Origin of the sequence: Streptomyces sp. CB02009, assembly GCF_001905825.1 — a bacterium.
Classification (GTDB): Bacteria; Actinomycetota; Actinomycetes; order Streptomycetales; family Streptomycetaceae; genus Streptomyces.
The window spans coordinates 1,311,846-1,367,477 of sequence record NZ_LIVV01000001.1 but is presented as its reverse complement, the minus strand read 5'-3'; the positions used below and the strand labels follow the sequence as shown (position 1 = coordinate 1,367,477).

55 protein-coding genes and 1 pseudogene (2 of these 56 running past the window's edge) are annotated in these 55,632 nt (G+C 72.5%); 21 read left to right on the top strand and 35 right to left on the bottom strand.

What is annotated here, in order from left to right; translation table 11 throughout:
- Positions 1-682, bottom strand: partial view of a hypothetical protein gene (locus AMK27_RS06120; RefSeq protein WP_073903217.1) — the 5' portion only. It extends 446 nt beyond the left edge of the window; 682 of the gene's 1,128 nt are visible here — the first part of the coding sequence; the start codon lies at positions 680-682; its stop codon lies beyond the left edge, outside the window.
- Between the two features lie 356 nt (positions 683-1,038).
- Here AMK27_RS06120 and AMK27_RS06115 point away from each other — a divergent pair, with 356 nt between their 5' ends.
- On the top strand, positions 1,039-1,455 hold the full coding sequence (locus AMK27_RS06115; protein ID WP_158076903.1) for a hypothetical protein: 417 nt from the start codon (positions 1,039-1,041) through the stop codon (positions 1,453-1,455).
- A 28-nt stretch (positions 1,456-1,483) separates the two neighbouring features.
- Here the strand turns inward: AMK27_RS06115 and AMK27_RS06110 are convergent, their stop codons facing one another.
- Together AMK27_RS06110 and AMK27_RS06105 are read right to left on the bottom strand one after the other, a co-directional pair.
- Positions 1,484-1,909, bottom strand: coding sequence for a DUF4267 domain-containing protein (locus tag AMK27_RS06110; RefSeq protein ID WP_073903211.1), 426 nt, complete (start codon positions 1,907-1,909; stop codon positions 1,484-1,486).
- A gap of 194 nt (positions 1,910-2,103) precedes the next feature.
- Complete coding sequence (locus tag AMK27_RS06105; protein ID WP_073903208.1) at positions 2,104-2,550, bottom strand: DUF1772 domain-containing protein; 447 nt, start codon at positions 2,548-2,550, stop codon at positions 2,104-2,106.
- Between the two features lie 91 nt (positions 2,551-2,641).
- On the opposite strand from AMK27_RS06105, the gene AMK27_RS06100 reads away from it, so the two are divergent.
- The 3 genes from AMK27_RS06100 (at position 2,642) to AMK27_RS06090 (ending at position 6,661) form a co-directional block, all read left to right on the top strand.
- A complete protein-coding gene (locus AMK27_RS06100) occupies positions 2,642-3,220 on the top strand; it encodes a TetR/AcrR family transcriptional regulator (RefSeq protein ID WP_073903205.1) in 579 nt (192 codons plus the stop codon).
- Between the two features lie 239 nt (positions 3,221-3,459).
- Positions 3,460-5,004 (top strand): FadD3 family acyl-CoA ligase, encoded by a 1,545-nt coding sequence (locus AMK27_RS06095; protein WP_073903203.1) that lies wholly within the window; start codon positions 3,460-3,462, stop codon positions 5,002-5,004.
- Positions 5,005-5,017: 13 nt separating this feature from the next.
- Positions 5,018-6,661 carry a flavin-containing monooxygenase gene (locus AMK27_RS06090; protein WP_079188219.1) on the top strand — a complete coding sequence of 548 codons (1,644 nt, stop codon included), beginning with the start codon at positions 5,018-5,020 and terminating at the stop codon, positions 6,659-6,661.
- Between the two features lie 72 nt (positions 6,662-6,733).
- Here the strand turns inward: AMK27_RS06090 and AMK27_RS06085 are convergent, their stop codons facing one another.
- From AMK27_RS06085 to AMK27_RS06040, 10 genes are all read right to left on the bottom strand, one after another.
- Positions 6,734-7,660: an alpha/beta hydrolase gene (locus AMK27_RS06085; RefSeq protein ID WP_073904024.1), complete on the bottom strand. Its 927-nt coding sequence runs from the start codon at positions 7,658-7,660 to the stop codon at positions 6,734-6,736.
- A gap of 56 nt (positions 7,661-7,716) precedes the next feature.
- Positions 7,717-8,481: a glucose 1-dehydrogenase gene (locus tag AMK27_RS06080; protein WP_073903200.1), complete on the bottom strand. Its 765-nt coding sequence runs from the start codon at positions 8,479-8,481 to the stop codon at positions 7,717-7,719.
- The gene (locus AMK27_RS06075) at positions 8,481-9,299 is read right to left on the bottom strand and encodes a glucose 1-dehydrogenase (protein WP_073904022.1); all 819 of its coding nucleotides are present in this window, start codon (positions 9,297-9,299) and stop codon (positions 8,481-8,483) included. Before AMK27_RS06075 ends, AMK27_RS06080 begins: the two co-directional genes overlap by 1 nt.
- Before the next feature lie 35 nt (positions 9,300-9,334).
- On the bottom strand, positions 9,335-11,014 hold the full coding sequence (locus AMK27_RS06070) for an FAD-dependent oxidoreductase (RefSeq protein ID WP_073903198.1): 1,680 nt from the start codon (positions 11,012-11,014) through the stop codon (positions 9,335-9,337).
- 90 nt (positions 11,015-11,104) lie between these two features.
- Complete coding sequence (locus AMK27_RS06065; protein WP_073903195.1) at positions 11,105-11,974, bottom strand: MaoC/PaaZ C-terminal domain-containing protein; 870 nt, start codon at positions 11,972-11,974, stop codon at positions 11,105-11,107.
- Positions 11,974-12,462 carry a flavin reductase family protein gene (locus tag AMK27_RS06060; RefSeq protein ID WP_073903192.1) on the bottom strand — a complete coding sequence of 163 codons (489 nt, stop codon included), beginning with the start codon at positions 12,460-12,462 and terminating at the stop codon, positions 11,974-11,976. Before AMK27_RS06060 ends, AMK27_RS06065 begins: the two co-directional genes overlap by 1 nt.
- Complete coding sequence (locus AMK27_RS06055; RefSeq protein WP_073903190.1) at positions 12,450-13,346, bottom strand: VOC family protein; 897 nt, start codon at positions 13,344-13,346, stop codon at positions 12,450-12,452. Before AMK27_RS06055 ends, AMK27_RS06060 begins: the two co-directional genes overlap by 13 nt.
- Positions 13,347-13,399: 53 nt before the next feature.
- On the bottom strand, positions 13,400-14,272 hold the full coding sequence (gene hsaD, locus AMK27_RS06050) for a 4,5:9,10-diseco-3-hydroxy-5,9,17-trioxoandrosta-1(10),2-diene-4-oate hydrolase (RefSeq protein WP_073903188.1): 873 nt from the start codon (positions 14,270-14,272) through the stop codon (positions 13,400-13,402).
- 12 nt (positions 14,273-14,284) lie between these two features.
- A complete protein-coding gene (gene hsaA, locus AMK27_RS06045; protein WP_073903185.1) occupies positions 14,285-15,451 on the bottom strand; it encodes a 3-hydroxy-9,10-secoandrosta-1,3,5(10)-triene-9,17-dione monooxygenase oxygenase subunit in 1,167 nt (388 codons plus the stop codon).
- Between the two features lie 119 nt (positions 15,452-15,570).
- Positions 15,571-16,797, bottom strand: a complete 1,227-nt coding sequence (locus tag AMK27_RS06040) for an acyl-CoA dehydrogenase family protein (RefSeq protein ID WP_073903183.1) — start codon at positions 16,795-16,797, stop codon at positions 15,571-15,573.
- A 179-nt stretch (positions 16,798-16,976) separates the two neighbouring features.
- Between AMK27_RS06040 and AMK27_RS06035 the strand changes: the two genes are divergently transcribed.
- On the top strand, positions 16,977-17,867 hold the full coding sequence (locus tag AMK27_RS06035; protein WP_073904021.1) for an IclR family transcriptional regulator: 891 nt from the start codon (positions 16,977-16,979) through the stop codon (positions 17,865-17,867).
- On the opposite strand, the gene AMK27_RS06030 is transcribed toward AMK27_RS06035, so the two are convergent.
- The 10 genes from AMK27_RS06030 to AMK27_RS05985 all read right to left on the bottom strand — a co-directional run bounded on the left by AMK27_RS06030 (position 17,851) and on the right by AMK27_RS05985 (position 27,046).
- Positions 17,851-18,297 (bottom strand): SRPBCC family protein, encoded by a 447-nt coding sequence (locus AMK27_RS06030; RefSeq protein ID WP_073903180.1) that lies wholly within the window; start codon positions 18,295-18,297, stop codon positions 17,851-17,853. The two genes, AMK27_RS06035 and AMK27_RS06030, sit on opposite strands and share 17 nt — an antisense overlap.
- 146 nt (positions 18,298-18,443) lie before the next feature.
- The gene (locus AMK27_RS06025; protein ID WP_073903178.1) at positions 18,444-19,220 is read right to left on the bottom strand and encodes an SDR family oxidoreductase; all 777 of its coding nucleotides are present in this window, start codon (positions 19,218-19,220) and stop codon (positions 18,444-18,446) included.
- Between the two features lie 12 nt (positions 19,221-19,232).
- Positions 19,233-20,303 carry a ferredoxin--NADP reductase gene (locus AMK27_RS06020; RefSeq protein WP_073903175.1) on the bottom strand — a complete coding sequence of 357 codons (1,071 nt, stop codon included), beginning with the start codon at positions 20,301-20,303 and terminating at the stop codon, positions 19,233-19,235.
- Complete coding sequence (locus tag AMK27_RS42945; protein ID WP_073903172.1) at positions 20,296-20,652, bottom strand: hypothetical protein; 357 nt, start codon at positions 20,650-20,652, stop codon at positions 20,296-20,298. The genes AMK27_RS06020 and AMK27_RS42945 overlap by 8 nt, the downstream gene beginning before the upstream one ends.
- A gap of 1 nt (position 20,653) precedes the next feature.
- Positions 20,654-21,805, bottom strand: a complete 1,152-nt coding sequence (locus tag AMK27_RS06010) for a Rieske 2Fe-2S domain-containing protein (protein WP_073903169.1) — start codon at positions 21,803-21,805, stop codon at positions 20,654-20,656.
- Between the two features lie 49 nt (positions 21,806-21,854).
- On the bottom strand, positions 21,855-22,886 hold the full coding sequence (gene dmpG, locus AMK27_RS06005; RefSeq protein ID WP_073903166.1) for a 4-hydroxy-2-oxovalerate aldolase: 1,032 nt from the start codon (positions 22,884-22,886) through the stop codon (positions 21,855-21,857).
- A gap of 12 nt (positions 22,887-22,898) precedes the next feature.
- Positions 22,899-23,813: an acetaldehyde dehydrogenase (acetylating) gene (locus tag AMK27_RS06000; RefSeq protein WP_073904019.1), complete on the bottom strand. Its 915-nt coding sequence runs from the start codon at positions 23,811-23,813 to the stop codon at positions 22,899-22,901.
- 7 nt (positions 23,814-23,820) lie between these two features.
- A complete protein-coding gene (locus AMK27_RS05995) occupies positions 23,821-24,603 on the bottom strand; it encodes a 2-keto-4-pentenoate hydratase (RefSeq protein WP_073903164.1) in 783 nt (260 codons plus the stop codon).
- Between the two features lie 729 nt (positions 24,604-25,332).
- On the bottom strand, positions 25,333-26,244 hold the full coding sequence (locus tag AMK27_RS05990; RefSeq protein ID WP_073903162.1) for an SDR family oxidoreductase: 912 nt from the start codon (positions 26,242-26,244) through the stop codon (positions 25,333-25,335).
- Positions 26,245-26,269: 25 nt separating this feature from the next.
- Entirely contained in the window at positions 26,270-27,046 is a 777-nt protein-coding gene (locus tag AMK27_RS05985; protein WP_073903160.1) for an SDR family oxidoreductase, read from the bottom strand.
- A gap of 78 nt (positions 27,047-27,124) precedes the next feature.
- On the opposite strand from AMK27_RS05985, the gene AMK27_RS05980 reads away from it, so the two are divergent.
- The 5 genes from AMK27_RS05980 (at position 27,125) to AMK27_RS05960 (ending at position 31,921) form a co-directional block, all read left to right on the top strand.
- Complete coding sequence (locus tag AMK27_RS05980) at positions 27,125-27,916, top strand: enoyl-CoA hydratase family protein (protein ID WP_073903158.1); 792 nt, start codon at positions 27,125-27,127, stop codon at positions 27,914-27,916.
- A gap of 14 nt (positions 27,917-27,930) precedes the next feature.
- Positions 27,931-28,779: a CoA transferase subunit A gene (locus tag AMK27_RS05975; RefSeq protein WP_073904017.1), complete on the top strand. Its 849-nt coding sequence runs from the start codon at positions 27,931-27,933 to the stop codon at positions 28,777-28,779.
- Positions 28,776-29,564, top strand: coding sequence for a CoA-transferase subunit beta (locus tag AMK27_RS05970; protein ID WP_073903156.1), 789 nt, complete (start codon positions 28,776-28,778; stop codon positions 29,562-29,564). Before AMK27_RS05975 ends, AMK27_RS05970 begins: the two co-directional genes overlap by 4 nt.
- A gap of 11 nt (positions 29,565-29,575) precedes the next feature.
- On the top strand, positions 29,576-30,625 hold the full coding sequence (locus AMK27_RS05965) for an NAD(P)H-dependent flavin oxidoreductase (protein WP_073904015.1): 1,050 nt from the start codon (positions 29,576-29,578) through the stop codon (positions 30,623-30,625).
- A gap of 363 nt (positions 30,626-30,988) precedes the next feature.
- Complete coding sequence (locus AMK27_RS05960) at positions 30,989-31,921, top strand: tyrosine-protein phosphatase (RefSeq protein WP_073903154.1); 933 nt, start codon at positions 30,989-30,991, stop codon at positions 31,919-31,921.
- Positions 31,922-32,092: 171 nt separating this feature from the next.
- Here AMK27_RS05960 and AMK27_RS05955 read toward each other — a convergent pair whose 3' ends face one another.
- Genes AMK27_RS05955 through AMK27_RS05940 form a run of 4 tightly spaced genes read right to left on the bottom strand, consistent with a single transcriptional unit; the run spans position 32,093 to position 35,843 of the window.
- A complete protein-coding gene (locus AMK27_RS05955; protein ID WP_073903152.1) occupies positions 32,093-33,250 on the bottom strand; it encodes an acetyl-CoA C-acetyltransferase in 1,158 nt (385 codons plus the stop codon).
- 9 nt (positions 33,251-33,259) lie between these two features.
- Positions 33,260-33,865 (bottom strand): TetR/AcrR family transcriptional regulator, encoded by a 606-nt coding sequence (locus AMK27_RS05950; RefSeq protein ID WP_073903144.1) that lies wholly within the window; start codon positions 33,863-33,865, stop codon positions 33,260-33,262.
- On the bottom strand, positions 33,862-34,656 hold the full coding sequence (locus AMK27_RS05945) for an SDR family oxidoreductase (RefSeq protein ID WP_073903142.1): 795 nt from the start codon (positions 34,654-34,656) through the stop codon (positions 33,862-33,864). Before AMK27_RS05945 ends, AMK27_RS05950 begins: the two co-directional genes overlap by 4 nt.
- Entirely contained in the window at positions 34,653-35,843 is a 1,191-nt protein-coding gene (locus tag AMK27_RS05940) for an acyl-CoA dehydrogenase family protein (RefSeq protein ID WP_073903140.1), read from the bottom strand. The genes AMK27_RS05945 and AMK27_RS05940 overlap by 4 nt, the downstream gene beginning before the upstream one ends.
- 45 nt (positions 35,844-35,888) lie before the next feature.
- On the opposite strand from AMK27_RS05940, the gene AMK27_RS05935 reads away from it, so the two are divergent.
- The 7 genes and pseudogenes from AMK27_RS05935 to AMK27_RS05910 all read left to right on the top strand — a co-directional run bounded on the left by AMK27_RS05935 (position 35,889) and on the right by AMK27_RS05910 (position 43,567).
- Positions 35,889-36,761 carry an enoyl-CoA hydratase gene (locus AMK27_RS05935; RefSeq protein WP_073903138.1) on the top strand — a complete coding sequence of 291 codons (873 nt, stop codon included), beginning with the start codon at positions 35,889-35,891 and terminating at the stop codon, positions 36,759-36,761.
- Positions 36,761-37,930, top strand: a complete 1,170-nt coding sequence (locus AMK27_RS05930) for an acyl-CoA dehydrogenase family protein (protein ID WP_073903136.1) — start codon at positions 36,761-36,763, stop codon at positions 37,928-37,930. The genes AMK27_RS05935 and AMK27_RS05930 overlap by 1 nt, the downstream gene beginning before the upstream one ends.
- Positions 37,930-38,916: an acyl-CoA dehydrogenase family protein gene (locus tag AMK27_RS05925; RefSeq protein ID WP_073903133.1), complete on the top strand. Its 987-nt coding sequence runs from the start codon at positions 37,930-37,932 to the stop codon at positions 38,914-38,916. The genes AMK27_RS05930 and AMK27_RS05925 overlap by 1 nt, the downstream gene beginning before the upstream one ends.
- Before the next feature lie 268 nt (positions 38,917-39,184).
- Positions 39,185-39,460 (top strand): annotated as a pseudogene (locus AMK27_RS43465) (MFS transporter); the annotation flags it as partial.
- Positions 39,461-39,473: 13 nt separating this feature from the next.
- The gene (locus AMK27_RS42650) at positions 39,474-39,788 is read left to right on the top strand and encodes a hypothetical protein (protein ID WP_158076902.1); all 315 of its coding nucleotides are present in this window, start codon (positions 39,474-39,476) and stop codon (positions 39,786-39,788) included.
- Complete coding sequence (locus AMK27_RS05915) at positions 39,785-40,876, top strand: acyl-CoA dehydrogenase family protein (protein WP_079188218.1); 1,092 nt, start codon at positions 39,785-39,787, stop codon at positions 40,874-40,876. Before AMK27_RS42650 ends, AMK27_RS05915 begins: the two co-directional genes overlap by 4 nt.
- An 18-nt stretch (positions 40,877-40,894) precedes the next feature.
- Positions 40,895-43,567: a glycosyl hydrolase family 18 protein gene (locus AMK27_RS05910; protein WP_241847321.1), complete on the top strand. Its 2,673-nt coding sequence runs from the start codon at positions 40,895-40,897 to the stop codon at positions 43,565-43,567.
- A gap of 131 nt (positions 43,568-43,698) precedes the next feature.
- Here the strand turns inward: AMK27_RS05910 and AMK27_RS44470 are convergent, their stop codons facing one another.
- Positions 43,699-43,920 carry a hypothetical protein gene (locus AMK27_RS44470; protein ID WP_445194839.1) on the bottom strand — a complete coding sequence of 74 codons (222 nt, stop codon included), beginning with the start codon at positions 43,918-43,920 and terminating at the stop codon, positions 43,699-43,701.
- 27 nt (positions 43,921-43,947) lie between these two features.
- Positions 43,948-45,135: a spore photoproduct lyase family protein gene (locus tag AMK27_RS05905; protein WP_079188217.1), complete on the bottom strand. Its 1,188-nt coding sequence runs from the start codon at positions 45,133-45,135 to the stop codon at positions 43,948-43,950.
- Positions 45,136-45,327: 192 nt separating this feature from the next.
- On the opposite strand from AMK27_RS05905, the gene AMK27_RS05900 reads away from it, so the two are divergent.
- Complete coding sequence (locus AMK27_RS05900) at positions 45,328-46,062, top strand: DUF7873 family protein (RefSeq protein WP_073903131.1); 735 nt, start codon at positions 45,328-45,330, stop codon at positions 46,060-46,062.
- A gap of 654 nt (positions 46,063-46,716) precedes the next feature.
- Positions 46,717-48,054 (top strand): sulfatase family protein, encoded by a 1,338-nt coding sequence (locus AMK27_RS05890; protein ID WP_241847320.1) that lies wholly within the window; start codon positions 46,717-46,719, stop codon positions 48,052-48,054.
- A gap of 186 nt (positions 48,055-48,240) precedes the next feature.
- Here the strand turns inward: AMK27_RS05890 and AMK27_RS05885 are convergent, their stop codons facing one another.
- A complete protein-coding gene (locus AMK27_RS05885) occupies positions 48,241-48,702 on the bottom strand; it encodes a winged helix-turn-helix transcriptional regulator (RefSeq protein ID WP_073903121.1) in 462 nt (153 codons plus the stop codon).
- A 109-nt stretch (positions 48,703-48,811) separates the two neighbouring features.
- Here AMK27_RS05885 and AMK27_RS05880 point away from each other — a divergent pair, with 109 nt between their 5' ends.
- Both AMK27_RS05880 and AMK27_RS05875 read left to right on the top strand, forming a co-directional pair.
- Entirely contained in the window at positions 48,812-50,170 is a 1,359-nt protein-coding gene (locus tag AMK27_RS05880; RefSeq protein WP_079188216.1) for an MFS transporter, read from the top strand.
- Between the two features lie 213 nt (positions 50,171-50,383).
- Positions 50,384-51,562: a PP2C family protein-serine/threonine phosphatase gene (locus tag AMK27_RS05875; protein WP_107425479.1), complete on the top strand. Its 1,179-nt coding sequence runs from the start codon at positions 50,384-50,386 to the stop codon at positions 51,560-51,562.
- 16 nt (positions 51,563-51,578) lie between these two features.
- Here the strand turns inward: AMK27_RS05875 and AMK27_RS05870 are convergent, their stop codons facing one another.
- The 5 genes from AMK27_RS05870 to AMK27_RS05850 form a co-directional block, all read right to left on the bottom strand.
- Positions 51,579-52,082, bottom strand: a complete 504-nt coding sequence (locus tag AMK27_RS05870; protein WP_073903116.1) for a MarR family winged helix-turn-helix transcriptional regulator — start codon at positions 52,080-52,082, stop codon at positions 51,579-51,581.
- A gap of 49 nt (positions 52,083-52,131) precedes the next feature.
- Complete coding sequence (locus AMK27_RS05865) at positions 52,132-52,512, bottom strand: STAS domain-containing protein (RefSeq protein ID WP_308190012.1); 381 nt, start codon at positions 52,510-52,512, stop codon at positions 52,132-52,134.
- A 26-nt stretch (positions 52,513-52,538) separates the two neighbouring features.
- Entirely contained in the window at positions 52,539-53,624 is a 1,086-nt protein-coding gene (locus AMK27_RS05860) for a cobalamin B12-binding domain-containing protein (protein ID WP_073903110.1), read from the bottom strand.
- On the bottom strand, positions 53,621-55,174 hold the full coding sequence (locus AMK27_RS05855; protein ID WP_073904005.1) for a PP2C family protein-serine/threonine phosphatase: 1,554 nt from the start codon (positions 55,172-55,174) through the stop codon (positions 53,621-53,623). The genes AMK27_RS05860 and AMK27_RS05855 overlap by 4 nt, the downstream gene beginning before the upstream one ends.
- Before the next feature lie 305 nt (positions 55,175-55,479).
- Positions 55,480-55,632: the 3' portion of a phospholipase D-like domain-containing protein gene (locus AMK27_RS05850; protein WP_073903107.1), read on the bottom strand. Its footprint extends 1,065 nt past the window's final position; 153 of the gene's 1,218 nt are visible here — the last part of the coding sequence; its start codon lies beyond the right edge, outside the window; the stop codon is at positions 55,480-55,482.

Here is a 55,632-nt window from a genome sequence, read left to right as displayed (position 1 = left end):
ACGTGCCGTCGAACCGCGAGACGCCGTCACCGATGGCGAAGACGACCCCGCCGGGTCCCACCTCCAGTTGGGAGACCCAGGCGAGCCCCGTCTCGGCCGGCAGCCGGGTCCAGCCGCCGCTGCCGTCCGCCCTGCCGCGGAACAGGGCCTGCCGGTACTCGCCGGTCTCATCGGTGTACGTGCCGTGCGCCCAGACCGCACCGCGCGCGTCCACGTCGACGGCCGACAGCGACGTGCCGTCCGCCCCCTTCGGGAAGGGCAGCTCGACCGCGCTCCAGGCCTTGCCGTTCCAGTGCTGGAGCAGCGCGCGCCCCCGGTCCCAGTCGTCCTCGCCGACGGTTTCGTAGCGGGTGCCCACGGCCCACACCTGGTCGGGCGCGCCGACCGCGAGGTCCTCCAGGCGGCCGTGGTCGGCGGGCTGCGGAGGCGCCTGCCAGCGGGTTCCGGTCCAGCGCAGCGCGACCGGCGCGAAGGGACGGGTGGTCGCGTCGCTGCGCTTGCCGACGGCCCAGGTGGCGCCGCCCGCGGTCTCCACGTCGAACAGCACGCTGCCGTCGCTCGCCGTCGGGCTGACGTTCCGCCAGTCCTGCGTCTCGGCGGCAGCGGGGGCCGCGGAGACGGCGACGAACGAGGCCAGGCCGACGGCGACGGCGGTGGCCGCGAGGGGCAGGGAAAGATTCATTGCGGGATTCCTCGCAGGAAGTCGGGTGTCGTACGTGTGTCATCCCTTTGACGCGCTGACCGGCGGGAGATGTTTCATGCGTCTTCGAAAGACGCCCGCCGCGTAACGGGCCGCGCCCTCCCGCTTGTTGCCCGGCAAGCGGAGCCGACTGCCCGTCAGGGGCTTGTCAGCGTCGGCAGAGCGGCGCAGTCTTGCCGCTCGGGTGTCAGATGACCCTGGTGTCCCCGAACGGGGCCCGGGAGGGGGAGGCTCGTATGAGGAAGCGTGATCTGGTCGGCTTAGTGGGCCGTCGGACAGCGCTGCGGTATCTGCTGGCGGGGATCGCCGCTACGGCGGTGTCGGGGTGCGGGAGTCCGGTGGAGAAGGCGATCACGGCGTTCGCCGAGGGTTCCTGGAGCTTCACGACCAATACCGGCATCGAGGGGATCCTGACGATCACGGGCGACGGGCAGTGGTCGGAGACCCGGTTGGGGCTCTCGGGCCGGTGGGAGTACGACTCCTCCCGGCTGACGGTCATCATGGACGGGGTCGACAGCGAGGGCGCGGAGCCGTACCGCGTCCCTTCGGTCCCGGAGCCCGCCGATGACGCCCTGTCCCGGGAGTACTCGATGCAGGGCGGCTGGGCCGTCGGCCTCGGCGAGAAGGTGAAGGCGCGCAGGGACAAGGAGGACGTGGTCCTGGAGTTCGCGGACTTCTCGGACGGGAGCGAGGGCTCACCCGAGCACGTCGAGTCCCTGGTCTTCACCCTCAGCCGGATGAAAGAGGCGCCCTGACCCTGGTTCACGGCAGGGCTGTTCCTCGCTAGGCGGGCTGCGGGGCGGCTGCCGCCGGAGCCGGTGCGGTGTTTCGGGTCTCGCGCAGGAGCAGCAGGCCGTTGACCACCATCAGGGTCGCGGTCAGGCCGTGGATGCCGAGCGCGGTGGCCACGGAGCCGTGGTGGGACAGCACCGTGGTCATGTCGCCGTACGCGGCGAGGGACTCCACCAGGATCGCCCAGCCCAGCGCCCGGCGGTGGCCCGTCACCAGCAGGAGGCCCAGGACCAGGGCCATGACCACGTCGCGGATTCCCTTGACGACCAGGAATCCGCCGCCGTCGCCCGACGGCCAGCTCGGCAGGCCGAAGCCCGGTGCCGTCGTCTCCGGGCTCAGGATGAACTCCGAGCCGAACCAGAGGATGAAGAGGACGAAGACGGCGGCCAGGGCGGTGTTGATCTTCTTCAGTGACATCGTTTCCACTCCCTGCGATGTGAGTCTCTGTGGGCCGGTGAGCCGGTGAGCCGGTGAGCCGGTGAGCCGGGTGTGCCGCCGGGTGCGCTGGATCGGGAGGCACGCACGTGGTACGTCGTGGGGGCCTGGTCGGGACCGCGGGACGCGGACACCACCAGGCCCCCACCGCAGGTGCTGCCGGGACCGCCGTCGCGTCAGGTGCGGGCCGCGACGAGCAGGGTGAAGGCGGCGATGATGACGGCGACGCGGACGTAGTGGTAGCGGTCCCAGCGCTTCATCTGGTCCTTCCAGTCGGCGGGCCGGTTCTCCGGGGTCCAGGTCTTGCCCCGGTTGTTGATCGGGACGAGCAGCAGGATCGACATGATCACGCTGACGATCAGCAGCGCTCCGGCGGTGACGACGAGGCCGGCGCCGTCCTGGCCCCACCCGGCCACGGCCCAGACGGCGGCGAGGACGAGTGAGCCGATGTACCAGACCGGCATCACGGCGCCGAGCATCCGGCCGCCGTGGGCGCGGCCGAGCTGGCCGCTGTCCTCCGGGAGGGCGTTGAAGATCGGGTTGATGACGAAGGCGACCGAGAACTCCACCCCCACCATCAGACCGACGACCACCGTGGTGAAGACCTCGAGTGCGTTGAGCATGATGACCCCTCCTGGCATCTAGCGTTGCTAGCTGATGATGCAACGCTAGCTCTACTGCCGCTCGATTGTCTAGCGGTGCTAGGATCGAATCATGTCGGTACAGGAACGCAAGCAGCGCGAACGGGCGGACCGCGAGCGCCTCATCGTGGCGACGGCCCGCGAACTCGCCGAGCAGCAGGGCTGGGACGCGGTCACCACCCGCCGCCTCGCCGAGCGCATCGAGTACAGCCAGCCCGTCCTCTACAGCCACTTCCGCGGCAAACGCGAGATCATCGGCGCCGTCGCCCTGCAAGGCGCCACCGAGATGGCCGCCGCGGTGCGGGCCGCCACCTGCGGCGCGCACGGCCCGCGCGAGCGGGTTACCGCACTCGCCCGCGCCTACCTCGACTTCGCCGAGGACAACCCGGCGGTCTACGACGCCCTGTTCCAGCTCGACGGCGGCCTGGCGTACGCGCGGGAGGACACCCCCGAGCCGCTCAAGGACGCCTTCGCCGCCCTGCTGGAAACCCTCGGCGAGGTCGCGGGGGACGGCGTCCACCCGGGGCTGTTCACCGAGGTGTTCTGGGCCTCCCTGCACGGCCTGGCCACCCTGACCAGAACGCGACGGCTGCTGCCGGAGGACGCCGCGCAGCGGGTGGAGCTGCTGGTGGACCGGCTCGCCGTGCTCTGACGCGCCGCGTCGGCGGGCGCACGCCGGGGCCGCTCGTCCCGGTCACCCGCGGGACCCCGGCCGGACCGGGTCCGGTCGGGCCTCCGCCGCCTCCCTCGGCACTGCTCGGTCCACCTTCCCGGTGAGTGGGAACCGCCCCCTGCGCCGGGCGGCCCCTCCCTGCCAGGCTCCGAACCGCCGTGGTTCCACCACCCGCGCCCCGCCCGAGGGGCGGGGCCGCAGGGAGGACGTGACAGATCATGAGGGGCGCGCAGACCATCGCCCGGCTCGCGGACTGGGCCGCCGAGCGATACGGGGACGAGGAGGCCCTCGTCTTCGGCGAGGAGCGCTGGACGTTCGCGGAACTGCGGGACCGGGTCGACCGGGTGGCGCGCGCGGTCATCGCGCAAGGGATCGGCCCGGGCGACCCGGTCGCCGTGTGGGCGCCCAACAGCGCCCGCTGGGTGGTGGCCGCGCTGGGCGCGGTCGCGGCCGGCGGGGTGCTGGTGCCGGTCAACACCCGCTACAAGGCGGCCGAGGCCGCCGACATCCTGCGCCGGTCCCGCACCCGGCTCCTGTTCACCGAGCACGACTTCCTGGGTACGGACTACCGGGCGCTGCTCGCGGCCTCGGGCGAGGAACTCCCGCTCCTGGAGCGGACGGTGGCCCTGCACTCCGGAGACTGGTCGCGCTTCCTCTCGGGTGCGGACCGGGTCACCGGACAGGAGCGGCTCGCGCGCACCGCCGCCGTGCGGCCCGCCGACACCGCCGACGTCCTCTTCACCTCCGGCACGTCGGGCCGCCCCAAGGGCGTGCCCAGCACCCACGGGCAGAACCTGCGCGTGTACGACGCCTGGGCGCGCACGGTCACCCTCCGGCGCGGCGACCGCCACCTCCTCGTCAACCCCTTCTTCCACACCTTCGGTTACAAGGCCGGCGTCCTCGCCTGCCTGTTGCAAGGGGCCACGATCGTCCCGGAGCGGGTGTTCGACGCCGGGGCCGTCCTCGGACGGATCCAGGACGAGCGGATCTCCGTGCTGACCGGAGCGCCGACCCTCTTCACCTCGCTCGTCCACCATCCCGAGCGTGCGGCGTACGACCTCACGTCGATGCGGATGGCGGTCACGGGCGCGGCGAACATCCCCACCGCGCTGATCGAGCAGATCAGGACGTCCCTCGGCGCGGGGAGCGTCAACACCGCGTACGGACTGACCGAGTCGACGGGTGTGGTCGCGATCTGCCCGCCGGACGAGGCCCCGGAGACGCTGGCCCGTACGTCCGGGACCGCCCTGGAGGGCACGGAGCTGCGCGTCGACGCACCGCCCGGGGAGCCGGGCGAGATCCTCACCCGCGGGTACCACGTGATGCGGGGCTACCTCGACGATCCCGAGGCGACGGCGCAGGCCGTCGACGCGGACGGCTGGCTGCACACCGGGGACGTCGGAGTGCTCGACGAGCGCGGCTTCCTGCGGATCACCGACCGGCTCAAGGACATGCTGGTGGTGGGCGGCTTCAACGTGTACCCGGCAGAGGTGGAGCAGGTGCTGCGCGGCCACCCGGACGTCCTGGACGTGGCGGTCGTGGGGGCGCCGGACGCGCGGCTCGGGGAGGTCGGCGTGGCGTACTGCGTACCGGCGGCCGGGGCCCCGGTGAACGAGGCGGAGCTGACCGCGTACACGCGGGAGCGACTGGCCAACTTCAAGGTCCCGCGGGCCTTCCGCTCCGTGCCGGCCCTGCCGCACAACGCGGCGGGCAAGGTCGACAAGAACGCGCTGCGGCACACGGAGAACACCACCATCCGATGAGGAGAGTACGAACGTGAACGACAGCATCACCGAATCCGACGCCGTCGATGTCGATGTCGATGTCGATGTCGATGTGGTCGTCGTCGGAGCGGGCGTCACCGGGCTGTACGCCGTGCACCGGCTGCGCGCCCTCGGCCACCGCGTGCGCGGCTTCGAGCGGGGCGACGACGTGGGCGGTGTCTGGCACTGGAACCGCTACCCGGGCGCCCGCTGCGACGTGGAGTCCGTGGACTACTCGTACTCCTTCGACGAGGAGCTCCAGCAGGAGTGGGACTGGAGCGAGAAGTACGCCACCCAGCCGGAGATCGTCCGCTATCTGCGTCATGTCGCCGACCGCTTCGACCTGCGCCGCAGCTACACCTTCTCGACTTCGGTGACCTCCGCCGAGCTGGACGAGGAGTCGCTGCGCTGGACGGTCCGCACGGACGGCGGCGAGGTGGTGTCGGCCCGGTTCTGCGTGTTCGCCGTCGGCTGCCTCTCCAGCACCCACGTACCGGACATCGCGGGGGCCGGGGAGTTCACCGGCGCCACGTACCACACCGGTGCGTGGCCCCCCGAGGGCGTGGACTTCAGCGGTCTGCGGGTCGGGGTGATCGGCACCGGCTCCTCCGGCATCCAGGCGATCCCGCTGATCGCGGAGCAGGCGGCGCACCTCACGGTCTTCCAGCGCAGCGCCAACTTCAGCATCCCGGCGGGGAACGAGCCGCTGGACGAGCGGACCCGGCGCCGGCAGAAGGCGGGCTACGCGGAACGGCGGCGGCTGTCCCGGCTCAGCGGCGGCGGCTCGCCCCACACGGCGCACCCGTCGGCGACGTTCGACGTGTCCCCCGACGAGCGGCGGGCCGCGTTCGAGGAGCGCTGGGAACTCGGCGGCGTCCTGTACTCCAAGACGTTCCCCGACCAGCTGACCGACCCCGCGGCGAACGACGCGGCCCGCGCGTTCTGGGAGGAGAAGGTCCGTGCCCTCATCGAGGACCCGGCCGCCGCCGACCTGCTGGTCCCCACCGACCATCCGATCGGCACCAAGCGGATCGTCACCGACTCGCACTACTACGAGACGTTCAACCGGGACGACGTGCGTCTCGTGAGCCTGCGCGAGAACGCGATCGAGCGGATCGACGGCAGCGGGATCGTGCTGGCCGACGGCACCCGCGTGGAGCTGGACGCCCTCGTCTTCGCGACCGGCTTCGACGCGATGACCGGGGCGATCGACCGGGTGGACGTGCGGGGGCGCGGCGGGCGGGCGCTGAGGGACGTCTGGAGCGAGGGTCCTCGCACGTATCTGGGTCTGGGCGTCGACGGCTTCCCGAACCTGTTCAACCTCACGGGTCCCGGCAGCCCGTCCGTCATGGCCAACGTCGTGCTCTGCGCCGAGCAGCACGTCGACTGGCTCGGCGACTGCCTGCGCCATCTCGACGAGCACGGCCACCGCGCGATCGAGGCGAGCGAGGAGGCCGTCGAGCAGTGGGTCGCGCAGTGCCGCGACCGGGCGGCGGCCACCTTGTTCCCGACGGCGAACTCCTGGTACCTGGGGGCCAACATCCCTGGCAAGCCGCGGGTGTTCATGCCGTTCATCGGCGGCTTCGGGGTGTACGGGGAGATCATCGCGGATGTCGCGGCCTCGGGGTACAAGGGGTTCGTGCTGATACGGGACTGAGCCGGCCGCGGCATGAGCGTGCGCCCCGCCCCCACCTGGTCCGGTGGGGGCGGGGCGCACGCGTGCACGGGGTCAGCGGGGGGCGAGGGCCCTGCGCAGGGCGGCGAAGGCGGCCGCGCGGGCTTCGGCCGCCGCGGGAAGGGCGCCCGCCATGGAGAGGAAGCCGTGGAACATCCCGGCGTGGTGGTGGGCCTCCACGGGGACGCCGGCCGAGGCGAGGGCGTCCGCGTACGCGAGACCGTCGTCCCGCAGGGGGTCGAAGCCGGCGGTGACGACCTGGGCGGGTGGAAGTCCGGACAGGTCGACGCCGGCCAGCGGTGCCGCGTAGGGGCTGCTGCGGTCCGCCGGACGGGGCAGGTAGCCGTCCCAGTACCAGCGCAGGTGGTCGGCGGTGAGGAAGTAGCCCCGGGCGTTCTCCCGGTGCGAGGCGCGGGAGCGGGTCGGGTCGAGCATCGGGTAGTAGAGCGCCTGGCAGGCGATCTCGGGGCCGCCCCGGTCGCGGGAGAGCAGGGTGAGGACCGTGGCGAGGTTGGCGCCCGCGCTGTCCCCCGCGACGGCGATCCGGCGGCCCGGGAAGCGCGTCGCCGTCCACAGCAGCGCCGTGTAGGCGTCCTCGGGGGCGGCGGGGAAGGGGTGCTCGGGGGCGCGGCGGTAGTCGACGGAGACGACGACCGCCTCCGTGGCGAGGGCGAGGGAGCGGCAGAAGCCGTCGTGGCTGTCGAGGTCGCAGAGGACGAAGCCGCCCCCGTGGCAGAACACGATCACGGGGGCGGTCTCGCGGACGGCCGGGTCGTAGACGCGGACGGGCACGCCGTCGGCGTCCTCGTCCGCGACGCGGGCGACGGGGGGCGGGGGGACGGCCGGCCGGGGGCGCGCGGCGAAGAAGGCGCGTACCTCGGCGATGTCCGTCATCTCCGTCGCCAGCGGGGGGAAGCCGGCGGTCGCCAGGTCGATGACCGCCTGGACCTCGGGGTCGGGCCCGTTCGCGGTGTGGTTCACGGGCCGGCTCGGGGGCCGGTTCACGGATCGGTTCTGCGGTTGGTTCACGGGTCGGTTCACTCGTCCTTTCCCTTCGGGGTGAGGATCGGCATGCGGCCCGCCGACGCTCCGCCGTCCACGGCGAGTTCCGCTCCGGACAGGTACGAGGACTCGTCGGAGGCGAGGAAGGCGACCAGTCGGGCGACCTCCTCCGGCTCCCCCACCCGTCCCAGCGGCGTTCCGGGATGCTCCTTGGTGCCCAGGTGCGCGGTCATCGGCGTGGCGATGGCTCCCGGGTGCACGGAGTTGACGCGGATGCCGTCCGCGCCGAGCTCCAGTGCGGCCGTCCTGGTCAGGCCGCGCAGCCCCCACTTGGCGGCTCCGTACGCGCCGTGTCCCCACAGGCCCTGGAGGCCGGCCTGCGAGGAGATGTTGACGATGGACCCGCCGCCGCTCGCCCGCATCGGCCCCGCGACGGCGCGGACGCCGAGGAAGGGGCCGATCAGGTTGACGCGAAGGATCGTCTCCAGGCGGGCCGGGTCCTCCTCGGTGATGAGCGAGGTGGAGTAGATCGCGGCGTTGTTCACGAGGACGTCGAGCCGGCCGAAGGCGTCCAGTGCGGCCGCGACGGCGCTCGTCCAGGACTGTTCGTCGGTCACGTCGTGGCGGACGAAACGGGCTGCGGGGCCCAGGGAGGCGGCCACCTCCTCTCCCTGCGGCTCCAGGACGTCGGTGAGGACGACCTTCGCCCCGAGCGCGGCGAACAGGCGGGCCTCGGCCTCGCCCATGCCGCGTGCCGCGCCGGTGACCAGCGCGACCTTTCCTGTGAGGTCGACGGGCATCAGCGGTTCTCCTCGGTCGGTCGGACGGGCGGTCGGAGGCTCGGTCGGACGGGCGGTCGGAGGCTCGGCCGGAGGGGCGGGCCGGTCGTCCAGCCGCCGTCGACGGCCAGTTCGGCACCGGTGACGTACGAGGCGGCGTCCGAGAGCAGGAAGACGATCACGTCGGCGATCTCCCGGGGTTCGCCGACCCGGCCCATGGGTGTGTCCGGGTACCCGCCCTCACCGCGCTCGATCCCCACGTGGGCGGTCATCGGGGTGTGGGTCATGCCGGGGTGTACGGAGTTGACGCGGATCCGGGCGGCCGCGAGCTCCACCGCGCCGAGCTTGGTGAGCCCGCGCACTCCCCACTTGGCGGCTCCGTAGCCGGCGGTCCTCGCCAGGCCCATGAGGCCGGCCGCGGAGGAGACGTTGACGACGGAGCCGCCGCCGTTCTCCCTCATCGCCGGGATCACGGCCCGCATGCCGAGGAAGACGCCGGTGAGATCGGTGTCGACGACGCGGCGGAACGCCTCGGCCGACTGTTCCTCCAGGAGGTGGGAGCCGCCGGAGATGCCCGCGTTGTTGACGAGTCCGTCCACGCGTCCGAAGGCGGCGACCGCGAAGTCGACGACCGCGCGCCAGTCGTCCTCGGAGGTGACGTCGTGCCGGACGAAGCGGACGTCGTCGCCGAGCGTCCCTGCGGTGGTCCGACCCTCCTCCTCCCGTACGTCGGTGAGCACGACCCGGGCGCCCGCCTCGGCCGCGACGCGGGCCGCCTCCGCGCCGATCCCGCGCGCCCCACCGCTGATGATGACCGTCCGTCCCCGCAGGTCCACCACCGGGCCGCGTCCCGCGCGCTCCGCCACCGGGCGCCTCACCGCTGCCCGGCGGAACGGGTGCGGGCGATGTGGTCGACCGCGAGCCAGCTGAAGGTCATGGCGGGGCCGATCGTCGCGCCGGGCCCGGGATAGGTCTCCCCCATGACGGCGGCCGAGACGTTGCCGGAGGCGTACAGGCCGTCGATGGCGGTGCCGTCCTCCCTCAGCACGCGGGCCGTGGGGTCGGTGACCAGGCCGCCCTTGGTGCCGATGTCGCCGGGGTGGACGGGGATCGCGTAGTACGGGCCCTTCTCCAGCGGCGCGAGGTTGGGATTGGGCAGCGTCGGGTCGCCGTAGTAGCGGTCGTAGACGCTGTCGCCGCGGTGGAAGTCCTCGTCGCGGCCGGCGCGGGCGAAGCCGTTGAACCGGTCCACGGTGGCGCGCAGCCGCTCCGGGGCGACGCGGATGCGTGCGGCCAGTTCCTCGACGGTCGCGGCCTTCTTGACGAAGCCGCTCTCCAGCCACGGCTTGGGGAACGCCTGGCCCGGGAAGAGGCCCATGAAGAGGTAGCGGGCCCTGGACGTGGCGTCGAGGAGCAGCCAGGACGGCACGGTGGTCGCGCCGGGCCTGTCGTGGGCGTACATGGCGTCGACGAACTCGTGGTACGGGGCGGCCTCGTTGGCGTAGCGCTCCCCCACCGCGTTGACGATCACCATGCCGGGGATGCCGCGGTCCGCGACCAGGAAGAACGGCTTGCCCTCGGGGGGCACCACGGACGGTGCGCCCCAGACCCGGTCCATCAGGTCGGTCGCGGCGCCGAGGGCCACGGCCGGTTCGAGGGCGTCGCCGGTCTGCCCGTCGGCCGCCGAGCTCCACTCGGTGGAGGTGGGCGCCGGCAGGTGCTTCTCGCGGAGCCGCTGGTCGTGGGAGAAGCCGCCGGAGGCGAGGACGACACCGCCTTCGGCCCGGACGGTGAGCTCACGGCCGTCCCTGGTGACCCGGACGCCCACGACCCGGCCTTCCTCCTCGACCAGTCCGGTCAGCGGGGCGGAGAGCCACAGTTCGCCGCCGAGCGTGTGGAGCGAGTGCCGCATGCGGGCGATCAGCGCCTCGCCGAGGGAGAGCAGTTCCTGGCCGGAGAGCCGGGCCTTGACCGCCCGGGCGCCGACCTTGACGGCGGTGCGGCGGCCCGCCCAGGTGCGTCCGACCATGTTGAGCCGGCGGAAGTCCTTGGAGGTGATGGTGAGGCCGTACGTGGGCAGCCCGGCGCGGCGCATCGTGGCGCGGTGCTCGGGGCCGAGCTCCTTCAGGTCGAAGACCTGGGGTTCGATGGAGCGGCCCTGCGGGTAGCCGCCGAGCCGCTCGGGGTAGTAGTCGGAGTATTCGGGGGTGTAGACGAACCGGACGAGCGTGCGGTCGTGGAACTCGCGCACCATGCGCGGCCCGTGCTCGATGTAGGCGTCCTTGCGTGCGGCGGGGACCCGGTCTCCGACGGTGGCGTCCAGGTAGGCGCGGGCCTTCTCGGGGGTGTCGCCGAGGCCCGCCTCGTCCAGGTGGAAGTTGTCCGGGACCCAGATCGCGCCGCCGGACAGGGCGGTGGAGCCGCCGTAGACGTCGGTCTTCTCCACCACCAGGGCGGTCAGACCGCGCAGCCGGGCGGTGAGGGCCGCGGCCAGGCCGGCGGCACCGGAGCCGACGACCACCACGTCGTACGCGTGGTCCCACGTGTCGTTCATCGTGTTCTCCCTGGTCGTGACGGGGCCTGTCGGGCAGGCCCCGGGTGGATCGGCGGCCGGGGCGGGCCGTCCCCCGCCCCGGCCGCCGGGTCAGCGTGCGGTGATACGGGCGTCGGTGAGGACCGGTGCGTCGGCGCGGTCCGCGGCCGTGGCCGTCAGCCGGTACCCGTCGTCCGTGTCCCAGATCCGCAGCCGCAGGGTCTCGCCGGGGAAGAACACCCCGGCGAAGCGGGTGCGGCAGCCGGCGATCGCGCCCGCGTCGCCGCCGAGCAGGCGGTCGGTGACCGCTTTGACCGACATCCCGAAGGTGCAGAGCCCGTGGAGGATGGGACGGTCGTGACCCGCGCGGCGGGCGGTGGCGGGGTCGGCGTGCAGCGGGTTCCAGTCCCCGGTGAGCCGGTAGAGCAGGGCCTGCTGCCGGAGCGTGGGGATCTCGATGACCAGATCGGGGGCCCGGTCGGGGGCGGGGAGGCGCTCGGAGGGGCCGCGGTCGCCGCCGAAGCCGCCCTCCCCGTGGACGAAGATCTGATTGCGCTGGGTCATCAGGGGCGTGCCGTCCTCGCCGAGGAGGGTGGACTCCTGGACGATGACGGCGGCCTTGCCCTTGTCGTGCACGGCCGCCGCCCGGGTGACGGCGGTGGCCCGCGCGGCGGCGGGCAGCGGGCGGTGCACGGTGATCTCCTGACCGCCGTGCAGCACGTTCGCCAGGTCGATGTCGACGCCCGGGAGGTCGAAGACCTGGAAGCCGACGCCGCCGGTGCCGCCCGCGACCACTCCGAAGGTGGGCAGGACCTGGAGGCCCTGCTCGTGTCCTTCGTAGACGTACCGCAGTTCGCGCGGGTCGGTCTCGGGGACGCCCGCGCCGAGCGCCAGGTGGTAGAGCCGCACGTCGCGCTCGTCCCACCGCACGTCGGTGCGTACGGGCGGGGCGGAGGTCGCCTTCTCGACGTCGAGGGGCATCAGAAGGCGCCCACGGCGTAGCGGCTGCGGAAGTACAGCAGCGGCCGGCCGTCCTCACCGGCGTCGAGCGCCACCACCTGCGCGGTGACCAGGTGGTGGTCCCCGGCCTCGTACACGGCGTTCAGCTCGCACTCCACGTGGGCCAGGGCTCCGTCGACGCGCACGGTGCCGTGCTCGCTGACGCTCCACGGAACGGCCGCGAACTTGTCGGGGCCGCTGCGGCCGAGCGCGGCGCAGGTGGCCCGCTGGTCCTCGGCGAGGATGTTGACGCAGAAGCGGCCCGACCGCTCGATCCTGGGCCAGCTGGTGGAGTTCTTGCCGACGGCGAGCATGACCAGCGGGGGGTCGAGGGACAGCGAGGCGAAGGACTGGCAGGCGAACCCGACGGGCCGCGCGGCGTCGGCGTCGAGTGTCGCCACCACCGTGATGCCGCTGGCGAAGCGTCCGAGGACCTCCCGGAACTCGGAGGGGTCGATCAGCCGTTCCACTGGTGGCCCCAGAAGCTGTCGGCGGTGATCTCCTTGGCGACCCAGGTGGCGGGGTCGACGACGAGGCCGTCCCAGCCGTACTCGACCTGGAAACCGCCGGGGGCCTGGGCGTAGAAGGACACCATGCGGTCGTTGGTGTGGCGGCCGAGGCTGGACGCGATGGGGATGCCCGCCGCGTGCATGCGGTCGAGGCCCCGGCCCACGTCGTCGAGGGTCTCCAGCTCGACCATGAAGTGCACGATGCCGGGGGGCAGCGCGCCGGGGTAGAGCCCGAGGCTGTGGTGGCGTCGGTTGGGGCTGAGGAAGTGCATCCAGTGGAAGTCCCGCTGCTCGGCGGCGGTCGGGACGGCCTGCGGCGGGAGCTTCATCGAGTCGCGCAGCTGGAAGCCGAGCAGGTTCTCGTAGAAGTCGAGCGCGGCCTCGATGTCCGGCACGGGGAGCACGACGTGGCCGAGGCCGAGGTCGTCACCGGTGACGAAGCGGTTGCCGTACGGGGTGCCGAGCGCGGTGTGGTCCTGTGCCTGGCCCCAGTAGATCTCCAGCGGGTTGCCGCACGGGTCCGTCAGATGGATCAGGCCGCGGACGCGGCGCTCGGCGAGTTCGCCGTCGTCGGCCGCCTTCACGGTGACCCCGGCGGCCTCCAGCTCGGCGGTGGCGCGGACCAGTTCGGCGGCGTTCGCCACCTCCCAGCCGGCGGCGAGGAGGCGGTCGCTCTCGCCGGCCTGGATGACGAGGCGGTAGGCGCGGTCGTCGAGGCGGAGGCAGAGGGTGTCCTCGGTGGTGCCGGATGCCTCCACCATGCCGAGGACGTCGAGGGCGTAGCGGCGCCACTCGTCCAGCGTGGTGGTCTCCAGGCGGAGGTAGCCGAGAGCACGGATGTCCATGGTGCACCTCATGTGTCGTGACGTTGCGTCAGGTGGCAGTGCGGGGCGGTGGTTCAGTGGCGGAAGAAGTCGACGGCGAGGCGGTTGAACTCGTCGGCCTGCTCGGTCTGGGCCCAGTGGCCGCAGTGCGGGAAGACGTGCAGCCGGGCGTCGGGGATGGTCTTGAGGGCGACGAGGGCGCCGTCGAGGGGGTTGACGCGGTCCTCGCGTCCCCAGGTGAGCAGGACCGGTTGGGTGAGCCGGTGGGCCTCGCGCCAGAGCATCGTGTCGGCGGCCCAGGCGGGGTTGGCGAAGGAGGCCGCCATGCGGGCGGCGCCGAGCCGGGTGTCGGGGTCGGTGGCCGAGGCCCAGCGCTCCTCGACCAGTTCGTCGCTGACGATCGACTGGTCGTAGGCCATGACGCCGAGGAACGAGCGGAGTTGCTCCTTGGTCGGGCGTGGTGCGGCGTTGAACTCGAAGAGCCGCTTGATGCCCTCGGTGGGATCGGGGGCGAAGAGGTTGACGGAGACCCCGCCGGGTCCCATGAGGAGGAGCTTGCCGGCCTTCTCCGGGTGGTTCAGGGCCATGCGGACGGCGGTGCCGCCGCCGAGGGAGTTGCCGACGAAGTGCGCCCGCTCGATGCCCAGTTCGTCCATCAGGGCGGCGACGGCGTCCGCGCTGTAGCTGAAGTAGTCCTTGTCGAGCTCCGGCTTGTCCGAGCGGCCGTAGCAGGGCTGGTCGACGAGCAGCGTGCGGAAGTGCTCGGCGAAGACGGGGAGGTTGCCGCCGAAGTTGCTCCAGCCGGAGGCGCCGGGGCCGCCGCCGTGGAGCATGATGACGACGGGTGCCCCGTCCGGGCCGCCGGCGGGCGCGGCCTCGTGGTAGTGGAGGGTGAGCCCCGCCGCCTTGACGGTGCGGGAGGTCGACTCGTGGGTGAGCTCGGTCATCTGCGGCACCTCTCAGGCCATGGTGTCTTGGATGTCGATGCCGAGCGCGCTCTGCCCGTACATGACGAGGGCGCGCTCGGGGTCGTTGGCGGCGTGGCCGCGGCCGGTGTGGGCGTCGCGCCAGGCGCGCTGGACGGGGCCGGGACCGGTGCGCATCGCGTTGCCGCCGGAGTTCTCCATCAGCAGGTCGACCGCCGCGACCGCGCGTTCGGTGGCGAGCACCTGGTCCCGGCGGGTGCGGGTGCGCAACTCCATGGGGATCTCCGCGCCCTGTTCGGCGAGGCCGTACATCTCGCCCATGTTGCGGGTGATCTGCAGCCAGCTCGCGTCGATGTCGCTCGCGGCGCGGGCGATGCGGACCTGCGCGAAGGGGTCCTCGGCGACCTTCTGTCCGTACGAGACGCGGATCCGCTGCCGGGTGGCCTCGGTGTAGGCGTCGAAGGCGCCCTCGGCGATGCCGACGATCGGGGTGGAGATGGTGGTGGTGAACACTCCGGCGTAGGGCAGCCGGTACAGCGGCTCGGGGTTGAGTTCGTGGCCGGGCACCTTCAGGGCGGTGACCGGGCCGAAGCTCAGGGCGCGGTGCTCGGGGACGAAGACGTCCTCGACGACGACGTCGTTGCTGCCGGTGCCGCGCAGGCCGACGGTGTCCCACACGTCGTCGACGCGGTACTCGGTCCGGGGGACGAGGAAGGTGCGCATGTCGACCGGGTTGCCCTCGCCGTCGGTGACGAGGCAGCCGAGGAGCGCCCAGCGGGCGTGGTCGCAGCCGGAGGAGAAGTGCCACCGGCCGGAGAGCCGGAAGCCGCCGCCCGTCGCGGTGGCCTTGCCGGTGGGTGCGTACGAGGAGGCGATACGGGTCCTGGGGTCCTGGCCCCACACCTCCTGCTGGGCGCGGGGGTCGAACAGGGCGACGTGCCAGGGGTGGACGCCGACCACGGAGGCGACCCAGCCGGTCGATCCGCAGGCCTTGGCGATCTCCTTGACCGCCGTGTAGAAGAGCACCGGGTCGGCCGCCCGGCCGCCGAAGGCCTTGGGCTGGAGGAGCTGGAAGAAGCCGGTGTCCTCGAGTTCCTTGACGGAGGTGTCGGGCACCCGGCGCAGCGTCTCGGCCTCGGCCGCGCGTTCGCGCAGGGCGGGGGCCAGGTCACGGATCGCTGCCAGGACGTCATCGGCCATGGGGCATCCCCTTTCGGGTCGTGGTGGGGGAATGCCAGGACCGTACGGCGTGCCGTACGGCGGTGAAATGCGCTGCTCCCACTGAGCGGGAACCCTGCCCGGGGGCGCGGCTCCGCGGCTCAGACCATGGGGTCGTGGACGTCCATGCCGAGGGCGTCCTGGGCGAAGTGGACCAGCGCCCGCTCCACGTCGTTGGCGGCCTGGCCACGGGCGGTGTGCAGGTCGCGCCAGGCGCGCTGGAGGACGTCGGGGCCGCTGCGCAGCGGCCCCCGTCCTGCGTTCTCCATGAGCAGGTCCACGGCGGTGCGGGCACGTTCACCGGCGAGCGCCTGGTCCCGTCGGGTGCGAACGCGCAACTCCATGGGGATCTCCGCGCCGCGGCGGGCGACCGCGTACAGGTCGGTCATGTTGCGGCCGAGCTGCAGCCGCGCGGCGTCGATCTCGCCGGCGGCCCGGGCGAGCCGTACCTGGGCGAAGGGGTCCTCGGCGGCCCGTCGTGCGCCGGGCACCGCCGTCGGGGGCGGCGAGGCGGTGCGGGAGGCGGTGCGGGAGGCGGTGCGGGAGGCGCGGACGCTTCCACGGGCCTCGGCGAGGTGGTCCTCGTAGGCGCCTTCGGCGATCCCGACCATCGCGGTCGAGACGGCGGTGGTGAAGACGGCGGCGTACGGCAGCCGGTAGAGCGGCTCGTGGTGGAGCTCGTGGCCGGGGCAGCGGAGTGTGGTGACCGGGCCGTAGCCGAGCGTCCGGTGGGCGGGGACGAAGGCGTCGTCGACGACGATGTCGTTGCTTCCGCTGCCGCGCAGGCCGACCGTGTCCCACACGTCGTCGACGCGGTAGTCGGAGCGCGGCACCAGGAAGGTCCGCATGTCGAGCGGCCGGCCTCCGTCGTCGGTGACGAGGCCGCCGAGCAGCGCCCAGTGGGCGTGGTCGCAGCCCGCGGAGAAGTGCCACCGGCCGGAGAGCCGGAACCCGCCGTCGACGGCCGTGACCTCGCCGGTGGGGGCGTGGGCGGAGCAGATCCGGGCGGAGCCGTCCGCGCCCCACACGTCCTGCTGCGCCCGGGGGTCGAGCTGCGCGACGAACCAGGGGTGGACCCCGAGGACCGCGGCGGCCCAGCCGGTCGAGCCGCAGGCCTTGGCGAGCTCGTGCACGGCCGCGTAGAAGACGCCCGGATCGGTGGCGAGTCCGCCGTACGCCCTGGGCTGGAGCAGCCGGAAGAAGCCGGCGTCCGCCAGCTCCTCCACGGTGGCGCCGGGCAGGCGGCGCAGCGTCTCGGCGTCGCCCGCGCGCTCGCGCAGGGCCGGGGCGAGGGCGCTGACCGCCGCGAGGACGTCGTCGTCGTGCATGGGCGTGCCTCGCGGTTCCGGTCTCGTCGTGCGGTGACGACAGGCAACCTACGCGTTACTGTTCCGAGACGGAACTGCCTCTTCCCAGCACCTGTCATCCTCTGACAATCTCCACGCAATACCGGAGATTACGGGCCCGGCCGGAGGCATCGGCCGGGCTGCCCGTGTGGGAGGTGCCGATGACGACCAGTGCGTTCGAAGCCGTCGAGTCCGTCGAGGCCGGGATGCCGCCGCTGTCCCTGCTGGAGAAGGCCGCGAAGGTGCTGAGCGCCTTCGAGAGCGCGGGACCACGGCTGACGCTGACCGACGTCGTGCAACGGTCGGGCATCCGGCGGTCCTCCGCGCACCGCATTCTCGATCAGCTGGTGCAGTTGCGCTGGCTGGAGCGCGAGGGCCGCGACTACCGGCTGGGCATGGGCATGCTGGAGCTCGGCGCGATGGCCTCGCACCACAACCGGCTGCGCCGGGCGGCCCTGCCGCATCTGCACGCGCTGCACGAGTCCACGGGGCACCTGGTGCACCTCACCGTGCTCGACGGCTCCGAGGTCGTCTACCTGGAGCGGATCGGCGGGGCGGACGACTCCGTCGTCCCGTCGCGCATGGGCGGGCGGCAGCCGGCGTACTGCACGGCCTCGGGCAAGGCGATCCTGGCCTTCAGCGACGGCCCGCTGGTGGAGCAGGTGATACGGGACGGGCTGCGGCCGCGCACGCCGCGCACCCTCACCCGGCCCGAGTCGTTCCGGCGTGAGCTGGCGGCGACGAGGGAGCGCGGCGTGGCATTCGACCACGAGGAGGGGTACCGGGGGGTCTTCTGCGTGGCCGCTCCCCTGCGCGGCGCCGGCCGGGCCGTCGCCGCGATCTCGGTGTGCGGCCACGGTGTCCACCGGGAGATGGAACGGCTCGCCCCGGCCGTGCGCGGCTGCGCACGGTCGGTGTGGCAGTCGCTTTTCGGGCCGGGGCGGCAGTCGGAGAAGCGGGGTCAGACGGTCGGCGGGCTGGACGCCCCGGAGGCTCCGCAGCCCTCGATGGACCACATGATGACCTGGCTGCGCTTCAGCGACTGGATGTGAGGCGGGCCCGCAGGGCGGCGAGGCCCGTGCCGTAGGTGCCGTCTCCGAAGAGCGACTCCACCTGGGCCGCCACGTCGTCCTCGCTCCGGTAGACGGCCGACCACGTCACCTCGGACCCGTCGGGGTGCGGACGCACGGCGAGCGTCGCCACGTAGTCGTGGACCGGGAGCACGAGGGGGTCGAGGAGGGTGTAGCGGTACGAGCGGGCGTCCGCGTCGTGGTCGAGCAGCCGCTCCCGGGCCACGACCGTGCCCTCGACCGCGAAGACCCGCACGGTGCCGGGGACTTCGGGGTCGCCGTCCTCCTCCGCACGGGACGGCGGCAGCTGCGGGTGCCAGTCGGCGAGGGTGGCGAAGTCACCGATGACCGCCCACACGGCGTCGGGCGTGGCGGCGAGCACGGCGGAGCGTTCGAGCGTGCGGGGCTTCATGGTCGTCTCCTCGGTACGGGTACGGGTACGGGTACGGCTGCGGGCGCCGGTGGGGGTGCGGCTGCGGGCGCGGGCGCCGCTACGTCTGAGGGCGCGGGCGCGGGTGTCGGCGTCACCAGGTGTCCGGCATGACCACGTGTCGGGCGTCACCAGGTGCTGTCGCCGCGCAGGACCGCGTCCGCGCCGCCGTCGGCGAAGACGACCTGCCCGGTCACGAGAGTGTTCTCGGGCGAGGTCAGCCACGCGAGGAGCGGGGCGACCTGCTCGGGGCGGGCGTGGCCGTGCAGCGGCATCGGCACGCTCCGCTCGACGAGCGCCCGCATCCCCGGGTCGTCGAGGAGCGGCCGGGTCAGGGGCGTGACGACCACGCCGGGGGCGACGGCGTTGAGCGGGATGCCCGCGCCGGCCCAGTCGTCGGTGGCGGCGGCGCGACGGATCCAGCGGGAGACCGCCGCCTTGGAGGAGGAGTAGACGAGATGCCCCTCGCCGCGGTCGACGGCCGTCCGGGCGGCGGCCACCGCCGCCGTCTCGTCCCCGGCGAGCGCGGCGTCCACGATCGCGGGGTCCGTCGGGTGGACGGAGTCGATGGATCCGACGACGACGGCCCGCGGATCGGTGCCGGCCGCGAGGAGCGGACGCAGTCCGTCGAGGGTGGCCACGGCGCCGAAGTGGTTGACCTTGACGGTGAGCGGGTCGAAGTGCGCGACGCCCGCGCAGGAGACCACGGCGTCGATCCGGCCGCCCGTCAGCTCGCGTGCCCGGGCGACGAGTGCGGCCCGGCCCTCGGCCGTGGACAGGTCGGCGCGTATGTCGCCGTCCTGGAGGTCGGCGCCGATGACGGTGTGGCCCTGCCGCGCGAGGAGGGCCGCGGTGGCCTTGCCGATACCGGATGCCGCTCCGGTGACCAGGCAGATTCGGGACATGGGGGTTCCTCGTCAGGAGTAGGTGATCTCGACCCGGTCGGTGAGCGGGAGTGCCTGGCAGGCCAGCACGTATCCCTCGGTGATGTCCTGGTCGTCCAGGACGTCGTTGCGGAGCATCTTCACCTCGCCCGCCACGACGCGGCAGGTGCAGGCGCTGCAGGCGCCCTCCCGGCAGGAGAACGGGGCGTCCACGCCCGCGGCCAGGAGCACGTCCAGGAGCGGTGTCGCCGACGGCCAGGCGACCGTGTGGGTCACGCCGTCGAGCTCGACCTCGGCCGTGCCGCCGTCCCCGGCCGCCGCACCGAGGGGCACGGCCGGCGTGTCGAAGACGTCCGCGCCGAGGGAGAAGAACCGCTCCCGGTGGATGCGGTCGCCGGGCGCGCCGAGCGACCGCAGGGCCTGCTCGACGGCGTCCATGAGCGGCTCGGGGCCACAGACGAACGCCTCCCGGCCGGTGTACGGCGCGAGGGCCGCGGCGAGCCGGTCCACGGTGGGCAGCCCTTGGAGCGATTCCAGCCAGTGGACCACGAGGAGCCGGTGCGGGTGGTCCTCGGCGAGCGTCCGCAGTTCGTCGCGGAAGACGACCGAGGACTCGTCGCGGTTGGCGTACAGCAGGACCACCCGGCCCCGGCCCCCGGCCAGGACCGATTTGGCGATCGAGAGGACGGGGGTGATGCCGCTTCCTCCGGCGACGAGCAGCAGGTCGCCGTCGAGGGAGGCCGGGGTGAAGGTGCCGGCCGGCGGCAGTACCTCCAGCTCGTCCCCCGCCGCCAGGTGGTCGCAGACCCAGTTGGAGCCGTAGCCGCCGGCGACGCGTTTGACGGTGATCTTCAGAGGCTCGCCGGTGTCGGGCGAGCTGGCGAGGGAGTAGCAGCGGGCCACCGGCCCGCCGTCCGCCCCGGGCAGCTTCAGGGTGAGGAACTGCCCGGGGCGGTAGGCGAAGCGGTCCGCGCTCTCCGATGGGGCCTGGAGCACCAGGGAGTGCGCGTCGGCCGTCTCGGCGATGACCTCGACGACGCGCAGCCGGTGGGTGCGTGCCCCGGGGCGGGCTCCGGAGCGCGCCCCGGTCGCGGGCTCAGGCATCGGCGGCCTCCAGGGCGGAACCGTCCGCGCGGACGCGGGCCGGGGCTGCGCCGTGCGGGGACACGTCGTCGGATACGTCATCGGATACGTCATCGGGGCGGACGGCGCCCGGGACCGCGCCGTCCAGGGTTTCGACCATCAGTGATCCGTCCGCCACCGCGCGGTCGATGCTCGCGCGCAGCGCCCGGCAGGTCCGTATCCCGGCGCTGCTGCCGCCCTCGGTCACGCGGCCGCGGAACTCCGCGCAGACGACGCCCGCTTCGGCCGTCCACTGCACGGAGGTGTGGGCCGTGCTGAACTTCTCGCAGAGGACCTGGTTGCCGCAGGTCCCGCACTCCACCGGCCGCATGTCAGGCTCCGGTCCCCGGCTGTGCCGCCCGGCGCGCCAGGTTCTCCTCGACCTCCGAGCGCCAGGCCTTGTTGGCCCGCTCGGTGTCGATCTCGAACTCGAACCGCCGCGTCATCTCGTCCTTGACGTCGGCCGCGTCGGCGTAGAACTGCTCGTACCAGCGGCGCAGCTGGTAGACCGGGCCGTCCTCCTCGGTGAGGAGCGGGTTGTCGATCCGGGTCTTGTTCCGCCAGATCTCGATGTCCTGCTCGAAGCCGGTCTCCAGTCCCCCGATCAGGCTCCGGGCGGCCTCGGCGGCCTCCTCGTCGGTCATGCCGGGCAGCTTCTTGACGATCGCCCCGTACTGGAGCATGAAGCTGTCGGCGCTGATCGGGAAGTGACTGTTGATCAGCACCATCTCCATCTCGACGCCGGGAGCCACCTCGGTCCACACGTAGTCGACCATGTAGGACGGGCCGTAGTACGAGGCGTCGGAGCGCAGCGGGGAACTGAGATTGCCCAGGTCCATGTCGCCGCGCGGGGCGCTCTCCATGTACTGGGTGGCGACGTGCCCGTCGAAGACGTTCTTGAAGTACGTGGGGAACGCGTAGTGGACGTAGAAGAAGTGCGCCATGTCCACGACGTTGTCGACGATCTCGCGGCAGTTGGAGCCCTCGACCCGCGCGGTCTTCCAGGTCCAGTCGCTCCACTCGCCCGCGTCCGGGCCGTGGATGCCCTCGATCTCGGGAATGGTGACGCCGGCGGGCGGCGGGTTGCCCTCCGGGTCGTTCCAGACGAAGAGCTGCTCGTTGCGTTCCAGCGTGGTCCACGCGCGGGTGCGGGCGCGCGGTGGTACCCGGCGGGCGTAGGGAATGCCGGCACAGCGGCCGTCGCCGGACCAGCGCCAGTCGTGGAACGGGCAGGCGACGGCGTCTCCCTTGACCGTGCCGTGCGCGAGGTTGCCGCCCATGTGCGGGCAGTAGGCGTTCAGTACGTGCAGCCGCCCGTCGTCCTCGCTCTGGAAGGCCACCAGCTTGGTACCGAACGCCTCGATCTCGTGCGGGTTTCCGTCCTTGAAGCTGTCGGCGAGGCCGAGGCAGTGCCAGCCCCGGGCGAAGCGGGCGGGCACGCTGCCCGCCTCGATGACACGGACCTCGTCGTTGAGAGCAGTCATCTCGTCCCTCGTTCCTTCTGTCGGTTCGGGTCGGTTCTGTGCGGCGGGTTCAGTTCCCTGCGGCGAGTTCCACGGCGATGTCGATGAGCTGGTCCTCCTGGCCGCCGACCAGGCGTCGTTCGCCCGCGCGCAGGAGGATCTCGGCGCCGGAGACGCCGTAGCGCTCGGCCTGCCGGTAGGCGTGCTTGAGGAAGCTGGAGTAGACGCCCGCGTGGCCCATCAGCAGGGCGAGCCGGTCGAGCCGGCACTCGTCGTCCATGACCGGCCGGACCACGTCCTCGGCCGCGTCGATGATCTTCAGTACGTCGATGCCGGTCCGGATGCCCATCTTGGCGCAGACGGCGACCAGGGCCTCCACGGCGGTGTTGCCCGCGCCGGCGCCGAGCCGGCGGGTGGACCCGTCGATCTGCAGGGCTCCGGCCTTGATCGCGGCGACGGAGTTGCCGGTGCCGAGGGCCAGGTTCTCGTGTCCGTGGAAGCCGACCTGGGCGTCGTCGCCGAGCTCGGCCACCAGGGCCTCGACGCGGGCGGTGACGTCGTCCATGACCATGGCGCCGGCCGAGTCGACCACGTACACGCACTGGCAGCCGGCGTCGGCCATGACACGGCCCTGGCGTGCCAGGTTCTCGGGTGTCGTGGAGTGGGCCATCATCAGGAAGCCGACGGTCTCCAGGCCCATCTCCCGGGCGAGCCCGAAGTGCTGCTCGGCGATGTCGGCCTCGGTGCAGTGGGTGGCGATGCGGCAGATGCCCGCGCCGTTGCCGTGGGCGGCCCGGATGTCGTCCTTGACGCCGAGCCCGGGGAGCATCAGGAAGGCGATCCGCGCCCGTTGCGCGGTGTCCACCGCGACCTTGATGAGTTCCTGTTCGGGGGTCTTGGAGAATCCGTAGTTGAACGAGGATCCGCCGAGTCCGTCGCCGTGGGTCACCTCGATGACCGGGACGCCGGCGTCGTCGAGGGCCGCGACGACGGACCGTACGTCGTCGGCGGTGAACTGGTGCCGCTTGGCGTGCGAGCCGTCGCGCAGCGAGGAGTCGGTGATCCGGATGTCGAGCGTCTCCGAGTATGCGGTGGAGGGCATGCGATGTGCTCCTTACGCGCCCGGCGCGAGGATCGCCTTGGCGAACTCCTCGCCGACCTTGGTGGCGGCAGCGGTCATGATGTCGAGGTTTCCGGCGTAGGGCGGCAGGTAGTCGCCCGCGCCCTCGACCTCCAGGAAGATCGCGACCCGGGCCATCCCGCCGTTCTCGGGACCGGGGTCGTCGAACTGCGGTTCCGCGCGCAGCCGGTAGCCGGGGACGTAGCTGGCGACCTGTTCGGCGATCTCCTTGACGGAGAGTGCGATGGCGGCCCGGTCGGCGTCCTCCGGGATGGCGCAGAAGACGGTGTCGCGCATGACGACGGGCGGCTCGGCCGGGTTGAGGATGATGATCGCCTTGCCGCGTTCGGCGCCGCCGATGGTCTCGATGCCGCGTGAGGTGGTGCGGGTGAACTCGTCGATGTTCGCCCGGGTGCCGGGCCCGGCCGAGCCGGAGGCCACCGAGGCGACGATCTCCGCGTACGGCACGGGGACGACGCGCGAGACCGCGTACACCATGGGGATGGTGGCCTGTCCGCCGCAGGTGATCATGTTGACGTTCGGCCGGTCGAGGTGTTCGTGGAGATTGGCGGGCGGTACGACGGCCGGGCCGACGGCCGCCGGGGTCAGGTCGACCGCCTTGATGCCGAGTTCGGCGTAGCGCGGGGCGTTGGCCCGGTGGACGTAGGCGCTGGTGGCCTCGAAGACGATGTCGGGCTTCTCGTCCTGCGCGAGCAGCCAGTCGACGCCCTCGTGGCTGGCCTCCAGCCCGGCGCGGGCGGCGCGGGCGAGGCCCTCGCTGCCGGGGTCGACGCCGATCATCCAGCGGGGTTCGACGAGGTCGGAGCGGAGCAGCTTGTGGAGCAGGTCGGTGCCGATGTTGCCGGATCCGACGATGGCGGCGCTCGCCCTGGTCTTCTTGATGGTCATGATCACCTCAGATGAACGAGAGGGAGACCGAGCCCAGCGCGGTGAACTCGGCGGTGAAGGTGGCTCCTGGCGTCACGTCGACCGCCCGGGTGCACGAGCCGGGCAGGACCACGTGCCCCTTCCTCAGGGGCACGCCGAAGCGGGCGACGGTACGGGCGAGCCAGGCGACGGAGACGGCCGGATCGCCGAGGACGGCGTCGCTGCGGCCCTCGGCGAGGAGTTCGCCGTCGCCGGTCAGCCGGGCGTCGATCGCCTTGAGGTCCAGCTCGCGGGGGTCCCGGCCCTCGCCGATGACGTATCCGGCGGAGGAGGCGTTGTCCGCGATGGTGTCGGCGATGGTGATCCGCCAGTCGCGGATCCTGCTGTCGATCAGCTCCAGGGCGGGCACGACGCGTTCGGTGGCGGCGAGGACGTCCGCCGGGGTGCAGGTGCCGCCCGGCAGGTCGTCGCCGAGGACGAAGCCGACCTCGACCTCGACGCGCGGATGGCAGTAGCGGGCGACCGGGACGGGAACGTCGGTCCGCAGCTCCATGTCGTGGAGCAGATGACCGTAGTCCGGTTCGTCGACGCCCATCATCCGCTGCATGACCGGTGACGAGAGGCCGACCTTGTGACCGCGCACCTCCGCCCCGGCCGCGAGGCGGTGCCGGATGTTGACGAGCTGGATCTCGTACGCGTCCTCGGTGTCGATGCCGGGGAACTCCTCGGTCAGCGGGGCGATCGGCACGACACCGTGTTCGGCGGAGCGGAGCAGCTCGGCCGCCTCGTGTCTCTGGCGGTCCGTGAGCATGACGGGTCCTCCTGGGGGCGGTTGGGGCTGTGCGGCGAGGCTAGGACGGTGCGGGGGGCGGGAGGGAGCGCCCGTTCCCGGTGAGCGGGAAACCTCGCCGGGGCTGCACCTCGGCTGCGGGCGGGCCCGGCGACTGGGGCCCAGCGCGTTGCGGGCGACGCACCCGGCGGTGTGGGCCCGCGCCCGGCCGTTGCGGTCGGCGCCCCAGCTGGGCCCCGTTGTGGGCCCGCGCCCCGCCGTTGTGGGCCCGGGCCCCGCCGTTGTGGGCAGGCGTTCCGCAAGGGGCGGAACGGGTGGGCACAACGGACCAGCGCCCTGCCGGCGCCAGAGGCTGCAGCGCCTGGACCCGCACCACTGGGAGCGGCACCTGTGTGGTGCGGGTCCAGGCGCAGAACGCGGAGGCGCCGCGAAGGGCGCCGTCCCGTGTGCCCACCCGTCCCGCCCTGCGGGACGATTGCCCACACGGGGGTGGGTGGGGCGCCCACACAGGCGCGGGGCGCACGGAGTCGGGCGCACGGGGCGGTGCAACGGGCCCACGCGGGCGCGGGGCGCACAGGGTGGGGCGCACGGGGGTGGGGCAACGGGCCCATGCGGGCGCGCGGGCCCGGGGCACGGGCGCAGGCCCGCACGGGCGCGGGGGCACCGCCACAGCCGGGCGCCGGCGCCCCCGGGGCGCGGGCGCGGGCCCATACGGCCGCGGGGGCACCGCCACGCCCGGCACCGGAGCGGTCAGTGCGTGCCGTACACCGGGTACGGGGGCTCCGAGACGGCGAGGAGCTTGCGGGTCGTCTCGCCCGCCTCCGTCGGGGTCCAGCGGCCGCCCTTGTCGGCCGACGGGCCGGGCCGCCAGCCCTCCATGACCGTGATCCGGCCCGCCTCGGCCTCGAAGACCCGGCCGGTGACGCCGGCCGAGGCCGCGGAGCCCAGCCAGACCACGAGGGGCGAGACGTTCTCCGGGGCCATCGCGTCGAAGGCGGCTCCCCCGGGCGCGGCCATGGTCTCGGCGAAGGTCTGCTCGGTCATCCGGGTGCGGGCCGCGGGGGCGATCGCGTTGACCTGGACCCCGTACCGCCCCATCTCGGCGGAGGCGACGAGCGTGAGGCCGACGATCCCGGCCTTGGCGGCGGCGTAGTTGCCCTGCCCGACGCTGCCCAACAGCCCGGCGCCCGAACTGGTGTTGATCACGCGGGCGACGGGCTCGCGCCCCGCCTTGGCCTCCGCGCGCCAGTGCGCGGCGGCGTGCTTGAGCGGCAGGAAGTGGCCCTTGAGGTGGACGCGCATGACGGCGTCCCAGTCGTCCTCGTCGAGGTTGACCAGCATGCGGTCGCGCAGGAAGCCGGCGTTGTTGACGAGGGTGTCGAGCCGCCCGAAGGCGTCGAGGGCGGTGGCGACGAGCGAGGCCGCGCCGTCGGTGGTGGCGATGTCGCCGCCGTGGGCGACCGCCTCTCCGCCCGCCGCCGTGATCTCGTCGACGACCCGCTGCGCGGGCCCCGTGCCGCCGCCGGTGCCGTCGAGGCCGACGCCGAGGTCGTTCACGACGACCCTGGCGCCTTCGGCGGCGAAGGCGAGGGCGTGCGCGCGGCCGAGCCCGCGCCCGGCGCCGGTGACGACGACGACGCGTCCGTTGCACAGTCCGGTCATGGTGGGTGCCTTTCGGTGAGGGGGTTCAGTGATTGACGGTGGCCGCGTCCAGGAAGGCGGGGCGCTCCCCGCCTCCGTGCACGAGCAGGCTGGCGCCGCTGATGTAGGCGGCCTGTGCGGAAGCGAGGAAGACGCAGGCGTCGCCGATGTCGCCGGGCTCGGCGAGCCGGCCGAGCGGCACGGTGCGGCCGACGGAGGCGACGCCGTCCTCGTCCCCGTAGTGCAGGTGGGAGAGTTCGGTGCGCACCATGCCGGGGACGAGGGTGTTGACCCGCACGAGCGGTGCCCATTCGACGGCCATGGACCGGGCGAGGTTGTCCAGGCCGGCCTTGGCGGCTCCGTAGGCGGCGCTGCCGGGTGAGGGGCGGGTGCCGCTGACGCTGCCGATCATGATGACGGACCCTCCCCCGGGCTGGTGCCGCATCACCTCGTACGCGGCGAGGGAGGCGGTCAGGGGGGCGACCAGGTTCAGTTCGAGGACCCGGGCCTGCTGCGTGGCCGACCCCTCGCCGAGCATCCGGAAGGGCGTACCGCCGGCGTTGTTGACCAGGACGTCCAGCCTGCCGTGGTCGTCACGCACCCGGTCGAAGAAGCCCGTGACGGCCGCCGGGTCGCGCAGGTCGACGGGGAGGAAGCGGGCCGTGCGCCCGGCCGCTTCGACGGGCCGGTCGGGGGCCCTTCGGGCGCAGGTCACGACCTCCGCGCCGGCTTCGAGCAGGGCCCGGGCGATCCCGGCCCCGACGCCCCGTGTGCCGCCGGTGACGACGGCGACGGATCCCGAGAGATCGATGGTGACTGCCAAGGGACACCTCCCGCAGCGGGCGAACCGCTGCTATCTTCCACCTAACAAACGTTTGGTGGAAAGGTAGCTGATCTGCTCATGGGTGTCTCCACCTCCGAACCCGACGACGGCGTCGCCGTCGTCACCGTCGACTTCCCTCCGGTCAACGCCCTCCCCGTGCAGGGCTGGTACGACCTCGCCACCGCGGTCCGCACGGCGGGCCCCGACCCCGAGGTGCGCTGCGTCGTGCTCACCGCCGCGGGCCGCGGCTTCAACGCCGGGGTCGACATCAAGGAGCTCCAGCGCACGGCCGGGCACGACGCCCTCCTGGGCGCCAACCGCGGCTGCTACGAGGCCTTCGCCGCCGTCTACGACTGCGAGGTGCCGGTGGTAGCCGCCGTGCACGGCTTCTGCCTGGGCGGCGGCATCGGCCTGGTCGGCAACGCCGACGCGATCGTGGCCTCCGAGGACGCGACCTTTGGCCTGCCCGAGTTGGACCGGGGCGCGCTGGGCGCGGCCACGCACCTGGCCCGGCTGGTCCCCCAGCACCTGATGCGCACCCTGTACTACACCTCGCGCACGGTCACCGCCGAGGAGCTGCACCGGCACGGCTCGGTCTGGCGGGTCGTCCCGCGCGAGCGGCTGCTCGGCGCGGCGCTGGAACTGGCCCGGGAGATCGCCGCCAAGGACGGCCGGCTGATCCGGCTCGCCAAGGCCGCGATCAACGGCATCGACCCGGTCGACGTCCGCCGCAGCTACCGCTTCGAGCAGGGCTTCACCTTCGAGGCCAACCTCAGCGGCGTCGCCGACCGGGTCCGCGACACCTTCGGCTCCGGCGTCGCCGCCGGTCCGGGCGAGGCCTTCGACAAGGACGAGGAGGAGCAGTCGTGAGCAGGGACAAGACGATGACCGCCGAGGAGGTCGTGGGCCGGCTCCGGAGCGGGATGACGATCGGCATCGGCGGCTGGGGCTCCCGGCGCAAGCCGATGGCGCTGGTCCGGGCGCTGCTGCGGTCCGACCTGACCGACCTGACGGTGGTCTCGTACGGCGGCCCGGACGTGGGCCTCCTCGCCGCCGCGGGGAAGATCCGCAAGCTGGTCGCGGCCTTCGCCACCCTCGACTCCATCGCCCTGGAGCCGCACTTCGGCGCGGCCCGGCAGCGCGGCGACCTCGAACTCGTGGAGCTGGACGAGGCGATGGTCATGTGGGGCCTGACCGCCGCCGTGCACCGGCTCCCCTTCATGCCGATCAGGGCCGGGCTCGCCTCGGACGTGATGAGCGTCAACCCGTCGCTGCGCACGGTCACCTCCCCGTACGGGGACCGCGAGGAGCTCGTCGCCGTTCCCGCCCTGCGCCTGGACGCCGCGCTGGTCCACCTCAACCGTGTCGACCCGCACGGCAACGGCCAGTACCTGGGCCCCGACCCGTACTTCGACGACCTGTTCTGCGAGGCGGCCGACGCCGCGTACGTCTCCTGCGAACGCATCGTGGAGACCTCGGAGCTGCTCAAGGAGGCGCCGCCCCAGTCGCTCCTGCTCAAGCGCGCGTTCGTCGACGGAGTCGTCGAGACCCCGAACGGCGCGCACTTCACCTCCTGCGCCCCCGACTACGACCGGGACGAGACCTTCCAGCGCGCCTACGTCCGGGCCGCCCGCGACCCGGAGAAGTGGCGGGCCTTCACCGCCCGGTTCCTCTCCGGCGACGAGGACGCCTACCAGGCCGCGGTCGCGGCGTTCCACGAGGAGGAAGCATGAGCGGCACCGACACGACGACGACCCCGCCGGCCGCGCAGGCCACGCGGGCCGAGTACTGCGTCGTCGCCTGCGCCGAGGCCTGGCGGGACGCGGGCGAGGTCCTGGCGAGCCCGATGGGCACCATTCCCATGATCGGCGCCCGCCTCGCGAGGCTCACCTTCTCCCCCGACCTGCTGCTGACCGACGGCGAGGCGCTCCTCATCGGCGACGTGCCGGCGGTCGGCGCCGCTCCCCGGGTGGTGGAGGGGTGGCTGCCGTACCGGCAGCACCTGGCCATGGTCACCACCGGACGGCGGCACGTGATGATGGGCGCGAGCCAGATCGACCGCCACGGCAACCAGAACATCAGCTGCATCGGCGACTGGTCGCGGCCGAAGCGCCAGCTCCTCGGGGTGCGCGGCGCCCCGGTCAACACCCTGAACAACCCGACCAGTTACTGGGTCCCCAAGCACTCGACGCGCGTGTTCGTCGAGCGGGTCGACATGGTCTCGGGCGTCGGTTACGACCGGGCCGCCGAGGCCGGTCCCGCCGCGACCCGCTACCACCGTGTCCCGGACGTCATCAGCGACCTCGGCGCCTTCGACTTCGAGACCCCCGACCGCCGCATGCGGCTGCGGTCGCTGCACCCCGGCGTCACCGTCGAGCAGGTCACGGCGGCGACCGGCTTCGCCCTCGTGATCCCCGACGAGGTGCCGTACACCCGCGACCCCACCGCCGAGGAACTCCGGCTCATCCGCGAGGAGATCGACCCCAAGGGCCTGCGCGACCGGGAGGTTCCCGCGTGAGCGACCTCACGATCGCGACGCCGCTCACCGAACTCGTCGGCGTGCGGCACCCGGTCGTGCAGACCGGGATGGGGTGGGTGGCCGGCCCCCGCCTGGTCTCGGCGACCGCGAACGCGGGCGCGCTCGGAATCCTGGCCTCGGCGACGATGACCGTCGAACAGCTCCGCTCCGCGGTACGGGAGGTCAAGTCCCGTACGGACGCGCCCTTCGGCGTGAACCTGCGCGCGGATGCCGGGGACGCGGTCGACCGCGTGCGGATCATCATCGACGAGGGCGTACGGGTCGCGTCCTTCGCCCTCGCCCCGTCCCGCGAACTGATCGCGCGGCTCAAGGACGCCGGCGTCGTCGTCATCCCCTCCATCGGGGCCAGGCGGCACGCCGAGAAGGTCGCCGCCTGGGGCGCCGACGCGGTGATCGTGCAGGGCGGGGAGGGCGGCGGCCACACCGGAAGCGTCGCCACCACCGTCCTGCTCCCCCAGGTCGTGGACGCCGTGGACATCCCCGTCGTCGCGGCCGGCGGCTTCCACGACGGGCGCGGCCTGGTCGCCGCGCTGGCCTACGGCGCGGCGGGGATCGCCATGGGCACCCGCTTCCTGCTCACCTCGGACAGCACGGTCCCCGACGCGGTGAAGGCCCGCTATCTCGCCGCCGCGGTCAAGGACGTCACCGTCACCACGAAGGTGGACGGACTGCCGCACCGGATGCTGCGCACGGAGCTGGTCGAAGCGCTGGAGCGCTCGGGCCGGGCCGCCTCGCTGCTTCGGGCGGTCCGGCACGCCGCGGCCTTCCGGCGCGAGTCCGGCATGACCTGGGCGGAGATGGTCCGTGACGGCCTGGCGATGAAGCACGGCAAGGACCTGTCGTGGAGCCAGATCCTGCTGGCCGCCAACACTCCGATGCTGCTCAGGGCGTCCATGGTGGACGGCCGTACCGACCTCGGTGTGATGGCCTCAGGGCAGGTCGCGGGAGTGATCGACGACCTGCCGTCCTGCGCCGAACTCGTCGACCGCCTCATGGCCGAGGCCCGGGCCACGCTCCACGCCCTGCCCGCCACGGCCTGATCCTCCCCGCGGTCCACCGCACCGGACCGCGCCCGGCGCCGTCCGCCGTCCCCCTCCGTACGTGACGGCGCCGCCTCCGTACGCGCGACGCGGGTGCCCCGTACGCAACAGCGCTTCACTGCGCGCGACCGCGCGGCTCCGTACACAACGGCGCTTCACCGTGCCCGGCGGCGCTGGCCCGTACCCCGCGACGCCTCACCGTGCCCGACGGCGCTGCCCCGTACCCAGCGACGCCTCACCATGCCCGGCGGCGCTGCCCCGTACCCAGCGACGTCTCTCCGTACCCCACCGCACTCCTCACCTCCCGGTGACCCTGCGGTGACCTTCCCCGCACACCCCTTCCACACCCCTTGGAGCAGATGCATGCGTGCCTTCCCCGTCCGGCGTGCGACCGCCGTGGTGACCGCCACCGTCGTCCTGGGCGGTCTGCCCGTCCTCGCCGCCGCCGACGCCCCCGCGGCGTCCGCCACCTCGGCCTCCGCCTCCCACCACGCCCACCCCGGCCCTGTCCGGGCCGTCCCGCTCCAGGGCGCGGTCAACGTCCGCGACCTCGGTGGCCACCGCACCTCCGACGGCCGTCAGGTCCGCTACGGGCAGGTGTTCCGGGGAGATGCCCTGGGCCGGCTGACCGACGCCGACCTCGTGGCCCTCTCCGCGCTGGACCTGCGCACCGTGCTCGACTTCCGCACCCCGGAGGAGGTCGCCCGGGACGGCGCCGACCGTCTCCCGGGAGGGCTCGTCCCGACCGCCCGCCCCGTGGCCGACCTGGGCCTCTACGCCATGACGACGACGGCCATCGCGTCCAAGGACCCCGTCAGACAGCGCGAGCTGCTCGGTGGCGGCAAGGCTGAGCGGCTGATGCGGGACATCTACCGCGCCTTCGTCACCGACGAGGCCGGCCGCCGTCAGTTCGCGGCGACGGCGCGGGACATCGCCCACGGCAAGGCGGCTCCCCTGCTCTTCCACTGCACCTCGGGCAAGGACCGCACCGGCTGGATGGGCTATCTCCTCCTGCGCGCCGTCGGCGTTCCGTCGAGGACCGCCGAGCGGGACTACCTCCTGTCGAACGCGTACCGCGCGGAGGCGGACCGCAAGGTCCGTGAGGGGCTGAAGCAGGGCGGCTACATGGAGAATCCGGAGCTGCTCGTCCCGTTGCAGGAGGTCCGCGCCGACTACCTGGGGGCGGCCCTGGACCAGATCCGGAAGGACTACGGCACCTTCCACGCCTACCTCACGGAAGGTCTCGGCCTGGACGCCCGGACCCTGGCGAGGCTCCGCGCGCTCCTGGTGCGGTGACCGGACCTCCACGCCAAGGGTCCGCCGGGGTGACAGCACCCCGGCGGACCCTTGTGGTCGGGCGTCTCCGCACCGGCGGGACGTTCCCGCACCGGCCGAGCGGGGCCGCACCGGCCGGGCGGGGCCGCACCGGCCGGGCGGGGACGCACCGGTCGGGCGGGGACGGCCGCGTCAAAGACGTTCGATGATCGTCACGTTCGCCTGGCCCCCGCCCTCGCACATGGTCTGCAGGCCGTAGCGTCCGCCGGTGCGCTCCAGTTCGTGCAGCAGGGTGGTCGTCAGCTTGGTGCCGCTGGCGCCGAGCGGGTGGCCGAGGGCGATGGCTCCGCCGTTGACGTTGACCTTGTCCGGGTCGGCGCCGGTCTCCTTCAGCCAGGCCAGGACGACCGAGGCGAAGGCCTCGTTGATCTCCACCAGGTCGATGTCGTCGAGCGTCATCCCGGCCTTCTTCAACGCGTACGCCGTCGCCGGGATGGGTGCGGACAGCATGCGGATCGGGTCCTCGCCCCGCACGGACAGATGGTGGATGCGGGCGCGCGGCGTCAGGCCGTGCTCCCGTACGGCGCGTTCCGAGGCGATCAGCATCGCCGAGGCCCCGTCGGAGACCTGCGAGGAGACCGCGGCGGTCAGCCGGCCGCCCTCGACCAGCGGCTTCAGACCCGCCATCTTCTCCAGGGTGGTGTCGCGGCGCGGTCCCTCGTCGGTGGTGACGTCCCCGTACGGGGTGATCTCCCGGGTGAAGCGGCCCTCGTCGATGGCACGGGCGGCCCGCTGGTGCGAGCGCAGGGCGAACTCCTCCATGTCCAGGCGCGAGATGCCCCACTTGGCGGCGATGAGTTCGGCACCGTGGAACTGGTTGACCGGCTGGTCGCCGTAGCGGGCGCGCCAGCCCTCGGAGCCGGCGTACGGCCCGTCGGTCAGTCCGAGCGGGTCGGCCGCCTGACGGCTGGCGAAGGCGATGGGGATCATCGACATGTTCTGGACGCCGCCCGCGACGACCAGGTCCTGGGTGCCGGACAGGACGCCCTGCGCGGCGAAGTGCAGGGCCTGCTGCGAGGAGCCGCACTGCCGGTCCACGGTCACGCCGGGCACCTCCTCGGGGAGTCCGGCGGCCAGCCAGCAGGTGCGGGCTATGTCGCCTGCCTGCGGCCCGACGGTGTCCAGGCAGCCGAAGACGACGTCCTCGACGGCGGCCGGGTCCGCGCCCGAGCGTTCCATGAGCACCTTCAGGACGTGTGCTCCGAGGTCGGCCGGGTGGACGGCGGACAGCCCGCCGTTCCGCCTGCCGACCGGGGTCCTTACCGCTTCGACGATGTAGGCCTCGGCCATGGTCACTCCTTATTCGTGCGTACGGTGTCTGTCGCGGAGGGCCACGCCCTCCAGCACCATCGACAGGTACTGGCGGGCGATCTCCTCCGGGCTGTGCTGACCGCCCGGCCGGTACCAGGACGCGGCGACCCAGACGGTGTCGCGCACGAAGCGGTAGGTGAGCCGGACGTCGAGCTCGGTACGGAAGACCCCGGCGGCCGCGCCGCGCTCCAGGGTCCTGAGCCAGGCCTCCTCGAAGCGGCGCTGCGAGCCCGCGAGGTAGCCGAAGCGCGGCTGCTCCCGCAGGTGCCCGGACTCCTTCTGGTAGATGGCGACGGCGGCGCGGTGCCGGTCGATCTCCCGGAACGATTCGGTGACGAGGGCCTCCAGGGTCTCCCGGGGGCCGAGCCGCGCGGCCAGCACGGCGTCGTAGCGGGCCCACAGCTCGTCCAGGAAGGCGCGGAGGATCTCGTCGAGCATCGACTCCTTGGAGTCGAAGTGGTAGTAGAGGCTGCCCGCGAGCATGCCGGCCGCGTCGGCGATGCGGCGGACGGTGGTGGCGTCGTACCCCTGGGCGGCGAAGACCTCGGCCGCCGTGTCCAGGATCTGGCGGCGCCGCTCCGGCGCCGGTCTCACGGGTGCTGGCTGCTGACGGAGAGCACCTCGCCCGTCATGTACGAGGAGTAGCCGCTGGCCAGGAAGACGATGACGTTGGCCACCTCCCAGGGCTCGGCGAAGCGCCCGAACGCCTCGCGGGAGGTCAGTTCCTCCAGGAGTTCGGGGGTGGTGACCTTCACCAGGTGCGGATGCATGGCCAGGCTCGGGGAGACGGCGTTGACCCGTACCCCGTACGCGGCGGCCTCCACGGCGGCGCAGCGCGTCAGGGCCATCACACCGGCCTTGGCGGCGGCGTAGTGGGCCTGGCCGCGCTGGGCCCGCCAGCCGACCACCGAGGCGTTGTTGACGACGACGCCGCCGTCGCCCGCGGCCTTCATGCGACGCAGCGCGGCGCGGGTGCAGCGGAAGGTGCCGTTCAGGGTGACGTCGAGGACCTTGTCCCACTGGTCGTCGGTCATGTCGGCCAGATCGGCGGTGCCGCCGAGGCCCGCGTTGTTGACGACGATGTCGAGGCGCCCGTGGCGCTCCACCGCGAGGTCGAACAGCGCGGCGACCTGGGTCTCGTCGGTGACGTCGCAGGGCAGGGCGGCGACGCGGTCGGCGCCGAACTCGGCGGCGAGCTCCGCCTCGGACTCCTTCAGTCTGCGGGCGTGGGCGTCGGAGACGACGATCCGGGCGCCTTCCTCGAGGAGCCGCCGGGCGGTCGCACCGCCGATGCCGGCGCCCGCCGCGGCGGTGACGACGGCGGTGCGGCCGGCGAGCAGGGCGTGGCCCGGCACGTAGGCCGGAGGCGGGGGCGGGGCGGTCATGGACGGACCTCCTTGGGCAGGCCGAGGACGCGCTCGGCGATGATGTTCCGCTGGATCTCGTTGGAGCCGGCGTAGATGGTGTCGGAGCGGGAGAAGAGGTAGAGCCGCTGCCAGTCGGTGAGGTCGTACGGCTCGCCGGCGGCCAGCATGCCCTCGGCGCCGCAGACGTCCATGGCGAGCTCGCCCAGCTCGCGGTGCCAGGTGGCCCAGAAGATCTTCCCGATGGACGCCTCGGGGCCGGGTGCCCCAACCGCGACTCCGCCGAGCATGCGCAGGGCGTTGAACCGTATGGTCTCCAGGCCGATCCAGGCGCGGGCGATGCGGTCGCGGATCAGCGGGTCGGCGGCGGCGCCGTTGCGTTCGGCGAGCGCGATGACGGCCTCCAGCTCACGGCGGAAGCCGACCTGCTGGCCGAGGGTGGACACGCCCCGCTCGAAACCCAGGGTGGCCATCGCGACCCGCCAGCCGTCGCCGGGGGCTCCGACGATGTGGGAGGCGTGGGTCCGCGCGCCGTCGAAGAACACCTCGTTGAACTCCGAGGTCCCGGTGAGCTGGACGATCGGCCTGATCTCCACGCCCGGCTGGTCCAGCGGGACGAGGAGGTAGGAGAGGCCGTGGTGCCGCTTCGCCGCTCCCCCGCGCTCCGCCGGAACCGCGGGCTCGGTGCGGGCGATGACGAAGCACCAGTCCGACTCGTGCGCCTGGGAGGTCCACACCTTCTGCCCGGTGACCACCCATGAGTCGCCGTCCCGCTCGGCGCGGGTCCGGACGTTGGCCAGGTCGGAGCCGGCGTCGGGCTCGCTGTAGCCCTGGCACCACAGCTCCCGGACGGCGACGATCGGCGGGAGGAAGCGCTCGCGCTGCTCGGGTGTGCCGAAGGCGATGAGGGTGGATCCCAGGAGCTGCTCACCGATGTGGTTGACGCGGGCGGGGGCTTCCGCGAGGGCGTACTCCTCGTGGAAGGCGACCTGCTGTTCGAGGGTCGCGCCGCGCCCTCCGTACTCCTTGGGCCATCCGACGCAGGTCCACCCGGCGGCGGCCATATGCCGCTCCCAGGCGAGGCGTTCGGCGTGCGCCTCGTGCTCCCGTCCGGGGCCGCCGCGGCCTCGCAGGGCGGCGAACTCACCCGTGAGGTTGGCCCGCAGCCAGCCGCGGACCTCACTGCGGAACTCCTCGACGTTGCTCATGGCCGTACGTTAACCTACCAAACACTTGTTAGGGAAGGAGGGCGGATGTCCGCTGCCCGCACCGCGTCCGGCACACCCGCGCCGAAGGCGCCTGTCCGCTACGAACGCCAGGGCCCGGTGGCCGTGGTCACCATGGACCGGCCCGATTACCGCAACGCCCAGAACTCCGCGATGACCTACGCCCTCGACCGCGCCTTCTACCGGGCGGCGGACGACGACCGCGTCAAGGTCGTCGTGCTCGCCGGGGCGGGGAAGCACTTCTCCGCCGGCCACGACATCGGCACTCCCGAGCGGGACGCCCATCTGCCGTTCGACCGCAGGGCCGGACTCTGGTGGGACCACTCGGACAAGAAGGGCGCGGAGAGCCGCTTCGCCCGCGAGTCCGAGGTCTATCTGGGCATGTGCCGCCGCTGGCGCGAACTGCCCAAGCCCATGGTCGCGTCCGTGCAGGGCGCGTGCGTCGCGGGCGGCCTGATGCTCGCCTGGGTGTGCGATCTCATCGTCGCCGCCGAGGACGCGTTCTTCGCCGACCCGGTGGTCCGCATGGGCATTCCCGGCGTCGAGTACTTCGCCCACCCGTGGGTGATGCCCCCGCGCATCGCCAAGGAGTTCCTCTACACGGGCGACCGGATGGGCGCCCGCCGCGCGTACGAGGTCGGCATGGTGAACCGGGTCGTCCCGCCGGGAGAACTGACCGACAGGACGATGGAGTTGGCGCACCGCATCGCCGAGATGCCCCGCATGGGCCTGGCCCTGACCAAGCGCGCCGTCAACCAGGCCGAGGACCTCCAGGGCCTGCACACCGGCATGGACTCGGTCTTCGGGCTGCACCACCTCGCGCACGCGCACAACGCCGAGACCGCCCCTGACGCGCTGGGCGGCATGGACATACGCTCGATGAAGGCGGCGGGAGCCTGATGGACCTCGACTTCTCCACGGCGGAGGACGCCTTCCGGGCCGAGGCCCGCGCCTGGCTCACCGCCCATGTGCCCGGCACTCCCCTGCCCTCCCTGGAGACGGAGGAGGGATTCGCCGCCCACCGGGACTGGGAGCGCGAGCTCTTCGCGGACCGCTGGTCGGTGGTCTCCTGGCCCGAGGCGTACGGCGGTCGGAGCGCCTCCGTCCTCCAGTGGCTGATCTTCGAGGAGGAGTACTACGCGGCCGGCGCCCCCGGCCGGGTCAGCCAGAACGGCATCAACCTCCTCGCCCCGACCCTCTTCGAGCACGGCACCGACGAACAGCGCGCCCGCGTCCTGCCCTCCATGGCGAGCGGCGAGGTCATCTGGGCGCAGGCCTGGTCCGAACCGGAGTCCGGCTCCGACCTCGCCTCGCTGCGCTCCACGGCCGAACGGACCGACGGCGGCTGGCTCCTGAACGGCCAGAAGACCTGGTCGTCCCGGGCCGCCTTCGCCGACCGCGCCTTCGGCCTCTTCCGCAGCGACCCCGGCGCGGGAAGACCGCACCAGGGCCTGACGTACCTGATGTTCCCGCTGGACGCCGACGGGGTGACCGTACGGCCCATCGGGCGTCTCGACGGCAAGCCCGCCTTCGCCGAACTCTTCCTCGACTCCGTCTTCGTGCCCGACGAGGACGTGATCGGCGCACCGGGACAGGGCTGGCGGGTCGCGATGAGCACCGCCGGCAACGAGCGGGGCCTGACCCTGCGCAGTCCGGGCCGGTTCACGGCCGCCGCAGAACGCCTGACCGGGCTGTGGCGGGAGACCGCCGAACCGTCCGACACCGCGCTGCGCGACCGGGTCGCCGACGCGGTCATCGGCGCCCGCGCCTACCGGCTGTTCACCTACGCCAACGCCTCACGGCTCGCCGCCGGGGACTCGATCGGCGCCGAGTCCAGCCTCAACAAGGTCTTCTGGTCCGAGCTCGACATCGCCCTCCACGAGACCGCGCTCGATCTGCTCGGCCCCTACGGAGAGCTGTCCGACCAGGCCACGGACGCCCCGGCGCACGGCAGTTGGGCCGAAGGCCACACCTTCTCGCTCGCCGGACCCATCTACGCGGGCACCAACGAGATCCAGCGTGACATCATCGCCGAGCGGCTGCTCGGCCTCCCGAAGGGACGCCGGTGATGCGGTTCCTCCTCGACGACGAGCAGCGGGAGTTCGCCCGCTCGCTCGACGGAATGCTCACGGCGGCCGACACCCCCGCGGCCGTCCGGGCCTGGGCGGCCGGGGACACCGCGCCCGGCCGGGCGCTCTGGGCGCGGCTCGCGGAGGCAGGTGTCTTCGCCCTCGCCGTACCGGAACGGCACGACGGGCTGGGCCCCCTGCCGCTCGAACTCGCCGTCGCCTTCACCGAGCTGGGCCGCCACGCCGTGCCCGGCCCGCTCGTGGAGACGGTCGCCGCGGCGGCCCTCCTCGACCGGCTCGGAAGCGCCGAGGGTGCGGCCTGGCTTCCGCAGATCGCCTCGGGCAAGACCGTCCTCTCCCTGTGCGTGCCGACCGTCGGCGGCCCCTACGCCTTGGACGCGGACGCCGCCGACGCCGTCCTCGTCGTCGAGGGCGACACCGTGCGCCTCGCGGAGACCGCGGGCCCCGTCCAGCCCTCGGCCGACCCCGCCCGCCGGCTGGCCCGCCCGCTCGGCGGGGCCGTCCTGGCGCGGGGCTCGGCGGTGACCGCCGCCGCCGCGTACGCCGCCGAGGTCGCCGCCCTGGCCACCGCCGCCCAGTCGCTCGGCCTCGGCCGGGCCCTGCTCGACCGGACCGTCGAGTACGTCGGGCAGCGCACCCAGTTCGGCGTCGCCATCGGCTCCTTCCAGGCGGTCAAACACCGCCTCGCCGACACGCTCATCGCCCTGGAGTTCGCCCGGCCACTGCTCCACTCGGCCGCCCTGGCGCTGGCGGAGGGAGCGCCCCACAGCTCCGCCGAGATCGCCGCGGCGAAGGTCACGGCGGGCGAGGCCGCGTACGCCGCGGCCCGCACGGCGCTGCAGCTCCACGGCGCCGTCGGCTACACGGAGGAGCTGGACCTCGCCCTGTGGATCCGCAAGGCGCGCCCCCTCCGCGACGCCTGGGGCACCCCCGCGGCCTGCCGCGCCCGGGTCCTCATGTCCTGAGCGGCGCCCTCGTCCCCACGGCCGGCACGGCGTCCGTCTCCCCACGTCCTCACGGCCCGCACGGCCCGCGACCTCACAGCCCGCGCGGCGCCCGCTCCCCCGGATCGGGAGCGGGCGCCGCATCCACGGACCCAGGAGGCGCCGCACCCCCGGCCGGCACTCCGCCGCCGGCCGGACCCCACCGTGCCCCCGTCCCCGCCCCCTCACCCTCGCCCTCGCCCTCCCCGCCCCACCGCCCTCACCGTCCCCACCGCACCGGGAGTCAGCTGTGCCCCCCGCACCGTCCCCGCACGTCCCCGAAAGACCCTCCGACCCCGCCCTGCTGCGCAGGGTGGCGCTGTCGAGTCTGCTCGGCACCGTCATCGAGTACTACGACTTCCTGCTGTACGGCACGATGGCCGCGCTCGTCTTCGGCGAGCTGTTCTTCCCCGAGTCCGATCCGGCCGTCGGTACGATCGCCGCCTTCGGGACCCTCGCCGCCGGCTATGTGGCCCGCCCACTCGGCGGAGCGGTCTTCGGCCATTTCGGCGACCGGCTCCGCCGCGGTGCAGTCCGCGATGTACGCGCCGCTGGGACCGCTGCTCTCCGAGATGTTCGGCACCCGGGTCCGCTGCACGGGCGCCTCGCTCGGCTACCAGCTCGCCGCCCTGATCGGCGGCGGATTCACCCCGCTGTTCGCGGGCGGCCTGCTCTCCGCCTCGGGCGACGCGCGGAGCGCCCCCCTCGCGGTGCTCGCCGTCGTCTGCGGGCCCGTGACGGCGCTGGCCGTCCTGCGCACGGCCGAGACCCGGGGCAGAGACCTGTCGGAGGACCCGGTGCCGCCGGGCGAGCCGCCCCGTAACCGTTCGACATCGAGAGGAGCAGAGGCGTGAGGCTGACGGAGGAACAGGAAGAACTGCGGTCCGCGGTGCGGTCCGTGCTCGGACGCCATGCGGGGGACGCGGCCTGGCGGCCGCTGACCCGGCAGATCGGCGTGGCGGGGCTCGCCGTCCCCGAGGAGTACGGCGGCGCCGGGTGCGGGGCCCTGGAGGTCGGCGTGGTGATGGAGGAGCTGGGACGGGAACTGAGCCCCGTCCCGTACCTCGGCTCCGCGGTGCTCGTGGTCCAGGCGCTGCTCGCCTCGGGCGACGCGGAGGCGTGCGCGCGACTGCTGCCGGGGCTGGCGTCGGGTGCGACGGTGGGCGCCCTGGCGTGGGCGGAGCGCGGTTCCTGGGAGCCCTCGGACGTTCGGGCCCGGGCCGTCCCCGGGCCCGCGGGGCGGTGGCGGATCACCGGGACCAAGGAGCACGTCCTCGACGGCGCGGGAGCCGGGGTGCTGCTGGTGGCCGCCCGTACGGCCGCGGGCGTCTCGCTCTTCGAGGTGACCGCGGACCGCCCGGACGTGGCACGCGAGGCGACGGTGACGATGGACACCACGCGGACCCAGGCACGCGTGGTGCTCAGCGCGGCCGAGGGGCGGCTCGTGGGCGCGGAGGGCGAGGGCGACCGGGTGCTGTCGCACGTACGGGACCTGGCCTGTGCGGCACTCGCCGCCGAACAGGTCGGTGCCGCCTCGCGCTGCCTGGAGCTGACGGTCGCCTACGCCAAGGAGCGGATCCAGTTCGGCCGTCCCATCGGCTCCTTCCAGGCGGTCAAGCACCGCCTCGCGGACGCGTACGTCCTGGTGGAGTCGGCGCGCTCGGCGGCGCTCGGCGCCTCGTTCGCCGCCGCGGGTGCCTCCCCCGAGCTGCCCCGCTGCGCCGCCGCGGCCAAGTCGGCCTGCTCGGAGGCGTACGCGGCGGTGGCGGGCGAGATGATCCAGCTGCACGGCGGCATCGGCATCACCTGGGAGCACGACGCCCACCGCTACTTCAAGCGGGCGCACGGCGCGGCCCAGCTCTTCGGCACACCGGCCCGGCACCGTGCCCGCCTGGCGGACCACCTGGGTCTGCCGGGTGCCTCGGGGGTGCCCGCCGCCTGACCATGGAAGGGCAAGGGCATGCCGACACCGGGCGGCTGGCAGAAGGTCGAGGGATTCGCCACTCCCGGGGAGGCGCGCGGCGCGCAGGTCGCCTTCGCCGACATCACCGGTGACGGCAGGGCCGACACGGTCCGGGTCGAGTTCTCCACCGGTGAGGTCCGCGCCTGGCAGAACACCGGCGCACCGTGGGGCGTCACCAAGGGCTGGAAGTCGCTGGGCGTGGTCCGATCCGACGATCCGTTCCAGGGCAGGGCCGGAAGCTTCGCCGACCTGGACGGCGACGGCATCAAGGACTTCGCCGTGGTCCGCTCCGATCCGGCCGTCTCCCCCACGTCGAGGACCGCCGTCAAGGCGGCCGTGGCGGGCGGGGCCGGCGACATCGAGGGCTGGCTGGTGCCGAGCTACGGCGACGGCAGCCGCAGCGACGGCGGTGCCGGTGATCTCGGTGTCAACGGCGGTGCCGGTGACCCGATGGAGTCGCACCCCGGTGGCGACGACGGCGGTGCGAGGCCGGCCGCGTCGGGCGACTGCCGGCCCGAGGGTCTGGCGCCCACGCCGGGCGTGGCGACGCCGTACTGCAAGGTCTACCAGAGCGACGGCCGGGAATGGCTCGGCCAGGGCAGGGACCGCCGGGTCGTGGGCTACTTCAACGGTGGCCGCACGGGCGCCGACGGGACGCCGCACTACCTGGTGAAGAACATCCCGTGGTCGAAGGTCACCCACCTCAACTACGCCTTCGCGTCGGTGGAGAACGACCAGATCAAGGTCGACGCGAACGCCACCCGGAAGGAGTGGCCCGGCGAGGTCGGCGCCGAGATGGATCCCTCGCTGCCCTACAAGGGGCACTTCAACCTGCTGACGAAGTACAAACGCCTGCACCCGCGGGTGAAGACGCTGATCTCGGTCGGCGGCTGGGCGGGTTCCGGCGGCTTCTACACGATGACCACCCACCCCGACGGCTCGGTCAACCAGGGCGGGATCGACACGTTCTCACGCTCGGTCGTGGACTTCGTGCGGACCTACGGGTTCGACGGTGCCGACATCGACTTCGAGTACCCCACGGTCCTCGAGGACACCGGCAACCCGACCGACTGGGCGGTGGCGAACCCCCGGCGCAAGGGCCTGCCCACGGCGTACACCGCGCTGATGAAGACGCTGCGGGACGCGCTGAACCGGGCCTCGGTCGCGGACGGCAGGTACTACCTGCTCACCTCGGCGTCGTCGGCCTCCGGCTACCTGGCCCGCGGGATGGCGAACCAGACCGCGCTGGACCACCAGGACTTCACCAACCTGATGGCCTACGACTACCACGGCACCTGGAACGACGTCGTCGGCCCCAACGCGGCGCTGTTCGACGACGGCAAGGACCCGGAACTGGCCGATCAGTACGCCACTCCCGAGTACGGGAGGATCGGGTACTTCAACACCTCCTGGGCGATGACCTACCTGCGCGGCGCGATGCAGGCCGGGCGCGTCAACATCGGGGTGCCCTACTACACGCGCGGCTGGCAGAACGTCTCCGGCGGAACGAACGGCCTGTGGGGCACATCGCGGAAGCCGAGCGGCTGCGAGCCGGGTACGGGCATCAAGCGGCCGTGCGGTGACGGCGCCTTCGGCATCGACAACATCTGGCACGACGAGACCAACAACGGCAGCGAGCTCGGTTCCGGGACGAACCCGCTGTGGCACGCCAAGAACCTGGAGAAGAACATCACGCCGGTCTACGCGCCCGGCGTCGGGCTGAAGCCGGAGACCGACATCACCGACCGGCGCACCGGCCGGTACACCCGGCACTGGGACGACACCACGAAGACCTCGTGGCTGTGGAACGCCGAGAAGAAGGTGTTCCTGTCGACCGAGGACGAGCAGGGCATCGACGCGGTCACCGATCTGGTCAAGTCGACCGGTGCGGGCGGCGTGATGATGTGGGAGCTCGGCGGCGACTACTCCTGCCCGGCGGACATCCAGCCGGACACCCCGTGCGGAATGGGGTACACGCTGACCACCCGGCTCAACGAGAAGCTGGGCAACGCAAGCGCCTACGACACCGGTCTGCGCACCGGCAGCAGTGGTGCCGCGCCGACGGTGACGGCCGACGTGAGTGTCGAGATGGTCGGCTACCCCACCGCCACGGCGAACCTGTGGCCGCTGCAGCCGACCGTCCGGATCACCAACAACACCGGGCGCACGCTCGGCGGCGGCAAGGACACGAAGCTGTCGTTCGACATCCCGGCCTCGACGTCACCGCTGGTCAAGGACGTCGACTGGCAGACCGGCGCCCAGGGTGGCCGGTGGAAGCTGGCGCCGGGTACGACGTTCCACCGGGTCAGCACGACACTGGACTACTGCCAGATCATCCCGGCCGGAAAGTCGCTCGACGTACCGATCATCTACTTCCTCCCGATCACCGGTCCGGTGAACACGAGTCTGTCGATCGGCGGCACGTCGTACGCGCCGGCGACCGACCACCTCAAGGGACTCGGCACGGCGACACCGCCCGCCGGTGGCTGCGGCGCCGCGAAATGGGACGCGACCAGGATCTACTCCCCGGCGAGCCAGCCGATCGAGCAGACCACGGTCACGTACAACGGCAAGGTCTGGAAGGCCAAGTGGGAGACGAGGGGCAGCGCCCCGGGCACCGGGTCCGACGCCGACCACGAGCCCTGGAAGCTGATCGGCAGCGCCGGCTGACCGTTCCCGGCCACCCGGCCTGACACCCCGTCCCCGACTCGGGAGCCGGCGTCGGCGACGACCGACGCCGGCATCTCGCGGGCAGCCACGTCGCGCGAAGCGGCTGCCCGGGGGCACGGACCGGCCGGGACTCAGCGCAGCGCGGCGGCGACCAGGCCGTCGAGGGCCTCGCGGGGCACGTCGCCGCCGTTGACCAGTCGGTCGAAGACCAGTCCGTCGACGCAGGTCAGCAGCGCGGCGCGAGTCCGGAAGTACGCCGAGGTGGTGCCGGGCCCCACCATCGCTGCCCTGATCCCGATGGCGCACTCCACCTCACGGCCGAGCACCGTGCTCTGCGGGCGTGGGCCCGCCACGAGGTCGTGGGGTGGGTGCGCCGGGGGTCAGAAGGCGTAGCGCACGCGCAGCCACGGGGTGCGGTCCTCGATCAGGCGGGTCAGCGTGGCGACGGCCTCCGCCTTGATCGTGTTGCGGTAGCGCACGTTCCAGCTGCCGTTCTCGGAGCGTTTCGGCTGCTGGAGGTCCTGGCGCCACAGCACGTCCTCCGCTCGCGGGTGCCAGCCGAGGTTGACCTGGTGCAGGTCCTGGTTGTGGGTCAGCAGGATGATCTCCGCCGCCGCCTGGTCCTTCACCCGCCGCGGGAGTACGTCGTCCATGGCACGGAGCAGTTCGGCCCAGGCCCGTTCCCAGCCGGGGCGGATCACCACCGGCGACAGGTTGAAGTGCACCTCGTACCCGGCGTCGAGGAAGTCCGCGGCGGCGGTGAGACGGTCCTGGACCGGGCTGGTGCGGATGTCGAGGAGCCGGGAGTCGTCGGGCGGCATCACGGAGAACCTGATCCGGGTGCGGCCCTGAGGGTCGAGCCGGAGCAGATCGGGGTTGACGAACTTGGTGGCGAACGACGCCTTGGCCGTGGGCCAGCGCCGGAACGCGTGGATCAGATCGGCGGTGTTGTCACTGATGAGGTCGTCGACCGAGCAGTCGCCGTTCTCCCCGATGTCGTACACCCAGGCGTGCTCGTCGCACTGGTTGGGCTCCTCCTTGCGTCCCACCCCCGCGATGTGGCGGCCCAGACTGCCCAGGACGCGCTCGACGTTGGTGAACACGGTGATGGGGTTCGCGAACCCCTTGCGCCTCGGGACGTAGCAGTACGCGCAGGCCATGGCGCAGCCGTTGGAGAGCCCCGGGGCGATCCAGTCGGCGGAGCGTCCGTTGGGGCGGATGCCGAAGGACTTCCGCTCGCCCAGGACGAGGGTCTCGCGCTTGACCCTCACCCACCGCTCGACGTTCCCCTCGTTCCCGTGCAGGTGCGGAATGCGCCAGTGGGATTCCGTCTCGACGAGGCGGGCCCCGGGGAAGCGGGCGATGATCTGCCGCCCCCGCAGCGAGTCGGCGGCGGCCGGCTCGGCGTGGATCTCCTCCACTTCGAGGAGCCTGCGCGCCTGCGGCCCTTCGCGGAACCGCCGACCGTCCGGGGCTTCCGCCGGCGTCGCGGCGGCGGCGAGGTCGCTCATGCTGAACAACCCGTCGGGGTCGTCCCCCGGCTGCTGGGCTCCGGAACTCTGTCGCATCTCCACTCCACTGTCACGCACGTCCCCGCCGTCCACGCGGGCCGCCGGGTCCGGCGGGCTCGCGGAGGCGTGCACCCAGGATACGGAGGAGGCCGACAATCCGGCGATTTCGGTGGGCGGTCGGCCGCTCGCCGGAACCGCGCGGGGAAAATCGTTCGATCAACCGTCACCGTTCGTTCTAGGGTCCGTGACGTGGCAACGAAACTCAATCAGATCATCGCAGTGGAGAAGGGCGTCAAGTCCAGGGCGCACCAGGACCTGACGGCGGCCCACCACGGCCTGCAGAAGCCCGCGTTGCTCGCCGGCATCTCCCGTACGTACCAGCCGAAGGACGAGGAGGGCGAGCAGCTGCCGCCCGAGTCGACCCTGGTGCAGGTGAAGGCCGAGGACGCGCTGCGCGACACCGCGCGGGCGCTGACCCGGCTGTTCGATGTGACGGCCACCAAGGACTGGGCGAACTGCGAGGCGCGCGCCGACGTCTCGGTCGACGGGCGGGTGCTGGTGGAGCAGGTGCCCGTCGCCTATCTGCTCTTCCTGGAGAAGCAGCTGACGGACATCAACACCTTCGTCCGCAAGCTTCCGGTGCTGGACGCGGCCGAGTCCTGGACGCAGGACCCGTCGACGGACGCGTGGAAGACCGAGGTGGTCCGCACGGTCCGTACGAAGAAGGTGCCGCGCAACCACGTCAAGGCGGAGGCCACGGAGAAGCACCCGGCGCAGGTCGAGGTCTACTACGAGGACGTGCCGGTCGGTTACTGGACCACCGTGAAGTTCTCGGGTGCGCTGCCGGCCCGGCGTGTCAACGAGTTGCTGGAGCGGGTGGAGAAGCTCCAGCAGGCGGTGAAGTTCGCCCGTGAGGAGGCGAACGGCTCCGAGGTCACCGACCAGCGCGTCGGCGACGCCGTCTTCGGCTACCTGTTCGGTTAGCCGGAGCACCACAGACTCCCCGGCCGCGGAAAGCGGTCGGGGTGCGCGAGGAGCGCAAAGCTGAAGCTGAGCCTTGTCGTGACACCGCGGTTCCAGTGGAGGTTCGAGTCCTCCTCCCGGCACTTCCCGCCGGGATGGCCCAACCAGGCAGAGGCAGACCGCGTCAATCTCAGACTATTGCTCCAGACTCAGCATGCGCCGCTCATCGCCGGATCGACCGGGCCCGGGCCCTGGTGCGTCGAAATGCCAGTTCGAATCTGGTCCGCCGAGCTCGATCGGCGGTGGTCCAAAGGCAGGACGCGACGCAATGACGAATGACCCGGGTCCTCAAGTGTGCCGGCGTGTGATGTGAGCGGCATCCACAGGGTCCGGGGGCAGGCTACGCCCTCGGACCCGCTCCTTTTCCCAGGACAGGCGCCTTTCCGTCGGACGAGCCCCCCTTCACCTCGGGCCCGCTCCCTTTCCCTCGTCGCCGCAACATCCCGGCAACGAACCCTTAGTGCCCCATGCATGGAACGCGTCCCGGCACGCCCATAGCCTCTCCTCGGCGCCTTTCCCGCCGACCCCGCACATGGACGAGAGGTCCTACCTGTCATGGGCACGTCTAGATTGTCCGGTCCCAGTCGCCGTGGAGTCCTGGGTACCGCCGCGGCCGTGGCCGCCGGTGCCGCCCTTCCCGCGCTCGCCGCCGCACCCGCCCGCGCCGCCGGTGCCGCCCGCCCCAACGTGCTGCTGATCGTCACCGACGACCAGCCCAAGCACACCGAGTGGGCCACCCCCAAGACCGTCGCGTGGCTGGCCGACCAAGGCGTGCGCTTCACCAACGGGCACGTCACCACCCCGCTGTGCGCGCCGTCGCGCTCCTCGGTCTTCTCCGGCCGGTTCGCCCACAACCACGGCGTACGGAACAACAGCGCCTCCCACGCCCTCGACCAGCACACCACCCTGCAGCGGTACCTGAAGCAGGCCGGCTACCGGACAGGGCTGTTCGGCAAGTACCTCAACGCCTGGGACGTCGCCGACAACCCGCCGCACTTCGAGGAGTTCGCCCTGCTGCGGCCCTCGTACACGGACGGCACGTTCAACGTGAACGGCACCGTGCAGGCCATCCCCGGCTACACCACCACCGTCATCAAGAACCGGGCCCTCGCCTTCCTCGACAAGTCCCGCACCGACAGCCGCCCCTGGTTCGCCTACGTCACCCCGTACGCCTCGCACGGCCCGTTCACCCCCGAGCCCAAGTACACCGGAACCGCCGTACCCGCCTGGGACGGCCGTCCCTCCGTGCCCGAGGGCGACCGCAGCGACAAGCCCGCGTACGTGCGCAACGCCACCCAGACGCTCGAGGACGGCCGCACGGTCCGGGCCAAGCAGCTCCGCACCCTCCGCTCGGTGGACGACGCCGTGCAGGCTCTCCGCGACAAGCTGGCGGCGTTGGGACAACTCGACAACACCCTGGTCATCTACATCGGCGACAACGGGTTCAACTGGGCCGACCACGGCCTGACCGGCAAGGCCGTCCCCTACCGTCCGGCCCACGAAGTGCCGTTCTACCTCTCCTGGCCCGCCGGCGGACTCGGCGGCGGCACCACCGACGACCGCATCGTCGCGAACATCGACATCGCCCCCACCATTCTGGACGCGGCCGGGATCACCCCGAACACCCCGCACGACGGCAGCTCGCTGCTCGGCCCCGACTCCCGCGACCACCTGCTCATCGAGTGGTGGAAGCAGGGCAACGGGACCGATCCGAAGAACACCTGGTCGTCCTACGTCACCAAGGACCGCCAGTACACGGAGTACTACGACCTGCACACCGACGCCGCCGGCACGGTGAGCGGCACCGGACAGGTGCGGTTCCGCGAGTACTACGACCTCCAGGCGGACCCGTACCAGCTGCGCAACAGCCTCCACCAGGCCACCCCCGCGGACGAACAGGCCCTCGGGATCCCCGGCCTCGCGGCCGCGCTGGCCGCCGACCGCACCGCCTGACGGCACCTCCGGGGAGCGGGACGCCGGCGCCTTCGCGGTCGAAGCGCATCGCCGGGCCGCGCCCGTGCCCGGCGTGGGCTGGTGGCCGGCGGTGCCCGGCGCCTGGCACCGGGAACCGGAAGGTCCCGGTGCCTCCTCGGACGGCCGCCTCGACCACCCCGTCACGCACGTCTCGTACTGCAACCGCTACCGCTGCTCGGCCGCAGAGACTTTGTGCACGACCGTGTCGTCGGGGCCGATGACCTTCCCGTCGGCCGCCTGCACCAGCAGCGGGCGCAACCGGCGGCCCTGACCCCGGTCCACCAGTTCGGAATGCGGTTCGCCCGGCTCGAAGAAGTTCGCCTCGCCCCACTGCCGCAGCGCCACGATGACGGGGAACAGCGCCTCTCCCTTGGGAGTGAGCCTGTACTCCCGGTACGCGCCGCCGTCCGGTGCGGGCACGGACTCGAGGACGCCGCCGGCGACCAGACCGCGCAGGCGTGTCGTGAGGATGTTCTTCGCCACGCCGAGGCTGCGCTGGAACTCCCCGAAGCGACGGCTCCCGTCGAAGGCGTCCCGCACGATCAGCAGGGACCACCAGTCGCCGATGGCGTCGACGGATCGCGCGACGGGGCAGTCGCTCTCGTCGAAGCGCGTCCTCTTCACCATGCCGGCCTCCCTCATCCTTCCTCACCCTCTTGGTTGCAACATGCTACCAAGCCGGGCTACCGTCCCTCGCGGTAGCAAGTTGAAACCAGATGAGGTGGAGGGAGACGGAATGGGTTGCCGTCAGAGGACCGGCCCCGACGAGTCCGGCACGGAGCGGAGGGACATCCGGCAGCCGGACCCCGGCGCCTCCGACCCGGAACCCGGCGTGTCCAATCCGGACCCCGGCGCTTCCGATCCCGCACTCCCCCGGGCCCTCGTCGCGCTCTTCGCGGTCGCCTGCGGGTCGACCGTCGCCAACGTCTACTTCGCCCAGCCGCTCCTCGTGACGATCGGTCACGACCTCACCATGCCCCCGGCCCTGGTCGGCAGTGTCGTCACCCTCACGCAACTCGGTTACGGTGCGGGACTCCTCCTCCTCGTACCGCTTGGCGACGTACGCGCGCGCAAGAGGCTCGTCGTCACCCAGCTCCTGCTCCTCGTGGCCGCCCTCGTCGCCGTGGCAACCGCCGGCACCGCCCCTGTACTCCTCGCCGGAACAGCCGCGGTGGGGCTGCTCGCCGTGGTCACCCAGACGCTGGTCGCCTTCGCCGCGTCGCTCGCGGACCCCGCCCGGCGCGGCGCGGTCGTCGGCCTGGTGACCAGCGGAATCGTCATCGGAATCCTGCTCGCCCGCACGGTCTCCGGCGTCCTGGCCGACCTCGCCGGCTGGCGCTCCGTCTACCTGGCCTCGGCGCTGCTCACCGTCGTGCTCGCCCTGGTGCTGCACCGGAGCATCCCCCGTCACGCCGAAGCGGCCACGCGGCTGCGCTACGGCGCGCTCGTGCGCTCGACCTTCACCCTGTTCGCGACGGAGCGGCTGCTGCGGCTCCGAGCGCTGCTCTGCATGCTCGTCTTCGCCGCGTTCAGCACTCTGTGGAGCAGTGTCGCGCTCCCCCTCAGCGAGGACCCGTACCGGCTCTCCCACACGGAGATCGGGGCGTTCGGCCTGTTCGGAGCGGTGGGCGCGCTGGCCGCGACGGCCGCGGGCCGGCTGAACGACCGGGGACTGTCCGCCTGGACCACCGGCATCGGCCTCGCGCTCCTGACCGCCTCCTGGCTGCCGCTGGCCTTCACACGGAGCTCGCTCGTGGCCCTGGCGGTCGGCGTGGTCGTCCTCGACCTCGCCGTGCAGGCCGTCCACGTCACGAATCAGGCCCTCGTCTACGAGCTCCGCCCCGACGCGGGCAGCCGCCTGATCGGCGGCTACATGATCTTCTACTCGATCGGCAGCGCCGCCGGAGCACTCGCCGCGACCTCGCTCTACGCGGCGGCCGGCTGGGGTGCGGTCTGCGCCCTGGGGGCCGGCATCAGCTGCATCGCGTTCCTGGTGTGGGCCCTCACGGCCGGCGGGACACGGAGCGGCTCGCGGCGGCGCGGCGGCGGCCGTCCTTCGGTCCCTTGCGCGCAGGGGGTCATCGGGGACGCGTGAGGGTGGTGGCCCCGCCCGTCAGGACCGGGGCCACCACGTTCACACCGCTACCCGGTACAGGTCGGATCACTCGTCCCGGGCCCAGGACACCGGTGCCGCTTGCCGAGGTCCGGCGCCCGCGGTGGGTTCCGGCACCCCCCGCGACACACCTCGGCGCGGGATACGATGGAAGCCACAAGCAGAGGTTGCACAGCAGGGAGAACGGCGCTCATCGTGACGCACTTCCAAGCCGTGGAGCGCGCTCTCCGCACGGGCGCTCCCCACGAACTCCTCGGCACCCTGCGTGAGGCGCTCGTACAGCACTTCGAGGCGACCGACGTCGAGCTGCTCGTCGCCGACTACAGCTCCACCCTCCTCCAGCCGGTGACCGAGCTTCCGCACACCGCGCACCCCCTGGCCGTACGGAGCAGTCCGGAGGGCCGTGCGTTCGTCAGCCAGGAACCGTACGGCACGTACATCTCCCAGGACGGGACTGTCGAGCTGCATCTGCCGGTGACCGTGCGCGGAGACAGACTCGGAATCCTGACGGTGCGCCTTCCCGAGTCGAGACACACTCCTGAGGCGGTCGACGAGCTGACGGGCCTGGCCGAGCTGCTGGGTCACGAGATCCTGGTGGCCGAACGGGACACCGATCTGTACCTGCAGGCGCGGCGCAGCAAGCGACTCACCCTGGCGGCGGAGATGCAGTGGCAACTGCTGCCCGCCCGTTCCTGTGCGCGCCGGGAGTACGCCATCGGAGGGCAGCTGGAGCCCGCCTACAACATTCACGGCGACAACTTCGACTGGGCCACGACGGCCGACACGCTGACCCTCACCATCACCAACGGAATGGGCGAGGGGATCCAGGCCTCGCTGCTCACGAATCTGGCGGTCAACGCCCTCCGCAACGCCCGCAGAGCCGGCATCGGCATCTCCGACCAGGCCGCGCTCGCCGACCAGGCCATCTACGCCCAGTACCGGGGCACCCAGTACGTCTCCACCCTGCTGCTGTTCTTCGACATCGCCACCGGGCGTGTACAGGTGGTGGACGCCGGGTCACCGCAGTTGTGGCGTCAGCGGGACAGAGTCGTGGAGCGGGTCCCTTTCGAGGCACAGCAGCCGCTCGGAATGTTCGACGAGACCCTGTACGAGGCGCAGGAATTCCAGGCTCTGCCCGGCGACCGTCTGATCTTTGTCAGCGACGGGGTCTACGGCGCCGTCTCCCGTGCGGGAGAGGCCTATGAGACACGGGCGCTCGCCCGAGCCATCCAGGCGGTCAGCTTCCTGCCCGCCGCCGCGGTCCCCCGGGCTCTCCTGGAGGAGCTGAGGACCTACCGTGACGCGGACCCCGAGGACGACGCCCTGGTGGTCTGCCTCGACTGGTTCGGCCGCCCGTCGGCACCGTCGCCCTGACAGCCCGCCTCGCTGTTCACGCCACCGAGTGGACGCCGGGTCTGCTGTCTTCCTCACCGGCGGCGCCGAGCTGGGCGCTGAGCCCCGCGAGGCCCCTGGCCAGTGCGCGTCGTTCCGTGGATGTCATCTTGTCGATGGCCTCGTGGAGCACGCTGTCGCGCTGCTCCCGTATGCGTTGCAGATGCCGTTTGCCCGCGCCGGTCAGCCGCAGGGCGATCTCGCGACGGCTGTCGGGGGACGGCATGCGTTCGAGGTAGCCGATCGCCTGCAGGCGATCGCACATGCGGGTGACGGTCGGGGGCGCGGCGGCCAGCAGGTGGCACACCGTCCGCATACGGATGCCGTCCTGCCGGTCGACGACGTACATCAGGCGCAGTTGTGACGCCGAACTGGGCCCGATGGCCTCAGCGGTGGCGTTTCTCGCGTGCTCCCACATCACGTCGAGGAGTTCGGTTATCGAGCCGGCTGACTGGGTCACCTCGTGAACCGTCCCGCCGGGGGCGTCGTCCGGTGCGCTCATGTTGGCCCCTCACTCTGCTCTTCCGCCCGGTGATCGGCCGGGCTGTGGCTCAGGTGCTGACGTCCGGCCGGGTGGGGCGGAGCGCTGCGGTCTCCTCATGCGCCGGCTGCTGTCCCGCGCCGGCGACGGGAGGCGCCGTGAGGTGGTCGAGCGTACCGGTGAGCTGCAGTATTCGGTCGAGATTCGCCGGGCGGTCCTCCAGATGCAGACGTACACCGGCGGCGGTGGTGCGACGGCTGATCATCAGCAGGGCGGACAAGCCCATGGAATCGATCGTTCCGAGCCCTCCGCACTGCAGATGGAGGTCCCTCAGCCCGGGTACGGCGGCGATCCGGGCCGTCACCTCGTCGACGAGGAAGTCCGCGGTCTCGTGGTCGAGATCGCCTTCGAGCTCGACGCGGACACGGCCCTCGGTGTCGACGCCGGTCAAGCGCAGATGGTCAGGGGGTGGTGAGGTCATGCGGTGTTCCCGGCTTCGGTGGAGTGACGGCTGGTGACTGCTTGCGTCGCGGTACGGAGGATTCGGGTGGCCCTGGGGAAGTCCTGGAGCTCCAGGGAGAGCAGACGGAGGGCGGGCGGGAGGCTCTGAGCGGGCACACCGCGCGAGGTGAGGACGTGTTCCGTCCACGTGATGAACTCGACGAAGAGCTCTTCGTCATCGAGATAGAGGGCGGTGGCAAGGAACTCGACGATGGACGCGAGGTCCTCCGCGGTACGCTCGCGCTGGAGTTCGCTGTAGCGGCGCATGGCGGGAAACGCACTGTCCAGGCCGGCGAAGACCGCACGCACCAGCGAGTCTCTGTTGCGGGTGACCAGCGTGTACTCCTGGTCGGCCAGGTGGGGCAGGTCGTCGCCCTGCCGGTGATGGGGCCGGGGGCGTGGCAGCGGATCACGCGCGAGGCGGTCGGCGGCGCCTCGGGCGTCGGGAGCCCAGACGTCGGCCCCGAGAAGGCGCGCGTACCGGCCCGCCGGTCCGAAGGCGGCGCCGCCGACGAGCACGGGAACCCCGATGGCCTGGCACGCGGCGATGGCCGCGTGCGCGGCGGGCAGTCTCGTGGCGACGGAGCCGGAGAGCGCGACCGCGTCGGCACCGACGGTGTGGAGATGGGCGATGAGGTGCGGAGTGGGGAGCTGGGCTCCGAGGTAGTCGACCCGCCAACCGCGCAGCTTGAGCACCTCGGCCAGCAGCCGGGCGGGCAGCGCATGCCACTCGCCGTCGACACAGGCCACCGTGATGCGGCCCCGGGTGACGGTCGTACGGGCCGAGGGGTGGTCGCCGAGGGAGGTGATGACCCGCTCGTTGATCGCGGTCGCCGCGTGCTCCTGAGCGACGCTGAACCGGTTCGCCGCCCACTCCTCGCCGACCTTGCCCTGCACCGCCGCGATCACATCGAGCAGGACGCTCTCCGGGTCCGTCCCCTCGTCGAGGGCACCCAGCACCAGCTCGGTGGCGGAGCGTTCCTCTCCGGCCGAGACCGAGTTCCACAGGTGGTCCGCCAGCTGCTCCAGGGACGGAAGGCGGGTCGGGACAGTCGTGTTCATCCGGTGAATCTGCCCCGAGTGTGTCCGTTCACCGCGCTCAGATGGTGTGTTCGGGGCGCGGCGATCACGACGACGGCCATGTCGTCGTGATGCCGTTCACCGACCCACTGGGCGGCCAGCATCTGCACGTGCTCGACGATGCCTTCGGCGGGCATGCTCGCGCAGGTGGAGAGGGCGCGCCTGAGCCGCTCGTCCCCGAACAGGACGCCGCCCATCGGGCCGCCCTTGGCTTCGGTGATGCCGTCGGTGTACAGGACGCAGCACTCCCCCGGGGCGAGGGTGACGGCAGCGGTGTGGGCGGACACCTCGTGGATGGCCCCGACCAGGGTTCCGTGGGTGTCCGCCTCCTCGACGGTGCCGTCCGCGCGGACGATCAGCGGCGGAGGGTGGCCGGCGCTGGTCAGTCTGAGGTCCACTCCGCTGCCGCGGCGGACGGCCGAAGCCAGGACCAGGGTCGCGAACCGTGCGTGACGGGAGTCCAGGAGCGCGGTGTTGAGCAGGGAGAGCATCCGCTGGTGATCGTCCGCGAGGGGCAGCAGGGCGTGCAGCGTGCTGCGGATCTTGCCGGTGAGGACGGCGGCCTCCAGCCCCTTGCCGCAGACGTCGCCGAGAGCGACCAGCGAGGCTTCGCCCTCGACCGGGGCGGGGTGCACGTCGTAGAAGTCGCCTCCCACGCGCTCGTGGTCGGCGGACGGCCGGTAGCCGCCGGCGAAATCCACGCCGGACACCTGGTGCAGGGCCGGGGGCAGGAGTTCGCGGGTGAGCACCTCGGTGATGGCGGTCTGCTCGGCGTAGAGGCGGGCGGCCGACATGGCCGCTCCCGCGCGAGCGGCGAACAGCTGGGCGAAGACCTCCTCCTCCTCGGTGAAGGCGCCGCTGCGTGCCCTGCGCAGCAGGACGAGGGCACCGGCCGGGACGCCGTGCCCGGGCAGCGGTGTGATCACCATCGATCCGACCGGGCCGAAACCCTCGGGCACCATCCACCGCGGCGCCGTCGACGGATCGATCCACCGTGAGGGCACGGGCGGAAACCCCCGCAGGGCCTCGCCCAGACCCGGTACGTCGTTGGGGTCCGCCGTCTCGTGCGCCAGGCTGGGCACCCCGCCCCGCAGGCACGTCACCACGGGCATCCGCTGCCCGCGCGTCGGCGCGATGACCAGGGCCGCGTCGGCGAGGCTCTCCGCGGCCATCCGAGCGGTCACCTCCATGCAGCGCCCCAGGTTCAGGGAGGAGAGCAGGGCGCTGGAGGCCTTGGCGAGGAACGCGGTCCGCTCCCGCTCCAGGTGCAGGGCGTCGCGGACCAGCTGATGATCGGTGTCGTCCACCAGCCACCAGGCGATCGTGCCGTCGTCGCGCACGCTGGGATGTGCCTCGAACCGGCGCCCGCCCAGGGCACCCGAGAACGACGCCCGCGTCTCCGTCGCGGGTTTCTGGCGAGGAAGACGAACCGTGCGGTGGGCCGCGTCGAGCCAGGAAGGGGCCACTTCGGCCAGGGATCTTCCGGGCGTGGCCTGGGGCAGAAGCACGGCAGCCGCCTTGTTGCACCGCACGAGGGTGCCACGGGCGTCCACAACCAGGACCGGGTAGGGAGCCGTACCCCAGGGGAAGTCGGATTCCGGCTCCGCGACGCTGCGCGCTCGGGTGTGATCCAAAAGTATAGGAACCGCTGTGCGGATCCCTCACCTCATCGACTCGACGAAACGTTGCTCGAAGACAACATTCCCCTACGGCGTCGCCCCCTGGCAAGCGGACCTCGCCCCACCGGCCGCGCCGCACGGACCACGCGGGCGCTCTGACCTGCGCTCATGCGGCGTCGGCCGCACCGGCGCCGACACGCCGCGCCGCTGGGCCGTTCTCACAGGAAGCGACGGATCGGCACGACGGCCGCTTCCATGGCCCGCTGCAGGAGATCGCGACGCTTCCAGCGGCCGGGCTGGATCTGCTCGCTCTTGCTCCGGTCCTCTTCGAAGTGGCCGTCGAGGGTGGCGGTGAACTCCCGGTCGAGGAC

Bases quoted from the DNA above. Each gene is read 5' to 3' on its own strand.
- AMK27_RS06110 (WP_073903211.1), bottom strand. From the start codon at position 1,909: ATGTCACTGAAGAAGATCAACACCGCCCTGGCCGCCGTCTTCGTCCTC.
- AMK27_RS06105 (WP_073903208.1), bottom strand. From the start codon at position 2,550: ATGCTCAACGCACTCGAGGTCTTCACCACGGTGGTCGTCGGTCTGATG.
- AMK27_RS06100 (WP_073903205.1), top strand. From the start codon at position 2,642: ATGTCGGTACAGGAACGCAAGCAGCGCGAACGGGCGGACCGCGAGCGC.
- AMK27_RS06095 (WP_073903203.1), top strand. From the start codon at position 3,460: ATGAGGGGCGCGCAGACCATCGCCCGGCTCGCGGACTGGGCCGCCGAG.
- AMK27_RS06080 (WP_073903200.1), bottom strand. From the start codon at position 8,481: ATGCCCGTCGACCTCACAGGAAAGGTCGCGCTGGTCACCGGCGCGGCA.
- AMK27_RS06070 (WP_073903198.1), bottom strand. From the start codon at position 11,014: ATGAACGACACGTGGGACCACGCGTACGACGTGGTGGTCGTCGGCTCC.
- AMK27_RS06065 (WP_073903195.1), bottom strand. From the start codon at position 11,974: ATGCCCCTCGACGTCGAGAAGGCGACCTCCGCCCCGCCCGTACGCACC.
- AMK27_RS06055 (WP_073903190.1), bottom strand. From the start codon at position 13,346: ATGGACATCCGTGCTCTCGGCTACCTCCGCCTGGAGACCACCACGCTG.
- hsaD (WP_073903188.1), bottom strand. From the start codon at position 14,272: ATGACCGAGCTCACCCACGAGTCGACCTCCCGCACCGTCAAGGCGGCG.
- hsaA (WP_073903185.1), bottom strand. From the start codon at position 15,451: ATGGCCGATGACGTCCTGGCAGCGATCCGTGACCTGGCCCCCGCCCTG.
- AMK27_RS06040 (WP_073903183.1), bottom strand. From the start codon at position 16,797: ATGCACGACGACGACGTCCTCGCGGCGGTCAGCGCCCTCGCCCCGGCC.
- AMK27_RS06035 (WP_073904021.1), top strand. From the start codon at position 16,977: ATGACGACCAGTGCGTTCGAAGCCGTCGAGTCCGTCGAGGCCGGGATG.
- AMK27_RS06030 (WP_073903180.1), bottom strand. From the start codon at position 18,297: ATGAAGCCCCGCACGCTCGAACGCTCCGCCGTGCTCGCCGCCACGCCC.
- AMK27_RS06025 (WP_073903178.1), bottom strand. From the start codon at position 19,220: ATGTCCCGAATCTGCCTGGTCACCGGAGCGGCATCCGGTATCGGCAAG.
- AMK27_RS06020 (WP_073903175.1), bottom strand. From the start codon at position 20,303: ATGCCTGAGCCCGCGACCGGGGCGCGCTCCGGAGCCCGCCCCGGGGCA.
- AMK27_RS42945 (WP_073903172.1), bottom strand. From the start codon at position 20,652: ATGCGGCCGGTGGAGTGCGGGACCTGCGGCAACCAGGTCCTCTGCGAG.
- AMK27_RS06010 (WP_073903169.1), bottom strand. From the start codon at position 21,805: ATGACTGCTCTCAACGACGAGGTCCGTGTCATCGAGGCGGGCAGCGTG.
- dmpG (WP_073903166.1), bottom strand. From the start codon at position 22,886: ATGCCCTCCACCGCATACTCGGAGACGCTCGACATCCGGATCACCGAC.
- AMK27_RS06000 (WP_073904019.1), bottom strand. From the start codon at position 23,813: ATGACCATCAAGAAGACCAGGGCGAGCGCCGCCATCGTCGGATCCGGC.
- AMK27_RS05995 (WP_073903164.1), bottom strand. From the start codon at position 24,603: ATGCTCACGGACCGCCAGAGACACGAGGCGGCCGAGCTGCTCCGCTCC.
- AMK27_RS05990 (WP_073903162.1), bottom strand. From the start codon at position 26,244: ATGACCGGACTGTGCAACGGACGCGTCGTCGTCGTCACCGGCGCCGGG.
- AMK27_RS05980 (WP_073903158.1), top strand. From the start codon at position 27,125: ATGGGTGTCTCCACCTCCGAACCCGACGACGGCGTCGCCGTCGTCACC.
- AMK27_RS05975 (WP_073904017.1), top strand. From the start codon at position 27,931: ATGACCGCCGAGGAGGTCGTGGGCCGGCTCCGGAGCGGGATGACGATC.
- AMK27_RS05970 (WP_073903156.1), top strand. From the start codon at position 28,776: ATGAGCGGCACCGACACGACGACGACCCCGCCGGCCGCGCAGGCCACG.
- AMK27_RS05960 (WP_073903154.1), top strand. From the start codon at position 30,989: ATGCGTGCCTTCCCCGTCCGGCGTGCGACCGCCGTGGTGACCGCCACC.
- AMK27_RS05955 (WP_073903152.1), bottom strand. From the start codon at position 33,250: ATGGCCGAGGCCTACATCGTCGAAGCGGTAAGGACCCCGGTCGGCAGG.
- AMK27_RS05945 (WP_073903142.1), bottom strand. From the start codon at position 34,656: ATGACCGCCCCGCCCCCGCCTCCGGCCTACGTGCCGGGCCACGCCCTG.
- AMK27_RS05940 (WP_073903140.1), bottom strand. From the start codon at position 35,843: ATGAGCAACGTCGAGGAGTTCCGCAGTGAGGTCCGCGGCTGGCTGCGG.
- AMK27_RS05935 (WP_073903138.1), top strand. From the start codon at position 35,889: ATGTCCGCTGCCCGCACCGCGTCCGGCACACCCGCGCCGAAGGCGCCT.
- AMK27_RS05930 (WP_073903136.1), top strand. From the start codon at position 36,761: ATGGACCTCGACTTCTCCACGGCGGAGGACGCCTTCCGGGCCGAGGCC.
- AMK27_RS05925 (WP_073903133.1), top strand. From the start codon at position 37,930: ATGCGGTTCCTCCTCGACGACGAGCAGCGGGAGTTCGCCCGCTCGCTC.
- AMK27_RS42650 (WP_158076902.1), top strand. From the start codon at position 39,474: ATGTACGCGCCGCTGGGACCGCTGCTCTCCGAGATGTTCGGCACCCGG.
- AMK27_RS05910 (WP_241847321.1), top strand. From the start codon at position 40,895: ATGCCGACACCGGGCGGCTGGCAGAAGGTCGAGGGATTCGCCACTCCC.
- AMK27_RS05905 (WP_079188217.1), bottom strand. From the start codon at position 45,135: ATGCGACAGAGTTCCGGAGCCCAGCAGCCGGGGGACGACCCCGACGGG.
- AMK27_RS05885 (WP_073903121.1), bottom strand. From the start codon at position 48,702: ATGGTGAAGAGGACGCGCTTCGACGAGAGCGACTGCCCCGTCGCGCGA.
- AMK27_RS05880 (WP_079188216.1), top strand. From the start codon at position 48,812: ATGGGTTGCCGTCAGAGGACCGGCCCCGACGAGTCCGGCACGGAGCGG.
- AMK27_RS05870 (WP_073903116.1), bottom strand. From the start codon at position 52,082: ATGAGCGCACCGGACGACGCCCCCGGCGGGACGGTTCACGAGGTGACC.
- AMK27_RS05860 (WP_073903110.1), bottom strand. From the start codon at position 53,624: ATGAACACGACTGTCCCGACCCGCCTTCCGTCCCTGGAGCAGCTGGCG.